48 protein-coding genes and 2 pseudogenes (2 of these 50 cut by a window edge) are annotated in these 56,932 nt (G+C 69.4%); 22 read left to right on the top strand and 28 right to left on the bottom strand.

All coding sequences use genetic code 11. The features are described from left to right. From gyrA to FHU13_RS16575, 6 genes and pseudogenes are all read left to right on the top strand, one after another. Positions 1 to 1,658: the 3' portion of a DNA gyrase subunit A gene (gyrA, locus tag FHU13_RS16600; protein ID WP_183436953.1), read on the top strand. It extends 1,069 nt beyond the left edge of the window; 1,658 of the gene's 2,727 nt are visible here — the last part of the coding sequence; the start codon falls outside the window, past its left edge; its stop codon occupies positions 1,656 to 1,658. Between the two features lie 140 nt (positions 1,659 to 1,798). Continuing rightward, a pseudogene (locus FHU13_RS16595) lies at positions 1,799 to 2,059 on the top strand (GIY-YIG nuclease family protein); the annotation flags it as partial. A gap of 154 nt (positions 2,060 to 2,213) precedes the next feature. Beyond that, the gene (coaD, locus tag FHU13_RS16590; protein ID WP_183436952.1) at positions 2,214 to 2,717 is read left to right on the top strand and encodes a pantetheine-phosphate adenylyltransferase; all 504 of its coding nucleotides are present in this window, start codon (positions 2,214 to 2,216) and stop codon (positions 2,715 to 2,717) included. 25 nt (positions 2,718 to 2,742) lie between these two features. Continuing rightward, positions 2,743 to 3,282, top strand: a complete 540-nt coding sequence (locus tag FHU13_RS16585) for a peptidylprolyl isomerase (protein WP_183436951.1) — start codon at positions 2,743 to 2,745, stop codon at positions 3,280 to 3,282. 59 nt (positions 3,283 to 3,341) lie between these two features. Continuing rightward, entirely contained in the window at positions 3,342 to 3,797 is a 456-nt protein-coding gene (locus FHU13_RS16580; RefSeq protein ID WP_183437019.1) for a hypothetical protein, read from the top strand. Positions 3,798 to 3,800: 3 nt separating this feature from the next. Then, the gene (locus tag FHU13_RS16575) at positions 3,801 to 4,262 is read left to right on the top strand and encodes a peptidylprolyl isomerase (protein WP_017483538.1); all 462 of its coding nucleotides are present in this window, start codon (positions 3,801 to 3,803) and stop codon (positions 4,260 to 4,262) included. 132 nt (positions 4,263 to 4,394) lie between these two features. On the opposite strand, the gene FHU13_RS16570 is transcribed toward FHU13_RS16575, so the two are convergent. Continuing rightward, positions 4,395 to 4,799, bottom strand: a complete 405-nt coding sequence (locus FHU13_RS16570; protein WP_183436950.1) for a response regulator — start codon at positions 4,797 to 4,799, stop codon at positions 4,395 to 4,397. Between the two features lie 395 nt (positions 4,800 to 5,194). Between FHU13_RS16570 and FHU13_RS16565 the strand changes: the two genes are divergently transcribed. The 3 genes from FHU13_RS16565 to FHU13_RS16555 are packed head-to-tail and all read left to right on the top strand — an operon-like array spanning position 5,195 to position 10,591. Continuing rightward, entirely contained in the window at positions 5,195 to 5,956 is a 762-nt protein-coding gene (locus FHU13_RS16565) for an ImuA family protein (protein WP_183436949.1), read from the top strand. After that, entirely contained in the window at positions 5,871 to 7,385 is a 1,515-nt protein-coding gene (locus FHU13_RS16560; RefSeq protein WP_183436948.1) for a DUF6504 family protein, read from the top strand. Before FHU13_RS16565 ends, FHU13_RS16560 begins: the two co-directional genes overlap by 86 nt. Beyond that, complete coding sequence (locus FHU13_RS16555) at positions 7,382 to 10,591, top strand: error-prone DNA polymerase (RefSeq protein WP_183436947.1); 3,210 nt, start codon at positions 7,382 to 7,384, stop codon at positions 10,589 to 10,591. The genes FHU13_RS16560 and FHU13_RS16555 overlap by 4 nt, the downstream gene beginning before the upstream one ends. 25 nt (positions 10,592 to 10,616) lie before the next feature. Here the strand turns inward: FHU13_RS16555 and FHU13_RS16550 are convergent, their stop codons facing one another. Then, entirely contained in the window at positions 10,617 to 11,000 is a 384-nt protein-coding gene (locus FHU13_RS16550; RefSeq protein ID WP_183437018.1) for a VOC family protein, read from the bottom strand. Between the two features lie 288 nt (positions 11,001 to 11,288). Further along, positions 11,289 to 11,471, bottom strand: coding sequence for a hypothetical protein (locus FHU13_RS16545; protein ID WP_183436946.1), 183 nt, complete (start codon positions 11,469 to 11,471; stop codon positions 11,289 to 11,291). Here FHU13_RS16545 and FHU13_RS16540 point away from each other — a divergent pair. Next, positions 11,458 to 12,075: a hypothetical protein gene (locus FHU13_RS16540; protein ID WP_183436945.1), complete on the top strand. Its 618-nt coding sequence runs from the start codon at positions 11,458 to 11,460 to the stop codon at positions 12,073 to 12,075. The two genes, FHU13_RS16545 and FHU13_RS16540, sit on opposite strands and share 14 nt — an antisense overlap. Before the next feature lie 186 nt (positions 12,076 to 12,261). Then, positions 12,262 to 13,287: a patatin-like phospholipase family protein gene (locus tag FHU13_RS16535; protein ID WP_183436944.1), complete on the top strand. Its 1,026-nt coding sequence runs from the start codon at positions 12,262 to 12,264 to the stop codon at positions 13,285 to 13,287. A 40-nt stretch (positions 13,288 to 13,327) separates the two neighbouring features. Here the strand turns inward: FHU13_RS16535 and FHU13_RS16530 are convergent. From FHU13_RS16530 to FHU13_RS16520, 3 genes and pseudogenes are all read right to left on the bottom strand, one after another. Then, positions 13,328 to 13,954, bottom strand: a pseudogene (locus FHU13_RS16530) (response regulator); the annotation flags it as partial. A gap of 223 nt (positions 13,955 to 14,177) precedes the next feature. After that, positions 14,178 to 15,530, bottom strand: a complete 1,353-nt coding sequence (locus FHU13_RS16525; RefSeq protein WP_183436943.1) for a polysaccharide biosynthesis C-terminal domain-containing protein — start codon at positions 15,528 to 15,530, stop codon at positions 14,178 to 14,180. Between the two features lie 25 nt (positions 15,531 to 15,555). Then, entirely contained in the window at positions 15,556 to 16,554 is a 999-nt protein-coding gene (locus FHU13_RS16520) for a GNAT family N-acetyltransferase (RefSeq protein ID WP_183436942.1), read from the bottom strand. 203 nt (positions 16,555 to 16,757) lie between these two features. Between FHU13_RS16520 and FHU13_RS16515 the strand changes: the two genes are divergently transcribed. The 3 genes from FHU13_RS16515 to FHU13_RS16505 all read left to right on the top strand — a co-directional run bounded on the left by FHU13_RS16515 (position 16,758) and on the right by FHU13_RS16505 (position 19,808). Further along, entirely contained in the window at positions 16,758 to 17,612 is an 855-nt protein-coding gene (locus FHU13_RS16515) for a polysaccharide deacetylase family protein (RefSeq protein ID WP_183436941.1), read from the top strand. 76 nt (positions 17,613 to 17,688) lie between these two features. After that, the gene (locus tag FHU13_RS16510) at positions 17,689 to 18,876 is read left to right on the top strand and encodes a glycosyltransferase family 4 protein (protein ID WP_183436940.1); all 1,188 of its coding nucleotides are present in this window, start codon (positions 17,689 to 17,691) and stop codon (positions 18,874 to 18,876) included. Positions 18,877 to 19,295: 419 nt separating this feature from the next. Beyond that, entirely contained in the window at positions 19,296 to 19,808 is a 513-nt protein-coding gene (locus FHU13_RS16505; protein ID WP_183436939.1) for a hypothetical protein, read from the top strand. Between the two features lie 38 nt (positions 19,809 to 19,846). Here the strand turns inward: FHU13_RS16505 and FHU13_RS16500 are convergent, their stop codons facing one another. The 12 genes from FHU13_RS16500 to FHU13_RS16445 all read right to left on the bottom strand — a co-directional run bounded on the left by FHU13_RS16500 (position 19,847) and on the right by FHU13_RS16445 (position 33,637). After that, positions 19,847 to 21,898, bottom strand: coding sequence for a right-handed parallel beta-helix repeat-containing protein (locus FHU13_RS16500; protein ID WP_183436938.1), 2,052 nt, complete (start codon positions 21,896 to 21,898; stop codon positions 19,847 to 19,849). Further along, positions 21,895 to 24,000, bottom strand: coding sequence for a GumC family protein (locus FHU13_RS16495; protein ID WP_246714703.1), 2,106 nt, complete (start codon positions 23,998 to 24,000; stop codon positions 21,895 to 21,897). Before FHU13_RS16495 ends, FHU13_RS16500 begins: the two co-directional genes overlap by 4 nt. A gap of 159 nt (positions 24,001 to 24,159) precedes the next feature. Next, positions 24,160 to 25,578, bottom strand: coding sequence for an O-antigen ligase (locus FHU13_RS16490; RefSeq protein ID WP_183436936.1), 1,419 nt, complete (start codon positions 25,576 to 25,578; stop codon positions 24,160 to 24,162). Positions 25,579 to 25,823: 245 nt separating this feature from the next. Further along, entirely contained in the window at positions 25,824 to 26,759 is a 936-nt protein-coding gene (locus FHU13_RS16485) for a hypothetical protein (protein ID WP_409518510.1), read from the bottom strand. Positions 26,760 to 27,053: 294 nt separating this feature from the next. After that, positions 27,054 to 27,812 (bottom strand): SDR family NAD(P)-dependent oxidoreductase, encoded by a 759-nt coding sequence (locus tag FHU13_RS16480; protein ID WP_183436934.1) that lies wholly within the window; start codon positions 27,810 to 27,812, stop codon positions 27,054 to 27,056. Continuing rightward, entirely contained in the window at positions 27,809 to 29,170 is a 1,362-nt protein-coding gene (locus FHU13_RS16475; RefSeq protein WP_183436933.1) for a class I adenylate-forming enzyme family protein, read from the bottom strand. Before FHU13_RS16475 ends, FHU13_RS16480 begins: the two co-directional genes overlap by 4 nt. Before the next feature lie 5 nt (positions 29,171 to 29,175). Then, positions 29,176 to 29,433, bottom strand: a complete 258-nt coding sequence (locus tag FHU13_RS16470) for an acyl carrier protein (protein ID WP_183436932.1) — start codon at positions 29,431 to 29,433, stop codon at positions 29,176 to 29,178. Next, positions 29,420 to 30,376 carry an alpha/beta hydrolase gene (locus tag FHU13_RS16465; protein ID WP_183436931.1) on the bottom strand — a complete coding sequence of 319 codons (957 nt, stop codon included), beginning with the start codon at positions 30,374 to 30,376 and terminating at the stop codon, positions 29,420 to 29,422. Before FHU13_RS16465 ends, FHU13_RS16470 begins: the two co-directional genes overlap by 14 nt. Before the next feature lie 23 nt (positions 30,377 to 30,399). Further along, entirely contained in the window at positions 30,400 to 31,332 is a 933-nt protein-coding gene (locus FHU13_RS16460; protein WP_183436930.1) for an amino acid--[acyl-carrier-protein] ligase, read from the bottom strand. Between the two features lie 47 nt (positions 31,333 to 31,379). Beyond that, the gene (locus tag FHU13_RS16455) at positions 31,380 to 32,582 is read right to left on the bottom strand and encodes an acyl-CoA dehydrogenase family protein (RefSeq protein WP_183436929.1); all 1,203 of its coding nucleotides are present in this window, start codon (positions 32,580 to 32,582) and stop codon (positions 31,380 to 31,382) included. Positions 32,583 to 32,660: 78 nt separating this feature from the next. Beyond that, a complete protein-coding gene (locus tag FHU13_RS16450) occupies positions 32,661 to 32,930 on the bottom strand; it encodes a phosphopantetheine-binding protein (protein ID WP_183436928.1) in 270 nt (89 codons plus the stop codon). Positions 32,931 to 33,115: 185 nt separating this feature from the next. Continuing rightward, on the bottom strand, positions 33,116 to 33,637 hold the full coding sequence (locus FHU13_RS16445) for a flavin reductase family protein (protein ID WP_183436927.1): 522 nt from the start codon (positions 33,635 to 33,637) through the stop codon (positions 33,116 to 33,118). A 412-nt stretch (positions 33,638 to 34,049) separates the two neighbouring features. Here FHU13_RS16445 and FHU13_RS16440 point away from each other — a divergent pair, with 412 nt between their 5' ends. Further along, on the top strand, positions 34,050 to 35,753 hold the full coding sequence (locus FHU13_RS16440; protein WP_183436926.1) for a thiamine pyrophosphate-binding protein: 1,704 nt from the start codon (positions 34,050 to 34,052) through the stop codon (positions 35,751 to 35,753). A 48-nt stretch (positions 35,754 to 35,801) separates the two neighbouring features. Here FHU13_RS16440 and FHU13_RS16435 read toward each other — a convergent pair whose 3' ends face one another. Both FHU13_RS16435 and FHU13_RS16430 read right to left on the bottom strand, forming a co-directional pair. After that, complete coding sequence (locus FHU13_RS16435) at positions 35,802 to 36,683, bottom strand: branched-chain amino acid aminotransferase (protein ID WP_183436925.1); 882 nt, start codon at positions 36,681 to 36,683, stop codon at positions 35,802 to 35,804. A gap of 27 nt (positions 36,684 to 36,710) precedes the next feature. Beyond that, positions 36,711 to 37,145 carry a cupin domain-containing protein gene (locus FHU13_RS16430; protein WP_183436924.1) on the bottom strand — a complete coding sequence of 145 codons (435 nt, stop codon included), beginning with the start codon at positions 37,143 to 37,145 and terminating at the stop codon, positions 36,711 to 36,713. Between the two features lie 436 nt (positions 37,146 to 37,581). Here FHU13_RS16430 and FHU13_RS16425 point away from each other — a divergent pair, with 436 nt between their 5' ends. From FHU13_RS16425 to FHU13_RS16415, 3 genes are read left to right on the top strand one after another with little or no spacing between them, the layout of a single operon-like run. Continuing rightward, positions 37,582 to 38,874: an O-acetylhomoserine aminocarboxypropyltransferase/cysteine synthase family protein gene (locus FHU13_RS16425; RefSeq protein ID WP_183436923.1), complete on the top strand. Its 1,293-nt coding sequence runs from the start codon at positions 37,582 to 37,584 to the stop codon at positions 38,872 to 38,874. A 33-nt stretch (positions 38,875 to 38,907) separates the two neighbouring features. Beyond that, complete coding sequence (locus tag FHU13_RS16420) at positions 38,908 to 39,912, top strand: homoserine O-succinyltransferase (RefSeq protein WP_183436922.1); 1,005 nt, start codon at positions 38,908 to 38,910, stop codon at positions 39,910 to 39,912. Between the two features lie 11 nt (positions 39,913 to 39,923). Further along, entirely contained in the window at positions 39,924 to 41,753 is a 1,830-nt protein-coding gene (locus FHU13_RS16415; protein WP_183436921.1) for a long-chain-acyl-CoA synthetase, read from the top strand. Positions 41,754 to 41,852: 99 nt separating this feature from the next. On the opposite strand, the gene FHU13_RS16410 is transcribed toward FHU13_RS16415, so the two are convergent. Beyond that, entirely contained in the window at positions 41,853 to 43,160 is a 1,308-nt protein-coding gene (locus FHU13_RS16410; protein WP_183436920.1) for a lipopolysaccharide biosynthesis protein, read from the bottom strand. Positions 43,161 to 43,415: 255 nt separating this feature from the next. On the opposite strand from FHU13_RS16410, the gene FHU13_RS16405 reads away from it, so the two are divergent. Continuing rightward, positions 43,416 to 45,767 (top strand): right-handed parallel beta-helix repeat-containing protein, encoded by a 2,352-nt coding sequence (locus FHU13_RS16405; RefSeq protein ID WP_183436919.1) that lies wholly within the window; start codon positions 43,416 to 43,418, stop codon positions 45,765 to 45,767. Further along, positions 45,764 to 46,615, top strand: a complete 852-nt coding sequence (locus FHU13_RS16400; protein WP_183436918.1) for a glycosyltransferase family 2 protein — start codon at positions 45,764 to 45,766, stop codon at positions 46,613 to 46,615. Before FHU13_RS16405 ends, FHU13_RS16400 begins: the two co-directional genes overlap by 4 nt. Before the next feature lie 130 nt (positions 46,616 to 46,745). Here the strand turns inward: FHU13_RS16400 and FHU13_RS16395 are convergent, their stop codons facing one another. The 7 genes from FHU13_RS16395 to FHU13_RS16365 all read right to left on the bottom strand — a co-directional run bounded on the left by FHU13_RS16395 (position 46,746) and on the right by FHU13_RS16365 (position 54,919). Beyond that, the gene (locus tag FHU13_RS16395) at positions 46,746 to 48,443 is read right to left on the bottom strand and encodes a methyl-accepting chemotaxis protein (RefSeq protein ID WP_183436917.1); all 1,698 of its coding nucleotides are present in this window, start codon (positions 48,441 to 48,443) and stop codon (positions 46,746 to 46,748) included. Between the two features lie 427 nt (positions 48,444 to 48,870). Further along, the gene (gene mnhG, locus FHU13_RS16390) at positions 48,871 to 49,212 is read right to left on the bottom strand and encodes a monovalent cation/H(+) antiporter subunit G (protein ID WP_183436916.1); all 342 of its coding nucleotides are present in this window, start codon (positions 49,210 to 49,212) and stop codon (positions 48,871 to 48,873) included. After that, positions 49,209 to 49,493 (bottom strand): K+/H+ antiporter subunit F, encoded by a 285-nt coding sequence (locus FHU13_RS16385; protein WP_012456843.1) that lies wholly within the window; start codon positions 49,491 to 49,493, stop codon positions 49,209 to 49,211. The genes mnhG and FHU13_RS16385 overlap by 4 nt, the downstream gene beginning before the upstream one ends. Further along, a complete protein-coding gene (locus FHU13_RS16380; RefSeq protein ID WP_183436915.1) occupies positions 49,490 to 49,978 on the bottom strand; it encodes a Na+/H+ antiporter subunit E in 489 nt (162 codons plus the stop codon). The genes FHU13_RS16385 and FHU13_RS16380 overlap by 4 nt, the downstream gene beginning before the upstream one ends. Continuing rightward, the gene (locus tag FHU13_RS16375; protein WP_183436914.1) at positions 49,975 to 51,627 is read right to left on the bottom strand and encodes a monovalent cation/H+ antiporter subunit D; all 1,653 of its coding nucleotides are present in this window, start codon (positions 51,625 to 51,627) and stop codon (positions 49,975 to 49,977) included. The genes FHU13_RS16380 and FHU13_RS16375 overlap by 4 nt, the downstream gene beginning before the upstream one ends. Continuing rightward, complete coding sequence (locus FHU13_RS16370) at positions 51,624 to 51,992, bottom strand: Na+/H+ antiporter subunit C (protein ID WP_183436913.1); 369 nt, start codon at positions 51,990 to 51,992, stop codon at positions 51,624 to 51,626. The genes FHU13_RS16375 and FHU13_RS16370 overlap by 4 nt, the downstream gene beginning before the upstream one ends. Beyond that, positions 51,992 to 54,919 (bottom strand): monovalent cation/H+ antiporter subunit A, encoded by a 2,928-nt coding sequence (locus FHU13_RS16365; protein WP_183436912.1) that lies wholly within the window; start codon positions 54,917 to 54,919, stop codon positions 51,992 to 51,994. The genes FHU13_RS16370 and FHU13_RS16365 overlap by 1 nt, the downstream gene beginning before the upstream one ends. A 628-nt stretch (positions 54,920 to 55,547) precedes the next feature. On the opposite strand from FHU13_RS16365, the gene FHU13_RS16360 reads away from it, so the two are divergent. Together FHU13_RS16360 and FHU13_RS16355 are read left to right on the top strand one after the other, a co-directional pair. Further along, a complete protein-coding gene (locus FHU13_RS16360; protein ID WP_183436911.1) occupies positions 55,548 to 56,885 on the top strand; it encodes a nucleotide sugar dehydrogenase in 1,338 nt (445 codons plus the stop codon). Further along, a protein-coding gene (locus tag FHU13_RS16355) for an NAD(P)-dependent oxidoreductase (protein WP_183436910.1) crosses the window boundary here: on the top strand, positions 56,882 to 56,932 show its 5' end (the start). The gene runs 921 nt beyond the window's last position; 51 of the gene's 972 nt are visible here — the first part of the coding sequence; the start codon lies at positions 56,882 to 56,884; the stop codon falls past the right edge of the window. Before FHU13_RS16360 ends, FHU13_RS16355 begins: the two co-directional genes overlap by 4 nt.

Genomic DNA, 56,932 nt, shown 5'->3' with positions numbered 1-56,932 from the left:
TGAAGGACCTGCTCCTGGCCTTCAACGACTTCCGCGAGGAAGTCGTCTCCCGGCGCACCAAGTTCCTGCTTAACAAGGCCCGCGAGCGCGCCCACGTCTTGTGCGGTCTGGCCATCGCGGTGGCCAACATCGACGAGGTGATCCGCCTGATCCGCACCTCGCCGGATCCGAACACCGCCCGCGAGGCGCTGATGGCCCGCGACTGGCCGGCGCACGACATCGCCCCGCTGATCGCGCTGGTGGACGATCCGCGCCATCGGGTCGCCGACGACGGCACCTACCGCCTGTCGGAGACCCAGGCCCGCGCCATCCTCGACCTGCGTCTCCAGCGCCTCACCGCGCTCGGCCGCGACGAGATCGGCGACGAGTTGAAGAAGCTCGCCGACGAGATCGCCGACTATCTCGACATCCTGCGCTCGCGCGCCCGCATCCAGGCGATCGTGAAGCATGAGCTGGCGGAAGTGCGCGAGCTGTTCGCCACCCCGCGCAAGACCGAGATCATCGATTCCGACTTCAGCGTCGAGGACGAGGATCTGATCGCCCGCGAGGACATGGTCGTGACCGTGTCCCATGCCGGCTACGTCAAGCGCGTGCCGCTCTCGACCTACCGGGCGCAGAAGCGCGGCGGCAAGGGCCGCTCCGGCATGAGCACGCGTGACGAGGATTTCGTCACCCGGTTGTTCGTCGCCTCGACCCATACGCCGGTGCTGTTCTTCTCCGACCAGGGTCAGGCCTACAAGGAGAAGGTCTGGCGCCTGCCGGTCGCGGCGCCGAACGCGCGGGGCAAGGCGCTCGTCAACATCCTGCATCTGCAGAACGAGGGTGAGCGGATCACCACCATCATGCCGCTGCCCGAGGACGAGGCGTCCTGGGAGACGCTCGACGTGATGTTCGCCACGGCCTCCGGCAATGTCCGCCGCAACAAGCTGTCGGACTTCGTGCAGGTCAACCGCAACGGCAAGATCGCAATGAAGCTCGATCCGGGGGACCACATCGTCCATGTCGAGATCTGCCGGGCCGACCAGAACGTGCTGCTCACCACGGCGCTCGGCCAGTGCATCCGTTTCCCCGTCGAGGACGTGCGTGTCTTCAAGGGCCGCGATTCGACCGGCGTGCGCGGCATCTCGCTCGCCAAGGACGACCGCGTCATCTCGATGGCGATCCTCAACGCCTTCGACGCCTCGCCCGAGGAGCGCGCCGGCTATCTGAAGATGCGCCGCGCCGTCATCGGCGATGGGGGCGAGGAGGCCGAGGCGCCGGAGGCCGAGGAGAGCACGGCGGAGGCCGCAATCTCGCAGGAGCGCTACAGCGAGATGGGTGCCGCCGAGCAGTACGTCCTGACGCTGTCGGAGCGCGGCTTCGGCAAGCGCTCGTCCTCCTACGAGTACCGCACCTCGGGCCGCGGCGGCAAAGGCATCACGGCGATGCGGGTCAACGCCCGCAACGGCAACCTCGTCGCGTCCTTCCCCGTCGAGGCCTCCGACCAGATCATGCTCGTCACCAATGCCGGCCAGCTCATCCGCGTGCCGGTGGATGATATCCGCATCGTCGGTCGCGCCTCGCAGGGCGTGACGGTGTTCAACACCGACAAGGCCGAGCGCGTCGTCTCGGTGGAGCACATCGAGGGCGAGGAGGAGAGCGGCGAGGAGGAGGCCTGAGGCCCGCAGCCGTCATCCCGGGGCCGCGCAACCGAACCCGGGATCTACCCGTGATGCGGCGCCGGGACTTGGCGGCGAGTCGGATCGTGGAGTCCGGGTTCGCCTTCGGCGCCGCAGAACGACGGGAGAGAGGGGTATCGGTGCTGTCTATCTTCTCGCACAAGCGGGATGGCACGCTGTCTCTCGGCGTCACGCGCGACTTGGGCCGGCGGGTATGGGAACACAAGACCAAGGCGGCACCGGGGTTCTCGGCCCGCTACAGCGTCGATCGCCTCGTCTGGTACGAAGTCTAGGATCGCATCGATGAGGCGATCGCCCGCGAGAAGGCCATCAAGAAATGGCGCCGCGAATGGAAGATCGCTCTGATCGAGACGATGAGCCCGGATTGGGTGGATCTCTATGATCGGTTGAATGCCGGAGCGGACGACTTGCCACCGCTCCTGCAACTCTCATCACCGTCATTCCGGGACGCCGGAGGCGAACCCGGAATGACGATGGGTGAGGCGGAGGACCGCTCGGGTTCCGTTTGCGGGGAAAATGCTCTAGGCCCGTCCCGTGACGACCCGCACCGCCCTCTATGCCGGCTCCTTCGATCCGGTCACCAACGGCCACCTCGACGTGGTGCGGCAGGCCTGCCGCCTCGTTCCGCGGCTGGTGCTCGCCATCGGCGTGCACCCGGGCAAGGCGCCGCTGTTCACGGCCGAGGAGCGCGCTGCCCTGCTGCGTGAGACCTGCGAACCGCTCGCTGCTGCCGAGGGGGCGAGCCTGGAGGTCGTCACCTTTGACGACCTCGCCGTCTCGGCCGCCCGGCGCTGTGGCGCCCGCCTGTTCATTCGGGGCCTGCGCGACGGCACCGACCTCGACTACGAGATGCAGCTCGCGGGCATGAACGGCGCCATGGCCCCCGAAGTCCAGACCGTATTCCTGCCCGCCTCCACCGGCGTACGGCCGATCACCGCGACCCTGGTGCGCCAGATCGCGGCCATGGGTGGCGACGTCTCGCCCTTCGTGCCGCCGGTCGTCGCCGCGCGGCTCGCCGCCCGCTTCGCGAAATCCTGATTTCCCACACGGAGCTTCAGCCCGCATGAACCGCCGCCACGCCGTCCTCGGCCTCGCCCTCTCCGCCATGCTCCTCGCCGCCCCGGCACGGGCCGGCGAGAACACCGTCATCCTTGAGACCAAGGACGGGCGGGTCACGATCGAGCTGCGCCCGGAGATCGCGCCGAAGCACGTCAAGCAGCTCAAGACGCTGATCGGGCAGGGCTTCTACAACGGCCTGAAGTTCCACCGGGTCATCGACGGCTTCATGGTCCAGACCGGCGATCCCAAGGGCAACGGCACCGGCGGCTCCAGCCTGCCCAACATACCCGCCGAGTTCTCCTCCGCCCCGTTCAAGCGCGGCACTGTCGGCATGGCCCGCTCGGGTGATCCGAACTCGGCGAACTCCCAGTTCTTCATCTGCCTCGGCGACGCCGAGTTCCTGAACAACAACTACACCGTCGTCGGTGTCGTCACCTCCGGAATGGACGTGGTCGACAAGATCAAGAAGGGCTCCAAGGCCAATAACGGCTCGGTGCAGGACCCCGACAAGATCGTCAAGATGACGCTCGGAGGCGGCCAATAGCGGCCGGACGCACCTTGTGTCGCCGGGCTGGCCATCTCGCCGGCCTCCTCGCGGCCGGGCTGGCTCTGTCCGCGGCCCTGCTCGCACCGGGCAGGGCGAATGCGTTCGAGGGCATTGAACCTTGGCGCACCCTGCCCCAGACCTTGCGGGGCACGCAGCGGGTGCCGCTGCCCGCGGCAGGAACGGAGGCGGCTCCGGCCGACACCTTGCGGGCGCTCTACCCGGCGCTCGCGGCCTGCTGGCAGGTGCCCGAGGGCTTGAGCCGGTTCGAGCGGGCGGAGATCACGGCGCGTCTCTCGCTGCGCCGGGATGGCTCGGTGATCGGCACGCCGCAGATCACCTTCGCGAAAGCGCCGGGCGACACGAAGACCCGGGAAATCCTGATACGGGCGACGCTCGACGCGATCGCCCGCTGCACGCCGGTCCGGCTCACCCCGGCTCTCGGCGGCGCCATCGCGGGGCGCCCCCTGGCGCTGCGCTTCATCTACGACGGACCCAGAGGACAGGGAATTTAAGCCATGGCAGAGACGAACGAGACCATCGTTCTGGAGACCACCAAGGGCCGCGTCGTCATCGCGCTGCGCCCCGACCTCGCGCCCAACCACGTCGAGCGGATCAAGACGCTGGCATCCCAGGGCTTCTACGACGGCGTGCCGTTCCATCGCGTCATCGACGGCTTCATGGCCCAGACCGGTGATCCGACCGGCACCGGCTCGGGTGGTTCCGAACTGCCCGACCTCAACGCCGAGTTCAACGCCGAGCCGCACGTGCGCGGCACCTGCTCGATGGCGCGCACCAACTTCCCGCACTCGGCGAACTCGCAGTTCTTCATCTGCTTCGCCGACGCCCGCTTCCTCGACCGTCAGTACACGGTGTGGGGCAAGGTGATCGAAGGCATGGAGGTGGTCGACACGATCAAGCGCGGCGAGCCCGTGCGCGATCCCGATCGGATCGTGAAGGCGACCGTCGCCGCGGCGTAACAGGAGTTTCCCTCCCCCTTGCGGGGAGGGGGCAGGGGTGGAGGTGGGGGGCGTTCGGGAAGGGACCCCGCGGTGCCTTCTGCACCACCCTCACCTCCGGCTCCTCCCCGCAAGGGGGAGGAGAGGAGATCCTCACCCCTCCGGCGGCTCCCTGAGCCCCGCGGCCTCCTCCAGCCACGTCAGGATCTCCGGCGCTCGCCAGGGCTTGGGCATGAAGGTCGCGGTGACGCGCAGGTCGCTCGGCTGGTCACCCGCATCGCCCGAGGTCAGCAGCAGGCGGATGCGCGGCCAGGTCACGCCGATGATCCGTGCCAGCTCGAAGCCGCCGATCGTGCCCGGCGTGCGCACGTCGGAGAACACCACGTCGATCCCGTCGCCCCGCTGATGCAGGATGTCGAGCGCGCTCTCCGCCGTCTCGGCCTCGATGACCTCGAAGCCCTTCTCCTCCAGCAGCTCGGCCGCGAGGTAGCGCTCGTCGGGCTCATCCTCGACGACGAGGATGACGGGCCGGCGGACTGTGGGTCGTGCGTCACTCATGACCGGTCACTCATGACCCTGGCTTATCTTGAGAGCTCACGGGAAAACGCTGATTGCGCTTCCCACGCGACATCCTCCGGCAAAGTCCCCGGCAGACAATACGATAGAACGGTAGAGGCGAACGTCTGTCGTTCAGCGGCAACAGCAGTCCGTTTTGTTGCATCCGCCCTGCTGACACATGCAGATTTGAGGTGGGGTAAGCCGTCGCACCCGCGTTGCGTGCAGGGCTTCGGTCGCGGAATCGTCGCCGACTCGATGGTCAAGCGGACGGGCGGAATAAAATCCGCATTTTCAACAGGGATGGCAACGATCAGGCGGTTGACGGGTTACGGCTCAGGTGTGTTCACTCTTTGTTCCAAGAGCCGCCGCAAACGCCAACCCTTGAACCAGCGCCCATGCCCCCTCCCCATTCCCCCGACGCACCGACGCTGGCCGAGCTTCGCCGGCTGACGGACTCCGTCGGGACCGGTGCCGGGCCTGATGCCGCTCCCACCCTGCCCTTCGGCGTTGCGGGGCTCGACGCGGCACTCCCCGGCGGCGGCTTGGCGCTGGGCGCGCTTCACCAGATCCACGAGGGCGGCCCACGCGGGCGTTACGCCGCCACCGCCGTGCTGTTCGCGGGCGGCATCCTCGCCCGTCTGGACGGTCCGGTACTGTGGTGTCTGCACAGCCGCGATCTGTTCGCTCCGGCGCTCGCCCGCGTCGGGCTCCACCCCGACCGGGTCGTCTATTGCGAGACGTGGCGCGATACCGAGGTGCTGCCGGCCATGGAGGAGGGCCTGCGCCATCGTGGGCTGGCCGGAGTCGTCGGCGAACTCACCCGCATGACGCTCACTCCTTCCCGTCGACTCCAACTCGCCGCGGAGGGCTCGGGCGTCACCGCGCTCGTCGTGCACCGCCTCTGCGCGGGCGAGGCCGCCGAGCCGGAGCCCTCCGCCGCACGAACCCGCTGGCGGGTGGCGCCCGCCCCTTCTGACGGCATGAGCCGTCGCATGGGCCGCCCGCGCTGGCGGCTCGAATTGCAGCGCAGCCGTGGCGGGGCGCCGGGAGCTTGGATCGTGGAGGCCTGCGATGCGCAGGGTCGTCTCGCTGTACCTGCCAGCCTGGCCAACCGACCGGCTGCGCCGGAGCGGGTCCAGCGCCGCGCCGCCCGATGAGCCCCTCGCGACCGTGGCGCAGGACGGCGCCCGGCGCGTGCTGGCCGGCGTGGACGCCGCCGCCCGCCGCTTCGGCCTGTACCCCGGCATGAGCGCGGCCCATGCCCAGGCGCTCGTTCCTGGGCTGCACCTCGTGCCCGCCGCGCCCGAGGCGGATGCGGCGGGGCTGGAGCGGCTCGGCCTGTGGTGTCAGCGCTACGCGCCGATCGTGGCGACGGATCCACCCGACGGGCTCCTGATCGACATCACCGGCGCCGCGCATCTCTTCGGGGGCGAGGCGCCCCTGCTCGCCGACATCTCCGCCCGCCTGGAGCGGACGGGCATCGCGGCGCGGCTCGCGCTTGCCGATACGCCGGGTTGCGCTTGGGGCCTGGCCCGCTTCGGTGAGGGCGGGATCGTGCCGCCGGGCGGCGCGGCGCAGGTGCTGGCCCCTCTGCCGGTGGCGGCCCTGCGGCTCGGCTCCGAGGCCCAGCGGGCGCTGCAGGATGTCGGCCTGACCCGCATCGGCGGGCTGACGGACAAGCCGCGGGCCGCCTTGCGGCTGCGCTTCGGCGCCGAGGTCCTGTTCCGGCTCGACCGGGCGCTGGGATACGAGCCGGAGCCGCTGGCGGCGCTCGTCGCGCCGGAGAGCCCGCGGGTGGCCCTGCGCTTCGCCGAGCCGGTCGGCGCCCGCGAGACCCTGGAGCGGGTCGTCACCGACCTCTGCGCTCGGCTCGTGCCGGAACTGGAGCGGCGCGGCCTGGGAGCGCGCCGCCTCGACCTCATCTTCGCCCGCGTGGACCGCCTCGATCAGGCGATCCGGATCGGCACGGCGAGGCCGAGCCGCGACGCCGCCCACCTCACCCGGCTGCTCGCCGAGCGCCTCGCCCTCGTCGATCCCGGCTTCGGCATTGAGGAAGCGGTGCTGTGCGCCTCGCGGGTCGAGCCCCTGGCCGAGCACCAAGAAACGCACCTCGCGAGCCATCTCGCCGCCGGCCCGCAGGCGCTGGATCTCGCCGCCCTGATCGATACCCTGCTGGTGCGCCTCGGCGCCGCCCGGGTCTATCGGCTGGCACCGGTGGAGAGCGACCTGCCCGAGCGGGCGGTGCGCCGCGTGCCAGCGCTCGCCGCCCCCCTCGGCGTGGTCTGGCCCACCGACCTGCCCCGTCCGGCCCGCCTTCTGGCGCCCCCGGAGCCGGTCACGGCGATGGCCGAGATCCCCGACGCGCCGCCCCTGTTCTTCGTCTGGCGCAACACCCGCCACCGCATCGCGCGGGCCGATGGGCCGGAGCGCATCCTCGGCGAGTGGTGGGTGACGGACGCGGAGGCCGACCTCACCCGCGACTACTATCGGGTCGAGACGGAGGCGGGCGAGCGCTTCTGGCTGTTTCGTGACGGGCCGATGCAGGCCAACGGACGCTGGTGGCTGCACGGGCTCGGCGAGGCGTGAGCACGCCGGAGCTTCAGGTTACGACGCACTTCTCCTTCCTGCGCGGCGCATCGAGTCCGGAGGAGCTTTTTTCCGCGGCAGCTCTGCTCGGCATTCCGGCGCTCGGCGTGACCGATCACGGCTCGCTCGCCGGGATGGTACGGGCGCATCAGGCGGCGCGGGCGACGGGCATGCGCCTCGTCGTCGGCTGCCGGCTCGATCTCGACGATTTTTCTTCGCCGCTGCTCATCTATCCGACCGACCGAGCCGCCTACGGCCGGCTCAGCCGCCTGCTCAGCCTGGGCAAGGCCAGGGGAGGCAAGGGCCGCTGCCGCCTGACGTGGCGCGATCTCGAAGAATGGCAGGAAGGGCTTTTCGCGATCCTCCTCCCCGAACGGCCGGAGGCGACGCTCCCGAACGATCTGGTCCAACTCAAAAAAAGGTTCGGCGCCCGCGCCTCCTGCGCGCTGACCCGCCGCTTCCGGCCCGATGACGCGGACCGGCTCGATGCGGTGGCCGCTGCCGCGCGGGCGGCGCGGGTGCCCACCGTCGCCACCGGCGACATTCTCTACCACGTCGCGGGACGACGCCGTCTGCAGGATGTGGTGACCTGCATCCGACTCGGGCTCACCATCGACCGGGCGGGCTTTGCCAAGGAGCGTCACGCCGACCGCTTCCTCAAACCTCCGGAAGAGACCGCGCGCCTGTTCGCGCGCTTTCCGGAGGCGCTGGCGCGGGCCGGCGAGATCGCGGCCGCCTGCACCTTCTCGCTGGACGACCTCACCTACAGCTACCCGACGGAAGCCCGCGAGGACGGGCTCTCGCCGCAGGAGCGCCTGGAAGCCCTCACCTGGGCCGGTGCGGAACGGCGCTATCCGCAAGGCGTGCCGGAGGAGGTGACGCGCCAGCTGCGCCACGAACTCGATCTGATCCGGCGCCTCGCTTACGCCCCTTACTTCCTCACGGTCGAATCCATCGTCGCCTTCGCCGATCGCAAAAAAATCCTGTGCCAGGGGCGCGGCTCGGCGGCCAACTCCGCGGTCTGCTTCTGCCTGCGGATCACCTCGATCGATCCGATGCGGCAGAACCTGCTGTTCGAGCGCTTCGTCTCGGAGGCGCGTCGCGAGCCGCCCGATATCGATGTCGATTTCGAGCACGAGCGCCGCGAGGAGGTGATCCAGTGGATCTTCGAGACCTACGGCCGCCACCGCTCGGCGCTTACCGCCATCGTCAGCCGCTTCCGTTCGCGCGGGGCGCTGCGCGAGGTCGGCAAGGTGATGGGCCTGCCCGAGGACGTGACCGGCGCCCTCAACCGCCTGACCTGGAGCTGGAGCAGCGAGGGCGTCGGCGAGCGGGAGCTGCGCGAACTCAATCTCAACCCCGGCGATCGGCGCCTGCGTCTGACGCTGGAGATCGCCCGCGAGCTGATCGGCACGCCGCGCCACCTCTCGCAGCATCCCGGCGGCTTCGTGCTGACGCTCGACCGGCTCGACGAACTGGTGCCGGTGGAGCCCGCGGCGATGGCCGACCGTCAGGTCATCGAGTGGGACAAGGACGACATCGACGCCCTCAAGTTCATGAAGGTCGACGTGCTCGGGCTCGGCATGCTCGGCTGCCTGCGCCGCGCCTTCGATTATCTGCGAGAGGTCAAGAACGACCCCTACGATCTCGCCTCGATCCCTCCGAAGGATGAGGCCACCTTCGCGATGATCCGGCGCGCCGACACCCTCGGCGTGTTCCAGATCGAGAGCCGCGCGCAGATGGCGATGCTGCCGCGGATGAAGCCGGACAAGTTCTACGACCTCGTGATCGAGGTGGCGATCGTGCGCCCCGGTCCGATCCAGGGCGATATGGTACACCCCTACCTGCGCCGCCGCGAAGGCCTCGAAGAGGTGACCTACCCGACGCCCGAGCTGAAGGCGGTTCTGGAGAAGACGCTCGGCGTGCCGCTGTTCCAGGAGCAGGCGATGCAGGTGGCGATGGTGGCCGCCGGCTTCTCGGCGACCGAGGCCGACGAGCTGCGCCGCTCCATGGCGACCTTCAAGATGACTGGGGGCGTTCACCGCTTCCACGACCGCTTGGTCGAGGGCATGGTCGCCAACGGTTATGCCCGCGACTTCGCCGAGCGCACCTTCAAGCAGCTCGAAGGTTTTGGGTCCTACGGATTCCCCGAGAGCCATGCCGCCTCCTTCGCGCTCCTGGCCTACGCCTCCTCGTGGATGAAGTGCCACCATCCCGACGTCTTCTGCGCCGCGCTCCTCAACGCGCAGCCGATGGGGTTTTACGCCCCCGCGCAGATCGTCCGCGACGCCCGCGCCCATGGCGTCGAGATTCGCGCCCTCGACGTGAATTTTTCGGAGTGGGACTGCACCCTGGAGCCGCTCGGCTCCGGCCGAAAGCTGTTCGCGGTGCGCCTCGGCCTGCTCCTCGCCAACGGTTTGCCGGAGCGGGACGGCCGGCAATTGGCAAAGATGCGGGGCGGGCGGCGCTTCGCTTCCCTGCCTGAACTGGCAGACCGAGCCGGCATCCCGGCGGCGAGCCTGACCTGCCTCGTGCGGGCCGACGCGTTCCGCTCTCTCGGCCTCAACCGGCGCGAGGCGGCCTGGGCGGTCAAGGCCCTGCGGCCCGACCCCCTGCCCCTCTTCGCCGCCCTGTCCGAGAGGACGGGGGTCGAACCGGCGCAGGCGGCCGAGCCCGCCGTGTCGCTGCCGGCGATGAGCGCGGGCGGCGAGGTGGTGGCCGATTACTGCGCCAAGGGCCTCAGCCTGCGCGCGCACCCCCTCGCCTTCCTGCGCGAGACCCTCACCGGTCTGGGCGCGCGGCCCTGCGCGGCCTTGGATCGGGCCCGCAACGGGGCGCAGATCGTCGTGGCCGGGATCGTGCTGATGCGCCAGCGGCCGGGCTCGGCCAAGGGCACGATGTTCATGACCCTGGAGGACGAGACCGGTGTCGCCAACCTGATCGTCCGCCCCGAGCTGTTCGACCGGCAGCGCCGGGTCGTGCTCGGTGCCCGGCTGATGGCTTGCCGCGGCCGGGTGCAGCGCGTGGGCGAGGTCGTCCACCTCGTGGCGGCGGAGCTCTTCGACCGCTCCGGCCTGTTGCGGCGCATCGGCGAGGACGAGGAAGCCATCGCCCTGCGCACCGGCAGCGGCGATGAGACCGGGCAGAGCGTCCGGCCTGATCCCCGGGCGTCGGCGTTGCCGGTGCGGGCGCGGAATTTTCGGTAGGATCGATCGGAAGCTGTCCGGGTTTCTAAAGCGTGTTCATGCCAACGATGCAGAACCCATGCCCAAAAGGATCGCTGCAGAAGGCAACGGGGGGAAAGCCCGACACGCGGTGCACCTGTTCTGACCTTGCGCCGTTTGCCAAAGCGCGTCCGAGCGTCCCTTCGAAGTCATCGACACGGAAATCGACGTGAACCGGTGTCCAATGGCGCTCATACCGGCGAAGGTCGTTGCTTCCTGGCGCTGGTGATGATCCAGCCGGCTTCGCAAGCAGCCCGATCGTAGCATCACCCGATGTTAACGTTGCGTAGCCGGGATGAGGCCGAGACGTTTCGACAAAACCGAAGACATCACCAAAAAACTTCAGACCCTCTTCGATCGACGGGACGTCGATGGAAACAGTCACCTTCATTTCAGCCATTCCCATCGCTTGTCTGCCGATCGGCCTGTGCAGAACGTATCGCGCCTTGGGCCTGATCCTGCCAGAACCTCTCCCTCCATCAAATGCCGGCTTCCCACGCTCATCAGTCCTTCATGGTGTCCAGCCGATTGCGTTCTGATCCGAGGCGTCGATCGTCGGCATGAAATCGGGACGAGGCTTCCTCCCGCCCGCGCCCTCCTCCTTCAGGCCGCTTCGCGGCACCTCAAGGGGGCTATTTCAACGCCGAGCACGCACATTTCCACGTGCTGATGCTGCTCTTTACTCGCGGCGATGGTCGGCTTCTGCCTGACCCGCGACTTGTTCAACCTGTTCGTCTGGTTCGAGCTGATGAGCGTCGCGGCCTTCGGCCTCACCGCCTACCCGCTCGGCCGCAGCGCGCTGGAAGGCGCCTTCAACTTCACGATCACCAACGCGCTCGCGATTCCTGATGCTCGCCGGCACCGGCCTGCTCTACGCCCGCACCGGCACCTTCGACTTCGCGACCATGGGCGAGGCCGTGGCCCGGACCGGCTCCGACCCGGTGCTCACCGCCGGCTTCGTGCTCCTGGCCGGCGCCCTGCTCACCAAGGCCGCGGTCCTGCGCGCCGCGGCCCGCATCTTCGGGGGCGCCAGCGGCGTGCCCGGCCCGGAACTTCCGGCGCCGACCGAGCGCGAGCGGGAAAAGCTCGACCGTCCGCTCTGGCTGATGGCGCTCCCGGCGCTCGTCCTCGTCGCCCTCGCGCTGGCCAAGGCTGCGATGCCCTTCCTCGGTGCCGTGGCGGCGCGCCTGAGCGATCCGGCCCTCCCGCCGCCTGCCCTGCCTGAAGCGGGGTGGGGCAATCTGGCCCCGCTGCTTCTGATCGCTGCCCTGTTCGCCTTCGCGCTCCGGCGCCGCCGCGCCCTGCGTGGCCCCGCCCAGGCGATCACGCGGGGTGAGCGGTCGGCGTTCCGCGCGCTCCAGGCGCTGCATAGCGGGCTGGTGAGCGATTACGTGACGTGGATGGCGGCGGGGCTGGCGCTGTTCGCCCCGGCCGCCGGGTTTCCGGTCGGCCCGACCGGACCGTGACCGAACCGACACGCGCGGCACGGGTTGGATCCTCGGGATGCAGGGGCCGGGCGCCGGCGCGCACGGTCGAGCGGGCCAACCAATGGCTCCCCGAAGAGAACGCCGAGGATCTGGCCGCGCTAATCCTCGACTTGACCCGCGCCGCGTGAGCGTGGGCCACCGCGAAGAAAAAGGTCCGTTCCGTCGATGCAGACAGTCTCCCAACCGCGCGACACCGCCATCGTGTTCGGCGGCGGCAATGCGCTTGGCGCCTACCATGCCGGGGCCTTCGAGGTTCTTCAGGCTCGCGGCATCCGGCCGAACTGGCTGGTGGGCGCCTCGATGGGGGCGGTTACCGGGGCGATCATCGCCGGCAACGCGCCGGAGGACCGGATCGAGCGGCTCCACCGGTTCTGGAACGAGGCGACGCTGCACACCGGCTTTTCCGGAACCAATCTCCTGAAGCCGCGCCAGTACTACAACGCTCTCCACTCGCTCCTGACGCTGACCTGGGGGCGGCCCAGCATCTTCACGCACCGCTATCCCGGCCCGTGGTCGGCGCTGCCGTGGGTGCCCAACGACGTCGCTCTGTTCGATCACCGGCCCCTCCTCGACACGCTGGGTCGGCTGGTCGATTTCGAGCGCCTGAACCGGGCCGAGATCCGCCTCACCGTGGCCTGCATCGACGTGGCGACCGGCGAGGAGGTGTTCTTCGACAACACCCGCCGGGCGATCCGGCCCGAGCACATCCTGGCGAGCGCGGCCCTGCTGCCGGCTTTCCCGCCGGTCGAGATCGACGGGCGGTTGCTGTGCGATGCCGGCTACACCAACAACCTGCCCCTCGATCCACTGTTCGAGCCTGAGCCGACCCGCGACCTGCTCTGCATCGCCCTCGACCTGTTCTCCCTGCGGGCCGACCCGCCGCGCTCGCTCGACGCGGTGCTGGAGCGGGCCAATGATCTCATCTTCGCCAGCGCCGCCCGGCGCGCGGTCTCGGGGCTCACGCGCAGCTACGCCTTGCGCGAGCGGCTCGATCCGGACGGGCCGGTCGCGACGCTGCTGCACCTCGTCTACCGGGCCGGCGCCGACCAACTCGCGTCGAAGAGCTTCGACTTCTCGCCCTCTTCGATCCGGGACCGCTGGCAGGCGGGCGCCCGCGACATGGAGCGGGGGCTCGCCCGACTGACCGAGCTGCCACCCTCGCAAGGGCGCTTTCGCTACGAGTGCCCGTGACGGTGACGTTCCGCTCGGCGGCACCCACGCCGTCGACTCGGCGCGCAATCAACTCGCGGATGCGGGCGGCGAGGCTGTCGCTCGCGAACGGTTTGGCGAGGATGGACATCCCGGTTTCCAGTTGTCCATCGCTGAGCAGCGCGTTCTCGGCGAACCCCGTGATGAACAGCACCTTCAGGTCCGAGCATGTCACCCGGGCCGCGTCGGCCATCCGGCGGCCGTTGAGGCCGCCGGGCAGGCCCACATCCGTGATGAGCAGGTCGATCCGCGCGTCGGACTGCAGGACCTTGAGGCCGCCAGCCCCGTCCGCCGCCTCGACGGCAGTGTAGCCGAGGTCGCCCAGCACGTCCGTCACCAGCATGCGCAGGGTCGGCTCGTCGTCCACCACCAGCACAGTCTCGCCGGCCTGCGGGAGCGGGAACAACTCCTCTCCCGGCAACACCTCCTCGATCTCGGCCTCGCTCCGGTGGCGCGGAAGGTAGATCCCGACGGTCGTACCGTGCCCGATCTCGGAATGTATCCGCACCTGCCCGCCGGACGGCTTGGCGAACCCGTAGAGCATCGACAGGCCGAGGCCCGTGCCCTGGCCGATCGGCTTCATCGTGAAGAAGGGAGCAAACGCCTTGGCAACCACCTCCGGCGGCATGCCGGTGTCGGAGACGCTGAGGACAGGTCCTCTCGATCCGGCATGTCCTGCCGTCGGGCTCCTCGCGGGAACGGGAATTCAGCACGGCCATGGACATGGTAGCGATTTCGTCCCGGACGACCGGCTTGTACGCGCAGGTTTGGTTTGCCCAGAATCCAATCCGCGAACGTCCTGTGCCCACGGCGGGCGGAGGTTGGTACCGCAGCCCATCAAGCCGATCGCGCCCCGCCCCAATCCTCGCCGATCAGGTCCGCGCGGACTTGGCCGGTCCGAGAGAGCGCCGCCACCAGCCGAACTCGGGCCGGGCCGAGGCCGGGTGCGCTTGCCGTCGGGCCGCGAGCACGAGGTAGACGAGGGAGGCCAGGTGCCCTGCCCCCACCGCCGCCGCCGCACCGCTGACGCCGCCGGCCTGCATCAGGGGAACCACCACGGCGATCGACATGACCATGCTCACGCACAGCGACTCGAACAGCACCCGTGTGTTCTGCTTGGCGCGGAAGTAGTTGGCGGTGAGATCGCGGGCCAGCACCACCATGACGCTGACCGAGAGGATGCGCAGGCAGTTGCCGTAGGCAGCGTATTCTGTCCCGAAGATCACGCGCAGCCACATCTCGCCGGGGATGGCGAGAATTGCCAGGATCACGATGATCGGCACGCCGAGCTTCACGCTTGTGCGCAGCAGGTAGGCGCGCAGGGCCGCCTCGCCGCCCTCGGCATGGGCACGCGCCGCGGCCACCGGCAGGACGTTCTCCGTGGCGGCGAGCAGCAGCAGCACGGTTCCGATGAGGTACTGCGCCGCCCGAAGGCCGCCGAGTTCCTCGAGGCCGAGCACGGAGCCCGCCACCAGCCAGATGAGCTGTTCCTGGACGAAGGTGACGAAGACGATCGGCAGGAGCCAGCGCGCGAGTGCGATGTGGCGCCGGGTGACCGCGCCGGTCTGCACGCAGCCGGGCCGTCGCAGGATCGGCCGGCCGATCGAGACGATGAAGGGCAGGCAGGTGGCGACCGACGTCGCCGCGAGCAGCCAGACGAAGCCGTTGCCGCCGATGACGTCCTGCTCCACCCAGACCAGCAGGGCGACGAAGGGGAAGCTCGCGGCGCGGGCGAAATCCATCAGCAGGGCCTGCACGCCCCTGCCTTTCGCGAACAGAAGGCGGCGCAGGGTGAACTGGAGGTTCTGCGCCAGCATCAGGGCGCAGGCCGCGACAAGCGTCTCGCCCGACATCCCCGCGATCAGGAGAGCGATCACCACGAAGACGGCGCCGGGCGCCGAGAGCAGGAAGGCGCCTGCGAGGATGGTCGCGCCATAGGCCGTCGAGACGCCGCTGCGGGCGCCGACAAGCGTCATCATCGGTGCGGTGATGAGCGCGTTGTGCAGGGCCTGGGCGAAGCTGAGCACGATCAGGATCATCGCGAAATGCCCGAACTCGGCGATGCCGAGCAGCCGGGCGGCGGCGATGCCGCTGACGAAGCCGAAACCGCTGACGACACCCTGGTCGGCCAGAGCCGCGAGCGCGGCCGGCGGGCGCCGGACGAGGCCGGCGCCGCGCCGGATCAGGCCGGCGAGCCAGGAGGGCGCGGTCGAGGCTTCGGTCATCGCGGATCTCCTGCTCATGTCCCGGTCAGCGCGTGGCCAGGACGGCCGTCGCGGCGCGGCGCAGCAGCCGGGTCCGGCTGAAGAGCCAGAGCGGGTTGGCCGCGACGACGTTGCGGCTGACGCCGCGCTTGAATTCATAGACGCCCGGATTGCCGGCCGGGTCGATGCCGCCGAGATCAAGCACCGACGCCCCCTCGCGCTTGGCCCGCTCGATGAGGTGCCAGAGCGCCAAGCGGCCGGCCCCGGTCGCTTTGGCCCGCTCGTTCGAGGCGACGTAGAAGTCCGTCCAGCGATTCGCCGTCCGGTGGATGATCCGCACGAGGATCGGCTCGTCCCGCTCGCGCATCTCGAGGAACACGAGATTGGGGTCGTTGGCGGCCAGATCGCGGAAGGCCGCCGTGTCGAGGCTGTTGCGGAAGCCCTTGCGCCGTTTCAGGGCGGCGTAGAGGCGACCGAACGTCTCGAAGGCGGATTGGCGCTCCGCCGGAGTGGTCGGGAATCTGGTCGTGAGGTCCGGATTGCGCTCGGTGCGTCTGAGCACGTCGCGCCAGCGGCCCTCCATGTGGGCGCGGATGCGCTCCAGGGCCTGAGTGAGATCGAGTTCCAGCGTGTGCGCCCGGGGGGTGATGACCGGCGCGAAACCGTGGCCGAGCAGGGCCAGCACCGCTGCCGGCGATTGAAACTGCTGATAGTTCACCCCGAGGACGTCGAAGCGGCCGAGATCAAGATGGTCGAGGAAGGCGCGGAACACGGCGTCGGCCCGTGCCTCTCCCAGCGTCGTGAGGACCGGGCAACCCTGCGCCAGGACCAAGTGGCCGAACATGCGGCGACGGCGCTGAACCTGCGCGTAGGCGAGCGCCTGACCGTCGCTGCCACGGATCGTGACCCGCCGCACGTCCCAGCCGACGCGACGCTTATACTCGCCCCAACGACGCGACGCGTAGATGTTGGCGCCCGTCTGCTGCCAGACCGCCTCGTCCCAATCGGGATCGTCCGTCACGTCGACGACCGTCGTTTCACCCACCCTGATGACCCTTCGCGTGCCGGATGTCCCAAGCCGGGACAATCCTTGGCCTGCCCCCTGCCTCTCAGCAAGCGACGAGCCAGTGCGCCGGTACCAATAGTGAAGGCAATTGACCAGGTTAACCACGGTATTGCAGGATGATTTGTACAGGTGCCATCAGAACATTTGTGTGATAGGCGAATGGATCAAAGGATGGGGCAGGGATGAAGCACTCGGTCAAGACGACGTTGCGCCGAGTACCGGCCCTGCGCGCGCTTGCCCTGCGTGGCGGCGCCCTGTTCAAGTCCCTGGCCCGTGCCGAAGCCGGCCTCTACACCCTGTGCTACCATCAGGTGCCGGAAGACCAGCAGGATCATTTCGCCGCGCAACTGCGTCATCTCGGTCGGCACGGAGACTTCATCGATGCCGACGGGGCGATCGAGCGTCTCGCCGCGGGTTGGCCGACCGGTGAGCGGGCCTTCCTCATCACCTTCGACGACGGCTACGCCGACACGTTCGAGGTGGCGCGGCCCGTTCTGAAGGCTCTCGGCATTCCGGGGATTGTCTTCCTGGTCAGCGACTGGATCGATGCGCCACCGGACACGCCACCCGGCCTGGATCGGGCGACATCGCTCTCCCCGAGCGGGCGCCTCTACATGAACCGGGCCGAGGTGGCGGCCTGGTGCGCGGACGGCCTCGACATCGGATCGCATACCGCCACCCATCGGCGCCTGAGCCGGCTCGGCCGCACGGTGGTCGCCGACGAGATCGCCCGCTCGCGACGCGACCTCGCCGCTCTCATCGGCCGGGAGATCCGCCACTTCGCCTGTCCTTGGGGCGTGGCCCGCCACGATTTCGACCCGGAGCTCGACCCGGCGCTGGCCCTGGAGAGCGGCTACCAGACCTTCTTCACCACACGGCGGGGCCGGGCCCTAAGCGCCGCGGACTTTCCCGCGATGCCCCGTCACGTGGTCGAGCCGCACTGGCCGGTCTCCGATTTCGAGGCCTTGATGGGCGGCCGGAAGACGAGCTGGCGGGCGAAGGGGGCGGCAAGGGGAACGGCGATAGGAACGGCTTGAGAAGATTTCGGGACTATCGCTGGGCGGCGGCGCCGGGTCGGTTCGAGCGCAGCTCCTGACCCGAGGTCGCCCATCCATGCCAGCCGGTGCGAGGCCATCCGACATCCTCCCCGATGATCCCGGCGGTGATCCCGGCGATGATCCGGGTTCATGGCCGGTCGTCGTGGTCACCGGGGCGCTCGCGCCCTACACGCACGTCCTCTACGAGCGTTTGGCGGAGCGGCTCGCCGGCCGTGACGGGCGGGCCCTGCATGTCCTGTCCTGCACGCCGCGCGAGAGCGCACGGCAATGGGTGATACCGCCGCCGCGCTTCTACCGGCACGCGGTGCTGCCGGGCTTGCGCTGGCACCGCTCCTCGATCCGCAACCTCTACGTCAACCCGGCGGTGGTGCCACGGCTCGTCGCTCTCCGCCCGGCGGCGGTGGTGCTCAATGACTTCTCGCCGACCATGCTGTTCGCCGCCGGAGCCGCCCGCCTGCGGCAGGTCCCCACCCTGATCCGCACCGACGGAGTGCCCGAGACCGATCCCGGCCAACGCTCGGCCCCGCATCGCTGGCTGCGCCGCGCCATCGTCTCCGGGGCTGCCGCCGGGATCGGACCGAGCAAGGACAGCGGCGCCGTGCTCGCTCGCTACGGGCTGCCGCCCGAACGCTTCGTCCTGAGCCCGCTCTTCCCGGCCTGGACGCCGCCCGCTCCGCCCCCGCCCGACGCCGCGCGGCCCTACGACCTCCTGTTCTGCGGAATGCTGAACGAGGAGGTGAAGGGCGCACGCTTCTTCACCGACGTGGTGCTCGGCTGCCGTGACCGCGGCCGGCGCCTGTCAGTCCGGGTCGCAGGCGACGGGCCGCTGCGAGCGGAGATGGAGGCGTGCTTCGCGCAGGCCGGCCTCTCCGCCCGCTTCGACGGCTTCCTGAGCCAGGACGCGCTGCCCGAGGTCTACGCCTCGGCGAGACTCTTCCTGTTCCCGAGTCGCGGCGACGTGTGGGGAATCGTGGTGCAGGAGGCGCTCCAGAGCGGAACGCCGGTGCTGGCCTCGCCCCATTCCGGCGTGGCCCGTGGCCTGCTCGAAGCCCATGCCTGCGGTGAGGTGCGGCCGATGGTGGTGGCGGATTGGATCGCGGCGACCCTGCGGCTCCTTGAGGACGAAGCCCGCCGGCAGGAACTGCGAAGCGCGGCGGCGCGCGCGCTCCCGCATTTCACGTCGGAGGCGGCCGTCGCGGGCTATCTCGACGTTCTTGAGCCTTTCTTGGTGGGGCGCCGCTGATGACGACCCTGGTTCCGGGGATATTTGCAGGAAGCGCACCCGACCTCACCTGCGGCCGCCGAAGACATCGATTCCAATCAGTGGCTACAAAAGCGGGCGCAGATATCTAATTTCGAACGCGGTGATAGTTGATACGGCTGGTCGTGTCGCAATTGAGATGTGGTCGTTAGCCTCGGTCCGCGATGTCACCACAGCCGGACGGCCAAGACAGAGAAACTAGATCTGTCATTTCGCGGAAAGCTGCATAGATCATATTCGTGATATTTTTACAACATTTTGTCGGAAGGTAAACGTAGCAATTTTATCCTTAAAAAATTGTCTTGCGTCGGCTGATTATCCTGCATGATTGTGTTGTTGCGGAACATACCTCGCCCGCATGTATCCGCCGTGCCTCCATGTCTCGCTGGAAGCTTTTCAAAATGGACATTGTCAAGAAGATGCGCTGGGAGCGTCCGCTTGATTTTGATCGCTCCGAGTCTCAAAATATGCCTGTCCTACCTCAAGATGTTCCGAAGCCGGCCGATAGCCTGACGAGTATCCTGCGTCTCGTTCAAACGGATGCCGATACGAGCGTCTCCGTTGCGGCGCCCTCGTCCTCGCAGGATTGGGCGAACCTGATCGAACGCGTGCGGGCCGCCGCTCACCGGACCCGCGAAGTCGAAGCGCAGGCCCAGGAGCAAGAGCAGCGGGTGCACGAGCTGCTGGAGCGGGTTCGCGAAGACATCAAGTTGGCCAGCGAGCGAGTTCGGGCCGCCGAAACCAGAGCGGCCAACGTGCAGGCTCAGGCTGAGCAGCGTATCCGAGCGGCGGAAGAGCGGGCGGAAGCTGCCGAGGAGCGAGCACGCATTGCCGAGGACTGGCTGAAGCAGGTCCACGAAGCGATCGTCAGCGAGTTTTCGACTCTCACTGAGGTGCCGTCCAAGGTCGCCTGAGGCCTCAGCGCGGTTTGGGCGATACCGCGGCAAGCGCGTCAGCGACGCGCATCCGTGAACGGCGAGGCCGGCAGCCCATCCCGTCGCAGCTTCAATAGGTCGAGGCCGAGAGCGATGCGGCGGTCGGCAGCGAAGCGGGTCAGCGCTTCGAGGTCGCCGGATTTCGGGGGCGGACCGTCGAGGCGGGTGTTGAACAGGATGATCTGCCGTCCCGCCTCGGCCTTGTCGGTGAGGGCAAGCCCGTCGCCGGCGATGGCGATGTTGTCGACGATCTGATTGTTGCGCGCCACGCCCGGCTCGTCGGAGAGCGCCTCCGCGAGCTTCGGGTAGCGCATCCGCCAGGGCGGCGAATCGAGCGGCATCGCGGCGAAGGCGGCGCGGAACTCCGAATCCGGCTCATTCAGCGCCGACTTCATCCAGGTCAGTCCACGCGCGTCGAGGGCGACCATCGGGCTCGAGGTGACGAAGAGGTTGCGGGTGACGATGTTGTCGCTGCCGCCGCCGATGAAGACCGGCTGCTGGACGTCGACGAACAGGTTGCGCTGAATGGTGAAGCCGCTCGCCATGTCGTCGAGGTAGACGCCCTTCACTTCCCTCCCCGGATCGGTGCGGATGTCGTGGACGTAATTGTCCTCGATGATCGAGCCGCGGGCAGTGAAGTCGCGTCCCGCGTAGATCGCACCGGTGTCGCTCAGGCCGTGGATGAGCCGGGCCACCTCGTTGCGGCGGAAGACATGGTCGTTGCCGCGCAGGTAGACCGCGTAGCCGGCCGCGTCGGTGATGAGGTTTCCGCTTGCCTCTGCGCCGACGCCGTCGAGTTCGATCGCGGAACTCTGGGTGCGGGTCAGCCGCGAGAAGCGGGTGAAGCGGGAATCGCGCACGAACAGACCGCCGGGCCGGAAGGTGGCGCGGTCGCCGCCGACGAGGCGGACCGCGCTCGCGCCGATGTCGTGGATCGTGCTACCGGAGAGGCCGCCTCCGGACACATCCTCGAACACCGCCGCGCGGCCCGCGGCCCAGGCCAGATCGCTTGCCCTGATCTCGATATCCTCCCCGCCTCGGGCGACGAACAGGTCACCGCGGGCGCGCTCCAGCCGAAGCCGCTCGATGCGCAGGTGCCGAGCGCCGTCCGCCCGAATCAGTGTCTCGGCGAGGCTCGCTTCCAGATCGCCTGCCCCGGGGGAGGGCCAAGCGAGAAGCAGGCCGCTCTCGCGGTCGCGCCACCATTCGCCGGCCTCATCGAGGGCAGCGAGGGCGTGAACCAGCCGTATCCGGGCGCCCTCGCGGATCCCCTCGTAGGGTGGTGCCTCCAATTCGAGTCGGCGGCGGCGCTGATCGACCTGCGCGACGGGCAGCGTCTCCAGGAGCCAGTCCCATTGCCAGAAGCCCTCAGCCCACAGCTCGCGCTCCCGAGTCAGATCGGGCAGAGGCGGCGCGTCCTTGAGAGCGAAGTCCAGGCCGCCCGCCCCGGCGGTGGCGACCGTCGCCCAGCCGGAATTGACCCCGAGATTCGGCCATTGCGCCGGCCGTAGGGCGCCGCCCGCATCGAAGATCTCGGTGACCCGCGGATGCGTCTCGCGCAAGCGCCGCGGCGCGCGGAAGGCCGGCTCCCGGCGCAGAGCATCCGGCAAACGATAGGCCCGCACCACCTCGCGCGCGGCCGCGGGCAGCCGCTCGCGCAGGCGCGGCGGCAGTGGCGCGGACGCCAGGGGCACGCTGCCGACGAGCCGGCTCGATCCATCGGCCGCGCCGCGCAGGATCAGCGGCGCCTCGGCCGCGCCGGAATGTTCGGGGCCGATCCGCACGGGGGCGACGATCCGGTGCGTGCCGGGCTCCAAATCCACGACGATCGTGCGCTTCTCCCCCTGCCGGCGCAGGGCCGCCACGCGGGCGAGGGCCTGCGGCAGGTCCGCGAAGCGGGTCTCTCGACCGGTGCCGGTTGCTCCGGTGGGGGCGACCCGCAGGACTACGAGCGATCCGGCCTCACCGCGAGCCTCCGCGGCAAAGCCGAGATCGGGCAGGCAGGCGAAGACGGCGAAGAAGGCGGCCGCGAGGAACGCGGCTCTCGTCCGGAACGGCCCGAGGCTCACGCCTCGGCGTCCGCATCGGTCATGACGAGATGCACGCGCGGATCACGGCCGATGGCGTCGAGGGCCCGCCGCAGCCGCGTGACGCCGCTGCGGGCCGCGCTCGCCGTCAGCAGCAGGGCGGGGAAGCGCTGATCCTGCGCGAGGCGCTCGGCGGCGATGTCGGTGCCGATCAGCCCGATATCCATGAAGACCGCGTCGAAGGACGAAGCCGTCGTCAGGATCGCGCCGGTATAGGCGCCGGTGCCAAGGCTCAGGGCCGCATCGTCGAAGGGCAGGATCTTGACCCCGGTCGGCCCTTCCACCAGGGCGTCGCCGAGCCCGGAATGCGTCCGCAGAACCTCGGCGACGCCGCGCTTGGCCGTGCTTCGCAGATCGCGCGAGATCATCGCCTCCGGATCGGCATCGACGAGGAGCACACGCTGGCCGTCGAGCGCGGCCGAGGCGGCGAGGCTGCGCGCCAGTTCCGACTTGCCGCTCCGGTCGTCTGCCGAGGTGACGAGGACGATCGCCGGCCGCGTGGCCGCGAAGTCGCGCTGGAGACGGCTGCAGAGCCGCGCCACGGCCACGTCGTAGGCGGTATCGGCGCGCAGGGCCTCGCCGCCGGCCCTGCCCCGCGTCTTGGTCCGCGCCCTGACCGGCAGCGCCGCGATGACCGGGAGCCCCGCGAGCTGCTGGAGCCGGCGGCGCGAACCGATCCGTCCCGCGGCCGGAACGGCGAGGAGAGCGAGCGCGGCGCCGATGCCGAGACCGGCCGCCACCGCCGCCGCGAAAATCGCCGGGATGGGAGGGCCGAGCCGGCGCGCCGGCAGCGAAGCGGGCGAGATGATACGCGAGGTCGAGGTGTCGAGGCGCTGCTGCTCCTGAAGCTCGCGGGCGCGGACGAGAAAGGCCTCGTAGACCGCGCGGCTCGCCTCGACCTGACGCTCCAGCTCGCGCAGGCGCACGAAGCTCTTATCGACGGACAGAGCCTCCTTCTTGCGGCTCTCCAGGGTGGCGGCGAGCGACGCCTCGTTGGCGAGCGCGGAGCGGTAGTCGTTGCGGGTGGCCGCGGCGATGCGCCGGATCTCGGCATTGATGTCGTTGCGCAGCGTCTGCACTTGCAGCTCGCCGGTGCGCAGGGTGGGGTGGCGCGGCCCGAGATTGGACACCGTATCGGCCCGGGCCGCCTCGATCTGGGCGAGCTGGGAGCGCAGCTGCGAGATGGTCGTGGACTGGACGATCTCGGTCACCGAGTTGAGATCGGCCCGCCCATTGGCGACTGCCTCGATCTGAGCGAGACGCCCGCGCAGCTCGCCCGCCCGGGCACGGGCGGCGCCGAGCTGCTGGTTGAGCTGAGTCAGGGCCTGCTCGCTGACGAGCTGGCCGCGGGTTCCGATGAGATTGTTGGCGGCGCGGAACTTCTGCGCCTTGTCCTCGGCCTCGCGCAGGTCGTTCTGCAACTCGCCGAGCCGGCTCGCCACCGCCTCACCGGCCTTGCGCGTGACCTGCGCCTGCGCCTGAGAGACGGTGGTGAGGTAGGTCTCGGCGATCGCCTGGGCGAGGTTGGCGGATTTTTGGCGCTCCTCGCTGGTGACGGACAACTCGACCACGAAGCTGCGCTCCAGGCGGCGCGCGGCGGTCCGCTCGCGCAGGGCCCGCAACGCGGTGAGCGTGTCGTCGGGGGCGCCGCCCGAAGCGCCGAGCAGAGAGGACAGGCCGCTCTTGACCGTCTCCAGCAGCGTGGCGGGGCGAACGAATTCCGGATCCTGATCGAGCTTGAAGCGACTCACGACCTGCCGCAGGACGTCGTCGGAGATCAGGACGCGGATCTGGCTGTCCACGAGGAGCAGGCTGGCATCGCTCGCTTGATCCGAGGGCGTCACACCGTCCTTGACCACCTGGATGCCGCGCGGATCGATCAGGATCTGCGTCACGGCGGCGTAGAGGGGCGGCACGAGGGCGAGCCACGCCACCGCGGCCACCAGGAGCAGGACCACCGGGGTCAGCACGAGCGCCCAGCGCGCACGCAGCGCCTGCCCGATCTCCCGCGGGTCCAGGAACCAGGGTTCCGGCGTCACGTCGGGCTTGCCCGGCTCGGCGCCGACGAAGAATCGCGAAGGCATCCGCTCGACCATCGTCATCGCAAGACTTTCGAACAAAGAGCATCCGCGGGTTCAGCCGACCCGCTGCAATCGATCCGGTCCGCCGTCTCCGTCCCGGAGCGGATCACTCGAAGCTGATCCTTCCCGTTTCGGGACATCGGCCGCGGGCCGGTTGTCGGTTCAGGGCTCATGCTTCAAATTGCGCGCCACGTAGCCGCCAGGTGGGCGCCACGCGGGCGCTGCCCGGCGAAAATCGAAGGGAGCGACGTCCAGCGCAGGCGCAAGCGCGCCCGCCGGCTCACGGCGCAAGACCCCGATGCGGGCATAGGCCAGCAGTCCCACGAAGGTCAGGACGTTGATGTTCCAGTCCTGGAAGATGCCCGGTGTCGTCATGCCGTTGAGGATCAGGAAGAAGACGCAGGTGGCGATGAGGCGGCGCCCGGCGCGGTCGAGCTTCATCCCCCAGCGGATCGCGGTTCCCAGCACCATCGCGCTGAGGCCGATCCCGATCAGGCCGGTGCCGGCCCAGGCGCTCAGCAGCATGTTGTGCGAGCTCGAGATGAACACCGCGTCCCGGGCCAGCGTCTCGGCCAGAGCCGTGGTCGGGATCAGCAGCTGGATGAAGCGGTCGCCGGCCGCGTAGCCGGCACCGACGAAGCGGTCCTTGGTCGCTTCGATGAAGACCGGCCAGAAGGTGCCGCGGCCGGTGGCGTCGGCCAATTCCTCCGGCGGCTTCTGCAGCACCACCGACACCACGTCGAGCAGGCCCGGGAAGGCGGACAGGCCGACCATCAGCACGACGAACAGGACGAGGTACACGGTGAAGGCGGTGTAGCCGATGATCCGCAGCCGGCGGTGCTGCGACGCGACCATGAGGCCCGGCACCACCGCAATGAGGGAGGCGGTGCTCGCGGCCGAGCCGGCGATGACGAAGCCGGCGAAGGCGAGCAGGAGGTGTGCGCCCCGGTGCCGGATGCGGTCGTCGAAGATGACGAGGAAGGCATGGGCGGCGCAGAGATAGGGCATCAGGTTGTGTTTGGCCGATGAGAAGACGATCCCATGTGCGAGGTTGTCGACGATGATCGGCGTCGTGGCGACCAGCCAGACGACGGTGAACAGCGCGAAAAGGTTGGCCAGCCGCCGCTCGATGTCGCTGCGATCGAAGATCAGGATCGAGGCGAGGGTGAAGATCGCCAGCTCGACCGTCCGGTAGACCGTGTAGCTCGGGACGACCGACCATGCGGTGCTGACGCCGTTCACGAGGATCATCAGCGTGAACGGCAGGTACGGCATCGAGAAGGCCACCAGCAACACGCGGCGGTCGACCGCGATGCGGGCGGCGAGATAGAGCCCGGTCAAGCCGGTCATGACGACGAGGGCGATGTTGGAGGCCGTCAGCCCCTGGTCCAGCACGGCGTTGCCGTCGTCCCGCGGGACGTTGAAGACGAGGGGCAGCAGCGCGAAGACCGACATCAGCGCGAACGGAACCGCCACGGGACCGTTCAGCGGTCCCATCCGGGTCTCGAGGCGGTGGCGCGCCAGCGGGTAGAGCAGCGCGAACCAGACCACCACGGCGACGACCAAGAGGAGGTTCAGCATTCCGGCGGTTCCATCGGGTGTTCCTCGGGATGTTTCCTCGGGCCGTTCTCCCGGACGTCTCCTCAGCTTGGCCGGATGGGGAGGAAGCCGATCTCGTGCCGCGTCGATCCCGTGCCCGCCAAGGCTCTGTGGAGTCTTGGTTTATGGCGTCTTTCGGGCTGTCAGGTCCGTGCGCGACCCTGTGACCCTGCATCTCCGGGCCAATCTTTCGGTTAAGCCGGCTGTCGTACTTGTCGGAATGCTTTCTAAGCTCCGAACAGGACCACCTCGGTATAGGTGAGGTCGCCGGTGGCCGGCGGGTTGGGGCCGCGGGCATATTTCGGGGCCCGGCCGTCGAAGAAGTGCCCGACGAGGCCCGGCAGCTTCCCCACCGCATCGAGCACGAACCACGGCATGGCGTGGTGCAGGATGAGATGCCGGCCGATCGCGCTGAGGAAAGCGGGCAGGTCGAGGGCGGTCGAGCGGTAGACGAGCTGGAGGCAGGGCAGGCGCGGCCACCGGGTCTCCCCCGGCCGCAGCTTGATGGCACGCCGCTGGAACAGGACGGCCCAGGCCTTGTCACCGTCCGAGCAGACGAGGCCGATGCAGCCATAGGCGATGTGGTCGGCCACCAGCCGGGCCTCCGGCTCCGGCAGCAGGCGCAGGCTCTCGGTGTTGGCTGCGCGGACGTGGCGTCCGCGGCCGAGGCCGGCCAGCAGCGGCATGACGAGCATCTGGCCCGAGCAAACGGGCTTGAAGCCGCGCGCCTTGTGCATCTGCCACGTCTGCGGCGCGGGCGAGACGTTGGTGTAGGTCACCCGGCGGTCGCGCATGGCGAAGCCGTCGAGCAGCGTGCCGAGTGCACGGAACTCCGGCAGCACGTACCAGCTCGACAGGTTGCAGCGCAGATGCGTGCCGGCCTCATCCGTCACCGTCCGATAGAGCGCGAGCAGGACACCGACGATGGCGCCGTCCCGTTCCAGCACATAGCCGTAGCGCGGCACGTCGTCAGGCAGGGGCTGGATACGGTGCCGTTCGAGCCCGGTCCGCCAATAGGCCTCAGAGCGGTCGGGAAAGCCGATCCGCAAAAGCCGCACGATGGAATCGAGGTCGCCCTCCTCGATGGTGCGGCAGCGGACCTTGACCCGCGCAGACCGAAGCCCCTCCCCCGCGGGTGCGACATTGACCAAGGCGTCGTTCATCCCATCCATCGGCGGCTCCCTCCGGCTCTTCGCGCTGTCCGCCACCCATGCTCCCCATGGATCCACGCGATCGACCCATGGAGACCGGCGCATTCTCGTCCCGCGCTGGGACGTGCCCGAAATAGAGCGAAATCTATGCCGGGCGGAGAGTGCCGCCCTGAAACAGTTGTTCTCGCATGACGATTGATTTAACGGATTTTTTTGAAGGAATCACTGTGGGCGAATACTGATTTGCTGAAATCAGCCGCCGTGTCGAGCCCTGACCTGAGACGACTCTGTGCAGGAACGGCCATCTCAGGCGGTGCTGCCGGCGTCGATGGTGAGCACGGTGCCGGTGACGTTGCGGGCCCGGTCCGACATCAGGTAGGCGACGGCGTCGGCTACATCCTGCGGCTCGGCCAGCCGCTTGAGCGCGCTGCGGTTGGCCACGCGTCCGCGCTCGACCTCGTCCATCTCGCCGGTCATCGCCGTCTCGATGAAACCCGGCGCCACCGCATTCACGGTGACCCCGAGCCGCCCGACCTCGCGGGCGAGCGACTTGGTGAAGCCGATCATCGAGGCCTTGGTCGCTGCGTAGACCGAGAGCGCATTGTAGCCGGTGAAGGCGATGATCGAGCTGACATTGACGATGCGGCCGGCGCCGGCCGTCATCATCCCGCGGGCGAGGTACTTGGTCAGCACCATCGGCGCGAGGGTGTTGAGGCGGACGAGTTCGGCGATTTTCGAGGCCGGCATCGTCGTAAGCAGGCCGGGCGTGCCGAGGGCCGCATTGTTGACGAGGCCGTAGACCGGGCCGTGCTCGGCCCGGATTTTTTGGGCGAGCGGCTGAAGCGCGTCGATCTCGCCGAGATCGGCGGCCATGAAGGTGATCCGGCCGGGGGCGGCAGCTTCTTGCGCCGCCTCCAGCGCCTCGCTCGGGCGCCGGGCGAGCGCGACCACGCGAAACCCGTCGGCGGCAAGCGTCGCGGCGGTGGCGAGGCCGAGGCCGCGGCTCGCTCCCGTGACGACGACGAGGCGCCCGGTCTTGAGATCCTCCTTGAGATCGTCGCTCACGCGCCCCTCCGCACCAGCTTGCCGCCCGAGGTGATCGGCAGCGCATCCACGAACGTCACGCTCGCCGGAACCTTGTGGCCGGCCAAGCGCGGGCGGCAATGGGCGATGATCGCCTTCTTGATCGCGATGCGGTCCTCACCGGCATCGGCGCGCAGCACTACCTCGGCCTCGACCACGGCGCCGAGGATCGGGTTGGGCCGGGCGCGGACACGGGACATCGACACGCCGGGGAAGACGTTGATGACGGTCTCGACCTCCTCCGGCTGCACCTTGGCGCCGCCGACATTGATCACGCCGCTGCGACGCCCGAGGAAGTGGTAGCGCTCGCCACGACGCTCCACGAGGTCGCCGGTGTCGATGAAGCCGTCCTCGGCGATCAGCGCCTCGGACGTCGCACCCAGATAGCGCCGGCCGGTGCGGGGGGAACGCACGAAGAGGCTGTCTTCGCGCACGGTGATCTCGATGCCGGCGCGCGTCCCGATGAGCGAGGCGGGAAAGCCCTCCTGACCGTCCTCGACGGTGAAGCCGACGCCGCCTTCGGTCGAGGCATAGGCGTGGGCGATCCGCGATTCAGGGAAGGCGGCTCGCAAGGCGTCGAGAATGTTCTGGTCGGCGATCTCGCCCGACAGCCGCACGTAGCGTGGCGCGAGCCGGTCCAGCGCCGCGCTCATCAGGGCGAGGCGCCAGTGCGACGGCGTGCCGAGGATGTGGGTGACGCCGGCCGCGCCGACGCGGATCAGATAATCGCGCACCGGCTCGCCCGCGTCGGAGAGCACGAGCGAGGACGGCCCGAGCATCGCCCGCAGGAAGACCTGCAATCCGCCGTAGCGGCGGATGTCGTAGAAGGTACTCCACACGGTGCCGGGCTCCGGCGCCGCGGCTTTGTTGATGCCGCCGGTCAAGCCTTCGAGGGTGTGGGCGACGAGCTTCGGCGCGCCGGTGGTGCCGGAAGTGGCCAAAGCCCACTCGGTCTCCCGCGGCGTCTCCGCGGCGGCGCGGCTGGCGTCGTCCACGCTGATGCAAGGCAGGCCCGCCAGCGTGTCGGGGGCAGGACCCCCGGCATCGGTGACGCAGATCTCGGCTTCGGCATCCGACGCGATCCGGGCGATGTGCTCCGGCGCGAGCTTCGGGGGGACGAGGGCAAGGCGGGCGGCGAGGCCGTCGAGCGCGATCATGGCGCGGGCCGCCGCCATCTGCCCGCCGACCGCGAGCAGCACCCGGCGGCCGGCGAGCGCCGCGGTCGCGGCGGGCTCACGCTCGCCGGAGACGATCCCGGCGAGATCTTTCTTGGTGCGGTGGTCGGACAGGAACAGGCCGTCGAGACCGCCCGCCGCCAGAAGTCTCTCGCGCAGGATCATCGGGGTCAGGCCGCCTGCCGGGTCGCGGCGCGGTCGTAGAGCGCGACGAGGTCGCCCACCGTCACCGGCAGGTCGGACGCGTCCATCTCGCTGAACGGATCGGCGCCGGTGAGATCCTCCATCCGCGCCACGAGCAGGGCGAAGCAGAGCGAGTCGAACTCGGTGTCGAGCATCACGAGCTCGTCGGTGATCGGCGGCATCGCCTTCTCCTGCTCGGCGGCGATGGCGGCGATCTCGGCAAAGACGGTCTCACGCAGGGACATGGTAGCTCTCCTCAAAGGCGGGTTGGAACGGGGCGCGGCGCAGGCATGAGCCGAAGTCGCGGGCGATGTCGGACAGGATCGGCTTGCCGCGCGGCACCAGCCGCCCGAGGCCGTAGAAGAAGTGGATCATGCCGGCATGGCCGGAGTGGACGACCTCCACCCCCGCCCGCTCCAGGCGCTCGGCATAAGCCGCGCCCTCGTCACGGACGGGGTCGAACTCCGCGGTGTGGATGCGAGCCGGTGGCAGGCCGGCGAGGTTCGCCTCGAGCAAGGGCGAGAGCCGGGGCGACGGCGGGGCGGCCTCGGGCCCGCAGGCGGCGAGATCGCGCCGGATCGTCGCCTCGTCGAGGAAGTATCCATGGGCGAAGTCGCGGCGCGAGGGGTAGGCCCCGTGCACGTCGAGCACCGGGCAGATCAGGAGCTGCGCCCGGATCGGGCCGCCGCGCCGCTCCTGGCAGACCCGTGCCGCGAGACCGGCACCAGCGGAATCGCCGCCGATGCCGAGCCGTGCCGGATCGATCCCGAATTCATCCGCCCGCGCGGCGACCCAGTCCGTCGCCGCCAGCGCGTCATCGAAGGCGGCCGGGAAAGGGTGCTCGGGTGCGAGCCGGTAATCGACCGAGACGACCCGGAGGCCGCCAGCCTCGGCGAGCACCCGGCAGATCCCTTCATGGGTGTCGAGATCGCCGGTCACGAGGCCGCCGCCATGCAGGTAGACGAGGCCGGGGCCGCCCGCGCTGCCGTCGGGCGCGTAGAGCCGGAGGACGAGCGGTCCGCCCGGACCGGGCAGGACGATATCGCGGGTGGTGACGTTCTCGGCCGTCAGCCCGGCGAGACGGGCGAGCCCACGCAACCCCTCCCGGCGGGCATCGAGGGTGATGCCGTCCGAGTTCCCAAGCGCCATCATGTCGAGGAAGCGGCTGACATGCGGATCGAGCGGCATCGGACGGCTCCAGGCGCTTCGTGTCAGAGCTTCAGTGCCGAACGGACCGAGGCCGGCCACGCGTCGATGCTCTCACCGTGGGTGGCGAACAGAGCGACTGCGAGGCGGTCCATGCCGAAGGCGACGCAGCCGGTATGGGCGGGCTCGCCGTCCTCCAGGTTCAGGCCCCAGGTCGTGCCGAAATGCTCGCGGTGATAGTTGAAGCTCATGCAGGCGGTGCCGGCAGCAGCCCCCCGGAGCGGGATCAGCAGCTCGAACTTCAAGGCCTGTTCGAGCTGGCTGAAGGCCATGATCTGGCCGAGCCGTCCGAAGAACGGATCGCTCGCGGTCTCGACCGTGTAGGGCAGGCCGAGTTCGTCGGCCATGGCAGCGGCGGTCGCGATCCAGCTCTCGCGGAAGGCGACGATCTGCTCCGGCGTGCCGATGCGGACGTATTCGCGCATCCGAAAGGATTGCAGTCGGTCGAGATGGCGCGAGGGCTCGCGGCGGAAGCAGTCGCAGGCGACGTCGAAGCGGTAGCCGGTGGACGGCACCGTGCCGCGGGCGGCGGCGATCGGGTAGACCGGGTAACAGGCGGCCGGGGTCAGCACGAGGTCAGCGGTCTCGAGGCCGGTGGTCCAGTCGCCGCCTTCCAGATGTTTGTCGGCCGAGGCGCGGATCTCTGCCTCGCTGCCTTCCAGGCAGGAGACGCAGCCGAGAAGGTTCGGAAAGCTCTTGAGGTAGCCGTGCCGCTCGAGATGCGCTCGGCTCATCACCGGGGGGAAGCGGAACACTTCGGTGCCGTCTTCGCGCCGGGCCGAGATGAAGGCAGCGAGCGCCTCCACCGCCGACTCGTAGGTGCCGGTGCGGGCGTAGACGCCCTGCGCGTTCATCGGCTTGAACATCGCGTCGAACAGAGCGTCGAGCGGGTCGGACGCGGGCGGGGAGGCCGGCGCGTTCATCACTTGCATGTTCATGGCGGGCAGTCCTTCGGCACAGAGGGGGCTGGTGCGGCGCGCTGGGGTCAGGCGCTCAGCGACGCGGCGACCGGTGACATCAGCGTCGCGGTGGCCAGATTGGCCACGATCCGGTCGTTGTGGATCATGATCGGCGCCGAGAGGATGTCGCGCAGCGCCCGGCCGACGCTGAAATCGCCGTCCTGGCGGTAGCCGGCGAGGCCGTTGGCGCGCAGCGCGCTCGACACCGTGGCAACGGCCAGTTCCGAGACCTCGACCTTGAGCATCGTCAGCGCCGTCTGTACGTCGAGGCCGGCGAGCGCCGCCGGATCGCCTTGCGCACTCTCGAAGGTATCGAGGGCCTGGGTGATGAGGGCGCGGGCCTGTTTCAGGCTGGAGACGGCCCGGGCGTAATGCAACGCGCCGGGCGGGGCGACGCCGCCCGCGCCGCGCATCGCCGTGCGGGTGAACGCCTGGGCGCGATCGACGGCGGAGGCACTGATCCCGGCCCAGGCGCTCGACCAGAGGATGTGCGAGACCGGTGTCATGGTCTGGTTGTGGATGTCACCGTAGCGGGCGGCGAGCACCTGCTGAGGCAGGCCGCGGGCTTTGAGGCGGAAGCCGCTGCTGCAGGTGCCGCGCATGCCGAGCGTTTCCCAGCCGCTCAGGCGCTCCAGGCTGTAATCCTCCTTCAGGAAGACGCAGAGCACCTGGTCGGATGCTCCGGCCTCGGCCGAGCGGCGGGCGACGGTGACGACGCCATCGGCCTGCGCGCCGTAGGAGATCACGGTGGCGGCCCGTTCCAGGGTGACCGCCTCGCCGTCCGACTCGATCGCGGCGGACGAGGAGCGGACGTTGCCGCCGCCCTGCCCCTCGGTGGTCGAGGACGCCATCAGGAGCTGTTCGTCGGCGATGCGGCGCAGGAGGCCGTCCTGCCAGGGCTCGCCGCTTCCGTGCCGGATCAGGCAGGCGACCTTGGTCTGGTGCATGGCGAAGATCATCGCCGCGGAGGCGCAGGCCCGCCCCAGCACGTAGCTGATTTCTGCGAGCGTCCGTACCGAGGCGCCCTCCCCGCCGAGGTCGATCGGCACGGCGGCTCCCAGCAGGCGCTGCGTACGGAACGCGGCGACGGCTTCCTCGGGGAAGCGCCCCTCACGGTCCACTGCGTCCGCATGGGCAGCGGCGATCGCGGCAGCGGCGGCGGCGCGGGTCAGGAGGTCGGCGGCGTCACCGACGAGGCCGTCCGGCTGCGGCATCGGCTGCATGGTCATGGCGGGGCTCCGTTGAACTGAAGCCGGCCGGGCCGGCGGCACGTCAGGGGGGTGCGTGAGGAAGTCGGGGAGCGCCGCTCAGGCGTTCGGGCTACGCACGTTCTCGACCATCCGGGCGATGGTCTCGATCGAGTAGAAGTTCTTCGGCGTGAGGCTCGCGGGCGGGATCATGATGTCGAACTCCGCCTCGACCGCGACCATCAGGTTGACGAGATCGAGCGAGGAGAGCCCGACATCGATCAGGGCGTCCGTTTGGTCGAATTCCGGCTTGATCGCGTGGCGGGCGGCGATCGCGTAGGCGAGGCCCATGGTGCGATCCGCGACGCTGGCTGTCACCGCTTGCGACATGGTGTGGTCTTCCCTCGGTCTGTTCTGACTGGGTCGGTCCGTAACCGTTTCGGCCCCAATACAATATTTGTTTTTGGATACTCTTAGTGGTTGTGCATAAAAAGTGTTTATTGGTGTTAAGTATGACCTTGGTTAATACGATCAGTATTGCGTATCATTTGGTGCCGGACCGTCTCGGCCGACCCTCACTCCGGTAAGATCCGGATGAAGCGGCCGCTGCCATAGGCCAGGGCGGGCCGCTCAGCCCGGTTCAGTCGGACCTCGCGCACCGCGCCGAGGAGGATGGCGTGGCTGTGTCGTTCGATCACCTCGTCCAGCGTGCAATCGACGAGGGCCCGTGCTTCGGTGAGGCCCGACGCGCCCGAGGCCATGATAGTCCAGTCGGCGCCGAAATAGCGGGCGGCGCCCTTGAGGCCGCCGATGCCGGCGAAGCGCTCGGCAATCGCCTGCTGCCCTCCGCCGAGGATGCTGACGCAGAAGTGCCGCCTTCGGGCGATGACCGGCCAGGCCGAGGAAGCACGGTTGACGCAGACCAGCATGGTCGGCGGATCGACCGAGAGCGAGATGGCCGACGTCGCGGTCAACCCGACCCTATCGTCGCCGATCCCGGCGGTGACGACGACCACGCCCCCGACGAGGCGGCGCATCGCCTGTTTGAGCAGTGTCCCGTCCGCGGACGGTGCAGGGAGAAGGGCGGCGGCGGCCATCACGCGCTCCGCCCCTTGCGGCGCGCAGGAGCGGAGACGACGCCTCGATCGGCCATCGAGCGGGCTGTCGGTGATCTCCGGTGCGCAGTCATGGTCCGCAATCCGTTCGGCGGTCTGCAATCGGGCTTCGTGAAACCTGTCCGACCCGATTTAGCCGCGTGTCTCCCACGAAAGTCCCGGTGCGCCGCGCCCGGACGAGAGACGATCGGCGACGGTGAGTTTTGTGAGTCACTCTGAAACCGGACGTTATCGGTTCATCTCTATGTCGTTGCCTGTCCTTGCGGCTCATCTGTGCAAGTCCAGGGCCCGGCCGGATTGGCCGGAAACTGTTCAGTTCCGGTACGAACCGGAGGATGGGCCGAGGAGCGGTCCCGAACCGGGACACGTCCTGCCGTCAAGCGAGATCCGAGCGATGTCCCACAGCCTCGACGCCGCCCTCCCCGCCCGCCGCAGCGGGCGGAACGCTGCCCAGGCATTGGTCGATCAACTCGCGGCCAACGGCGTCACCCACGTCTTCGCGGTGCCCGGTGAGAGCTACCTGCCGGTGCTCGACGCGCTCTACGAATCGGGCATCGCGCTGACCGTCTGCCGCCAGGAGGGCGGTGCGGCGATGATGGCGGAGGCCTACGGCAAGGCGACCGGACAACCCGGCATCTGCTTCGTCACCCGCGGGCCCGGCGCCACCAACGCGTCCGCCGGCATCCACATCGCCCAGCAGGATTCGACGCCGATGATCCTGTTCGTCGGGCAGATCGAGCGATCCTTGCGCGACCGCGAGGCGTGGCAGGAGGTCGATTACCGCGCCGCCTTCGGGCCGATCGCCAAATGGGCGACCGAGATCGAGACCGGGGCGCGGGTGCCGGAATACGTCTCGCGCGCCTTCCACACCGCCACTGGCGGCCGGCCGGGCCCGGTGGTGATCGCGCTGCCCAAGGACATGCTGAAAGACACGGCCGAGGGCCCACTGGCCCCACCCTTCGAGCCGGTCGAGGCGGCGCCGGGCGCGGAGGATCTGGAGCGCCTCGCCGCCCTGCTGGCAGAGGCCGAGCGGCCCTTCCTCGTGCTCGGCGGCAGCCGCTGGAGCGAGCGGGCCTATGCCGACATCCGCCGCTTCGCCGAAAGCTTCGATCTGCCGGTCGCCACGAGTTACCGCCGGCTGCCGCTATTCGACCCGCTCCACCCGAACTACGCGGGCGATCTCGGGCTCGCCGCCAACCCGAAGCTGGTGGCGCGGGCGAAGGCCGCCGACCTGATGATCGTGCTCGGCGGCCGTCTCGGCGAGGTCGCGAGCCAGACCTATTCGCTGCTCGACATTCCTGCACCCCGCACCCGGCTCGTTCACATTCATCCCGGCTCGGAGGAACTCGGCCGGGTCTATGTCCCGCATCTCGGCATCACCGCCGCCCCGGCCCGGATGGCGGCGGCGCTGGCGCGGCTCCCGCCGCCGGACGCCCTGCCGTGGTCGGAGGCGACCCGCGCGGCCCATGCCGAGTATCTGGCATGGTCGCAGATCCCGACGCCGCAGCCCGGCCCGGTCAATCTCGGGCAGGTGATGGTGCACCTGCGCGAGACGCTGCCGGAGGATGCGGTCCTGTGCAACGGCGCGGGCAACTACGCCGCCTGGATCCACCGCTTCTACCGCTTCCGCCGCCTCGCCACCCACATGGCGCCGACCTCGGGCTCGATGGGCTACGGCGTGCCGGCGGCGGTTGCGATGAAGCGGATCTTTCCCGACCGCACCGTGATCTCGATCAACGGCGACGGCGACTTTCTGATGAACGGGCAGGAATTCGCGACCGCGGTGCAGTACGGCCTGAACCTTGTCTGCATCGTCGCCGACAATGCGAGCTACGGCACGATCCGGATGCATCAGGAGCGCGATTTTCCCGGCCGTGTCTGCGCCACCGACCTCGTGAATCCGGATTTCGCGGCCTATGCCCGCGCCTTCGGCGGCGTCGGCTTCACGGTCGAGCGGACGGAGGATTTTCCGGCGGCTCTGGAGGAGGCCCTGGCGGCGCAGCGTCCGGCGATCATTCACGTGAAGATGTCGGTCGATGCGATCGCGCCGGGCACGAGCCTCACGGCCATCCGTGAGAAGGCGCTGGCGGGAGAGTGAGGCGTTGAGGAAGAGCCCCTCTCCCGCAGAGGAGACAGGGGCTTGGCTTCAGCTCAGCCGACCGTGCGCAAAGTCCCAGTATAGTTGCCGCGCGAGGCGAAACACCGGCCCCGGCTCGAAACGTACGTTGTCGAGTCCGGTGACCGGGGCGACCTTCGCGAAATTGCCGGCGGTGAAGACCTCGTCGGCGCCCAGAAAATCCTCGTAGCGAAGCGTCTTCTCCACCACCGTGACGCCGGCCCCGCGCAGCAGCGCGAGGATGCGGGCGCGGGTGATGCCGGCCAGGAACGTCCCGTTCGGGACCGGTGTGTAGACGACGCCGTCCTTGGCGAAGAGCGCGTTGGCGTTGGCGAATTCCGCGACGTTGCCGAGCCCGTCGAGCATGAGGCAATTGCCGAAGCCGCGCGACAGCGCCTCGGTGAGCGCCCGCGCGCCGTTGGGGTAGAGGCAGCCCGCCTTTGCATCGACGGGGGCCACCTCGATCGACGGGCGGCGGAAGGGTGAGAGCGTGGCCTTGATGCCGGTCGGCAGGGGCATCGGCGCACTGTAGAGCGACAGGCACCAGTTGGTGGAGGCGGGATCGAAGCGCACGCCGCCGGCGAATCCACTCTCGGCCCAGTACATCGGCCGGATGTAGAGTTCGGCATCGGGCGCGAAGCGCGTCAGCCCCTCGGCGACGCGGCAGGTCCATTCCTCGACCGCGACCTTCGGCGTGAGCCCGAGGGCGGTGGCCGAGCGGTTGACCCGGGCGAGGTGCAAGTCGAGGTCGGGCGTGACGCCCTCAAAGGCGCGGGCGCCGTCGAACACCGTCGAGCCGAGCCACGCGCCGTGGGTGCGCGGCCCCATGATCCGGACATTGCCGGGGTGCCACGCGCCCTCGAAGAAGGTCCAGGTGTCGTGGTTCGGGGTATCGTGGTCCGGTGTCGTCATCGCTTCCGAGCCTCCGAACGTCCTGCCTCAGGCGGCTTCGAGTTGGCCGCCGGCGCCGGAGCGACGGCTCAGCATCCGCTTGGCCTTGCCGGCGGCGCGCAGGGCGAGCGCCACGACCTTCGGCTGCGTCTTCCGGCAGAACGCGACCTTCCGCACGTAGCTCTCGACATGCCAGTGGCAGACCGCGCCGCGGGGAATGAACAGCACGTCGCCGGCCTTGAAGGTCTTGGCGGGGGAGAGGCCGTCGCTGATCGTGGCCGAGCCCTCGATGAAGTGGATCGTCTCGTCGATGTCGTAGTGCCACTCGAACCGGCCGGCGGTGCAGTCCCAGACGAGCGTCCAGGCCATGCCATCGGCGCTGCGCGAGAGCATGGTGTTGCGGGCCACGGGCTGTCCCTCGTGGATCCAGCTCGGCTCGATCGGCGCGGCGCGCAGCTCGCCCGAGGTCACGGACGGAATCATCGCTGTGATCGACACATCATCCTCGCTGAGGGGAGCAGGCGTTCAGGACCGTTCCGGAAGCACTCAGCCGAGCAGAAGGCACTGCGGAGAACAGATCGCAAGTCCGTTTTGCGGTTATGACTAACGCGGCCGGGAGCGAAAACTGTCGATGCCAGATCTTATGCCGCCTTATGCAGACTAGGGCCGATTTGACACGTCTGGCCCATATCGGGACAGCGTCGGATGATGGCGATTCCACCGGGAGATCGAAGCCGCCACGCCCGGGGCGCCCTTCCGATCGCGATTTTCCAAGTCGTTCCAAGCCATCAACTAAGACGTGCCGAAGATTTGCGTGGAGCAATCTTCGCATGCGGTCATCCCGTTCCGGCACGGCGAAGTCTGGTCCCGGCCTTGCGCACAAGGCTCCAACACTGCGGTTTCGGGACGGCTTCAAGACATGCGCAGCGAAACGATCGCCCTTCATGCCGGGTTCGACCACGACCCGGCGACGCACGCGGTCGCCGTGCCGATCTACCAGAGCGTGGCCTACGCCTTCGACAGCGCCGACCACGGCGCCGCCCTGTTCAACCTGGAGGAAGAGGGTTTCCGCTACAGCCGGATCGCCAACCCGACGGTCGCGGTGCTGGAGCGGCGCGTGGCGGAACTGGAGGGCGGCCACTCGGCACTCGCCGTCGCCTCGGGGCAGGCGGCCCTGCACTACGCCATCGCCACGCTCGCCGACCACGGCGGCAACATCGTCGCGGTGCCCCAGCTCTATGGCACGACCCACACGCTGCTCGCCCATGTCCTGCCGCGCCAGGGCATCACCTGCCGCTTCGCCCCGAGCGACCGGGCCGAGGACATCGCGGCCCTCATCGATGGCGACACCCGCGCCGTCTACTGCGAATCGATCGGCAACCCGGCCGGCAACATCTGCGATATCGAGGCGCTGGCGGCGGTGGCCCACGCCCACGGCGTGCCGCTCGTGGTCGACAACACCGTGCCGACTCCGATCCTGATGCGGCCGATCGAGTACGGGGCCGACATCGTCATCGCCTCGCTCACCAAGTTCATGGGCGGCCACGGCACCACGCTCGGCGGCATCATCGTCGATTCCGGGCGCTTCGACTGGGCGGCGCAGGCCGATCGCTTCCCGATGTTCACGCGGCCGGACGCCTCCTATCACGGCCTCGTCTACGCCGATCATTTCGGTCCCGGCGCCTTCGCCGCGCGGGCGCGCAGCGTCTACCAGCGCACTACCGGAGCGGTGCTGCCGGCCATGTCCGCCTTCCTGCTGCTGCAGGGCATCGAGACGGTGGCGTTGCGGGTGGAGCGCCATGTCGAGAACGCGCGCAAGGTCGCCGAGCACCTGCGGGCGCATCCGAAGATCACCTGGGTGAACTATGCCGGCTTTCCCGACAGCCCGAACCACCCGATGGCGCGCAAGTACCTGCGCGGCGAGGGGTCGTCACTCCTGACCTTCGGCGTCGCCGGCGGGTTCGAGGGCGGCAAGGCGTTCTACGACGCGCTGACGCTGGTGAAGCGCCTCGTCAATATCGGCGACGCCAAATCTCTGGCCTGCCACCCGGCCTCGACCACGCACCGGCAGATGACCCGCGACGAGCAGCGGATCGCGGGTGTGCTGCCGGAGACGATCCGGCTCAGCGTCGGCATCGAGCACATCGACGACATCCTCGAAGACCTCGATCAGGCACTCGCCGCGGCGGCTCCGGCCGCGCTCGCGGCCTGACCCTCCCGCAACCGTTTCCGCAGGAGACCCGCCATGCTGGACCACGGCCCCTCGATCCTGCCCGCGAGCCTGCCGGTGGCGGAGCTGGATCTCGGCGCGCGCGGCGGCGCCTCATGGTCAGAGCCGGCTCGACCCGCGTCGGTCCTGCGCATCGGCCTCCTCAACAACATGCCCGACAGCGCCCTGGTGCAGACGGAGCGGCAGTTCCGGCGCCTGATCGGCCATGACGTCGATCTGCGCCTGTTCAGCCTCGACGCGGTCCCGCGCGGTCCGCTCGGCCGCGCCCATCTCGACCGTTTCTACGCGACGCAAGATGCCTTGACCGACGCCGGGCTCGACGCCCTCGTCGTGACCGGAGCCGAACCGAAGGCTAAGCGGCTCGCCGACGAACCGTTCTTCCCCGCGCTCGCGGCGGTGGTGGATTGGGCGGCAGCGAGCGGCGTCCCGACCCTGTTCTCGTGCCTCGCTGCCCACGCGGCCGTGCTTCACCTCGATGACATCGAGCGCCGGCCACTGCCGACGAAGCATTCCGGCGTCTATGCCTGCACGGCCGTCGCGGACCACCCGCTGCTGGCGGGGATGCCACAGACCGTGCCGGTGCCGCATTCGCGCTGGAACGACCTGCCCGAGACCGAGCTCACGGCCCGCGGCTACCGCATCCTGCGCCGCTCGGACGAGGTCGGGGCCGATCTGTTCGTCCGCGAGGGCGGAGGCGCCCCGATGGTCTTCCTCCAGGGCCATCCGGAATATGACGGCGATACCCTCGCCCGCGAGTATCGCCGGGATATCGGCCGCTTCCTCGATGGCGAACGGGACACCTGCCCGGCTCTGCCCGAGAACTACTACACCGATGCATCGGTCCGGCGTCTCGACGCCTTTGCCGCCGTGGCGCGGGCCTACCGCGCACCAGCCCTGCATGCCGACTTCCCGACGATGGCTGAAACGCAGCCCCGGCCCGCCGGCTGGCAGGAAGGGGCCGCCGGTCTGTTCCGCAACTGGCTCGTGCTCGTCTCGGCCCGCGCGGTGCTCGCCGCGTGAGGATGTCCGCAATGGATCAGTCGATCTCCGCAGCGCCCTCCCCCGATCCGCTCGTCGGATGCTCGGAGCCGGACGGTGCGCCGCCGGCTCGCGCCTCCTCCACCGCCGGCTGGCTCGGGGCGCTCGCCCGGACGGCGCGGATCGATGCGAGTCCGGAGCGCACCTTCCCCCTCGTGCTGGACGCCGTCGCCGCCGAGCGCCCCGACGCGCCGGCCCTGATCGGCGCGGACGAGACCCTGAGCCATTCGGACCTGGCCGCCCGCCGCAACCGCTACGCTCGCTGGGCGCTGGCGCGCGGGCTCGCCAAGGGCGACACCGTCGCCCTCATGATGCGGAACTGCCCGGACTACCTCGCGGTCTGGCTCGGGCTGACCCGCATCGGCGTCTGCGTGGCGCTGCTCAACACCAACCTGCGCGGTGCGGGCCTCGCCCATTGCATCGCAGTGGCCGCGCCTCGCCTGATCATCACCGCCGCCGACCTCGCCGAGGCGTTGGAGGGGGCCCTGCCTCATCTTGCCGAGACGCCGGAGATCGTATGGCAGGCGCCGGACGCAACAGATTCGCTCGCCGCAACCTCGGCGGACCTGTCCGCGGCGCCGCTCGGACCCGATGAGGCGCCTTCCGTCACGCTGCGCGACCCGGCGCTGCTGATCTACACCTCGGGCACAACCGGTCTGCCCAAGGCCGCGCGGGTGAGCCACCACCGGGTGATGATGTGGACCCATTGGTTCGCCGGCCTGATCGACCCGACGCCGGGCGACCGGATGTACGATTGCCTGCCGCTCTACCACAGCGTCGGGGGGGTGGTGGCTCCGGGCTCGGTGCTGCTCGGCGGCGGCTCGGTGGTGATCCGCGAGAAGTTTTCAGCCCGTCGGTTCTGGGCGGACGTGACCGAGTCCGGCGCGACCCTGTTCCAGTACATCGGCGAGCTTTGCCGCTACCTGACCCTTGCCGCGCCCGATCCCGCCGAGGGCCGGCACCGCCTGCGGCTCTGTACCGGCAACGGGATGCGACCCGAGGTCTGGGAGGCGTTCCAGGCGCGCTTCGGCATCCCCCGCATCCTCGAATTCTACGCTGCGACCGAGGGCACGCTCTCGCTCTACAACGTCGAGGGCCGGGTCGGCGCGGTGGGGCGCGTGCCCCCCTTCATGGCCCGGCGCTCGCCGGCCCTGATCGTCCGCCACGACGCGGCGACGGGGCTGCCCGCCCGCGACGCGCGGGGCCGCTGCATCCCGGCCGAATTCGGCGAGGCCGGCGAGTTGCTCGGCCGACTCTCGGACAAGGCGGAATATACCTTCGAGGGCTATACCAGCGCTGCCGAGAGCGCACGCAAGGTGCTGCGCGACGTGATCGAGCCCGGCGATGCCTGGATGCGCACCGGCGACCTGATGCGCCGGGACGCGCAGGGCTTCTTCACCTTCGTTGACCGGATCGGCGACACCTTCCGCTGGAAGGGCGAGAACGTCGCCACCACCGAGGTTGCCGAGGCGCTCCACCGGGTGGCGGGCGTGCGCGAGGCCAACGTCTACGGCGTGGCCGTGCCGGGGGCGGAGGGCCGGGCCGGCATGGCGGCGCTCGCGGTCGGGCCGGATTTCGTCCTCGCGCATCTGCACGCCGAGATGGAGAGCCGGCTGCCGGCCTATGCCCGGCCGCTGTTCCTCCGCCTGAGCGCGGAGCTCGGCCACACCGAGACCTTCAAGCAGAAGAAGGTCGCGCTGGCCGAGGACGGCTTCGACCCGGACCGGACCGACGACCCACTCTACATCGACCGCGACGGCGCCTACCGCCGGATCGATCCGGCCCTGCACGCCGAGATCACCGGAGGAAAGCTGCGCCTGTAATCCGGTGCTGCACCGCCCTGGTTAAGGGAAGCCGGGGCGCAGCCCGGCTTTGCCACTTTGCGCCCCGCCAGAGGGATGATCCCTTTGGGCCCCCGCACTTCAGGCCGGCTGTAGCTCGCCGAGCGGTAAGGACGGGCGCAGCCGCAATGCGCGCCGCAGCAGCCCGGCGAGGACGAGGCAGACCAGTACCTCGCTCGCGATCGCTACACCGAGCAGGCCCTCGATGCCGAACCAGCGCACCGCCGGGTAGACGAGGGCGAGGTTGAGGGCTGCCGCTGCTGCCGTGGCGGCGAAGATCGCACCGGTCCGCTCCAGCGCGCGGAAGGCGCAGATCTGCGCGAAGGAGACCAGCGAGACCGGGAACAGCAGCGAGTACCACGCCACCACCCAGGCATAGGCGGCCATGTCGGGCCCGAACGCCGCCGCGAGAAGGCTCGGTCCGGTGAGCGCCAGCAGCCCCGTGAAGCTGAGGCCACCGGCAAAGCCGATGGCGGCGGTCACGCCGATGACCGGCCGCAGGCCGTCGAGGCCGCGCGCCGCCAGCGCCCGGCCGGCGATCGGCGGGACGATGTTTTCCAGGGCGTCGCGGATCAGATTGAGAACGCCGAGGATGCTCTGCGCAGCCCTCAGCACGCCGATCAGCGTCACGCCGAGCAGGGCCCCGGCGACAAGCAGGCCGCCATAGCCGCTCAGCCACTGCATCAGCCCGGTCAGGACCAGCCAGCGGCCGGAATGCCATTGCCGCCGGCTCGCCGTGCCGAACTCGCCGGTCCGCCACGCCAGCCGCCCTCGGAACGGGATGGCGCAGAGGCAGGACAGGACGGCCGAGGCGGCGATGACCTCCAGGGCGCGGGCTGGCGAGAGCACGCCGTCCCGCGCGAGCATCACCAGAAATGCGAGCTTGACCCCCTGATTGACCGCGTCGATCCCGAGGACGACAGGCGGCCGGCCGCGAGCGAACAGGTAGCGGCGTGAAAAATCCTGGGCGAGGTGGGCGGCGCAGGCCGCACCCGCCGCGAGCGCCAGAGCGCGGTCGCCGAAGGCCAGAGCGAGCCCGATCGCGACGGCGCCGCCGGCGAGCGCCAGGAAGGTTGCCTCGTGGACGAGGACAATGGCGTAATAGGCGTGCCGCGCCTCCTCGCGCAGGCCCGGCCCAATGCTGATCATCGGGCAGACGACGAGACCGAGCTGCAGGCTGACGGTGAGCAGCACCGCGATCCAGGCTGTCGAGAACAGGCCGAAGGCTTCCAGGCCGAGGGCATGCGCCAGCACGATGGTGGTGGCGAAGTTGCACGCGCTCACCAGCGCCTGATCGGCCACCGAGAGCGCCGGCCCGGCGGCGCCTCTTCCGGCAGACGCGCGGCAGGCGCCGACCAGGGCACGGAGGTCGCGCGGGAGGGCAGGCATGCTGTGTCCGGGTGGGGGTAAGGCGGCCGGAAGGATGACCCGGCGACCCTAGACGAGGCGGGCGCCCGCACCACGCGGACATCGGGAGGGGCGGCGGCAATTCCTCGATCCTTCGGGGTACGTCGGAAGTACGGGCCGGACCGCTCCGATGCACCGCGGGCCTCGATTGTCAGGACGCGGCCCGCCCGCAAGACTTCTCGCCCGATCAGGCCGGTAAGCGGCGGGCGACGGGCACGTTTGGACAGGCAAGCGCTGATGGCGACGACGACAACTGTCCACGTTCTGCCGCGGGAGAGCCGCCTCGCCGAGTTGTTCCTGGCGGCGCTCGGAATCGCCTTCGCCGGCTACATGATCTTTGGCAAGAGCTTCGCCTATCTCGGGTTGCCGCCGCTCTATGCCGGCGAGTTGCTGTTCCTTCTGGGGCTGCTCGCGGTGTTCCGGGCGCGGACGGGCCTCAACCTCGCCGCCGGGCTTGCCACCGCACCCGCGCTCTGCGTCGCCGCTCTGATGGGCTGGGTGCTGCTGCGGACGCTGTCCGGCCTGCGCGAATACCGGGTCGACGCCCTGCGCGACGGGGCGGTCGCGCTCTACGGCAGCTACGCCTTCGTCCTGATCGCCCTCCTGCTCGACGATCCGCGGCGGCTTGGGGCGCTCTTGCGGATGTTCCGCTGGCTCGCGCGCGTCGTGATCCCGCTCGCGATCATCGCCTTCATCCTCGGCGACGTACCGTTCTTCGCGGCGCGGGCGGGCGAGCTCTCGACGCATCTGACCGGTGCCGTCGTCCTCGCGCTGGTCGGCCTCGTCCGGGTCGGGCCGGGCTGGTTCGCCTTCGTCGGCCTCGGCGCCGTGCTGGCCGCCGCGCAGAACCGCGGCTCCATGCTGGCGATCGCGGTGCCGGTCGGTCTCGCGCTCGTGGCGGTCGGCCAGTGGAAGCGGCTCGCGGCGGCGCTGATCATCGGCGCCGGCCTTCTCGGTGCCGCGGCTGCCCTCGACGTCGAGGTGGAACTGCCGAACAGTGACCGGCCCGTCAGCGCTGCGGCGGTGGTGAACAACATCGTCAGCATCGTCGCCCCGAGCAGCGGCGGCAACCTCGACGACACCAAGCAGTGGCGACTGCGCTGGTGGAACAGCATCGTCGGCTACACTGTGCATGGCCCGTACTTCTGGACCGGCAAGGGGTTCGGGCCGAACCTCGCCGAGACCGACGGCTACGTCGTTGGACTCGAGAACGGCGGGCCGACCCTACGCAGCCCGCACAGCATCCACATGACCTATCTCGCCCGCAGCGGCGTGCCGGGCCTCGCCCTGTGGCTTCTGACCTGCGCCGTGTGGATGCTGGCGATGATCGCCGCCTTCTGGCGGGCACGTCGGATCGGCGAGCGGAAATGGGAGGGCTTCTTTCTGTTCATCGCCTGCTACGTCGCCTCGATCATCATCGATGCGAGCTTCGACGTGGCCCTGGAGGGACCGATGCTGGCGGTGCCGTTCTGGACGCTGATCGGCATCGGCATCGCCGCCTCGATGATCTTCCGGGCGCAGACCGCCCCCATCCCGTCCGATGCGCCGTTCCGACCTGGGCGCGCGAGAGCCGCATCCTTGGGCGCGCTCGCCGGTCTCGCGCTCCTCGCACCCTGGCCCGCTGCGCCTGCCCGCGCGGAAGAGGTTCGTGCGGAAGAGGGCCGCCGCTCCGTCAGCAATCCGTCCGGCCCCTGCCTCGTTCTGCGCGACGCCTCCGACCGTACGATCGAGAACCTCGACATCGGGCCTTGCGGCGGCGAGGGGGTGCGGATCGAACGCGCGCGCAACGTGACGATCCGCAACCTCACGATCCGCGACACGGGGGATGTCGGCGTCTATATCGAAGGGAGCGAAGGCGTCACGATTGAGGAAAACACGATCGAGAACGCCCTGTCGGGCGTCCGCGCCCTCTCCTCCACCCGGGTCAGCGTCCGCTGCAACAGCCTGCGCAACGTGCGCGGGCCCATCCCCGCCGGTCAGTTCGTGCAATTCGACAAGGTGACGGGGCCCGGAAACGGCATTTCCTGCAACATCGGCGAGAACGAGCCCGGCCGTGGCGTGCCGGAAGACGCGATCAGCCTTTTCCAATCCCGCGGCGAGCCGGGCGGGCCGATCCTGGTCAGCCGCAACCGCCTCGTCGGCGGTGGCCCAAGTCAGTCCGGTGGCGGGATCATGCTCGGAGACGGCGGCGGCGCCTACTTGGAAGCCCGCGACAACCTGCTGATCGATCCGGGCCAGTACGGCATCGCGGTGGCGAGCGGCAGCCACATGACGATCGCAGGCAACGTGGTGATCGCCCGGCCGCAAGCCTTCACCAATGTCGGTATCTCGGTCTGGAACCAGTACGCGGAGCCCTGCCACACGGTGACGGTGAGCGGGAACAGCGTCGATTGGCGCGCCCGCACCGGCCGGGCCAATCCGTGGTGGGATGCCAAGAACTGCGCCGGCACGCTCTGGTCCCTCAACCGGACGCTCCCGCTCGATCCGCAGCGCGAAACCGCGGCTCAAGCCCCCTGCGCCTGCCGGATCGCGGGGCGTACGGCAGACCCCCGTTCTCCGCTGAACACCCCGAAGGAAGCTGCGCGATGAACGACCCGGTGAATGAAAGGCGCCCCGACATCGTCGTGCTGGCGCTGGCGCGCAACTGCGCCGCCACCCTGCCGGCCTTCCTGCGCTTCCTGGCCTCGCTGCGGGCGGCAGGACTCGATTGCCGCGCCTTCGTCGGCGAGAACGATTCCTACGACGGCACCGGGGCACTGCTCGCGGCGGCGCAGGCACGAGGCGAACTCCGCCACGTTCCCACCGGATTCATGTCCGAGACACGCGGCCGACTGGCGCGGATGGCCCTCGGGCGCGAGCACCTCAAGCAGGTTCTCGACGTGCAGGGCGCACCGCCGGCCTTCGTCTGTGTCGCCGACATCGACAACGTCATGGCCTGCCCGCCCGAGGCGGAGGCCGTTGTGGCAGCCCTGGCCAAGTTGGAGCGGCCGGGCCTCTTCGCGGTCTCGGCGGCGTCGCGCCCGCACTATTACGATCTGCTCGCCTACGAGGACGAGGCGGTGAGCTACGAGCACCTTCTCGACGACATTGCCCGCCACCGCCGCGGGGCGCTCGGCTACTACCGCTTCTTCTCCAGCACGATCTACCCGGCGCAGAGCGCGCTGACGCGCGAGCGCGAGACGACGTGCCTCTCCGCCTTCAATGGGCTGACGCTCTACCGCGGCGCCGATTACCGCCTCGGATCCTACCGCGACGAGGCCTACGCGCGCTGCGAGCACCTTACCTTCAACCGCCGCGTCGCCGCCGCCACGGGCCGGCGGATGCTGGTCGATCCGGGCCTCGTCCTGCGCACCCCCGGCGACCATGCCCAGCGCGGCTTTCTCTCGTTCTACGCGAGCCGGATGCGCAAACTGGCGGTGGCGCGGCTGCGGGGATAGCACTGCCCCTGCCGGAGCGTGTCGAGCCCCTCGAGCGCCCTGCGCGAGCCGAGCCCGAGGGCGTCGAGGGGCCCGGGGGCGCGTGCCCCGGCCGCGATGAGCCGGGGCACGCCTCTTCGAACCAATGGTCCTACGCGGCGCGCACGGTCGTGAGGAAGCGCTGCACCTCGGCTGACAGATGGTCGGACTGTCGCGCGAGCTCCGAGGCCGACGACAGAAGGTGGCTCGCGGCCGCCCCCGTTTCCTCCGAGGCCTGTGCCACGCCCGCGATGTTGCGCGTCACCTCGGAGGTGCCGCTCGAGGCTTGCGCCACGTTGCGCACGATCTCCTGCGTGGCCGCGCCCTGCTGTTCCACGGCGGCGGCGATGCCGGTCGCCACGCTGTTGATCTCCCGGATCCGGCTCGTGATCGCCCCGATCGCGGCGACCGCCTGATCCGTCACGCCCTGGATCTCGCCGATCTGACCCGAAATCTCCTCGGTGGCGCGTGCCGTCTGGCTTGCCAGCTCCTTCACCTCGGAGGCGACGACCGCGAAACCACGGCCGGCCTCCCCGGCGCGGGCCGCTTCGATCGTGGCGTTCAGCGCCAGGAGATTGGTCTGCGAGGCGATGTTGGAGATGAGTCCGACCATGTCGCCGATCCGGGCCGAGGTGGTCCTCAGCGCCTGGACGAGATGGGTCGTCTGGTCGGCCTCGCCGACCGCGGCCTGGGCGAGGCCGGCCGATCCGTGCACCTGACGGCCGATCTCCTGAACCGACGCCCCGAGCTCTTCGGCCGCGGCGGCGACCGTGCCGACGTTGGATGCGGCTTCCTCGGCCGCGGCGGCCACAGTCGTGGATTGCGAGGCCGTCTCGGTCGCGCTCGCGGTCATCTGCTGGGCGGTGGCCTGCAGCTCGGAGGCCGAGGACGACACCGTTCCGACGATCCCGCCGACCGCCGCCTCGAAGCCGTCGGCCAGCTCGATCATCGTGCGCCGGCGCTCAGCGGCCGCGGCCTCGTCGGCACGGCGGCGCACCTCCGCCTCCTCGGCGGCCTTGCGGGCCACCATGGACTTGATCCCTTCGACGGCCCGTCCGACCGCGCCGATCTCGTCGCCGCGCGCGGCTTCCTTGATCTCGGCCTCGATCTCGCCGCGGGCCATCCGCTGCAGAACGCCGACAAGGCTGCCGAGCGGGCGCGTCACCGCGAGCACGACGATCAGGCCGGCCAGCACCATGGCACCGAGCAGACCGACGACCGCGAAGCCAATGAGCATGTAGGTGCCGCGACCGGCGTCCGCGATAGCCTGCGCCTTCGCGGCGGTGAGCTCGCCGGCCAGCAGCGTGGCTCGGCTCTGCATCCACTCGTTCAGCTTGAGTCGAGTCGGAATTCCAACGTCGCGCGCGATACGGAAGGCCTCTTCGCCCTGCTGACGCATGCCGAGGTCGTAGACACGATCGAGGATCGCGAGGAAGCTCTCGACATCACGCCGCATGGCCTCGTTGCCGGTACGCCGCTCCGGCGTGTCGGCCAAGACAACCAGCCGATCGGCCGCCTCGCGTGCCTCGGTCATGGCGGCCTGCTGACGCGTCCGGAAGCGAGCCTTAATCTGCGGATCGCTTTCGAGCAGCATGTTGCGGTCCATGACGGCAGCTTCGGTGATGCCGCCGCGCATGTGCATCAGCGCATCCAGGCGGACGGCCTGGACGTCAACGATCCGAGCCGTCTGCTCGGAGAGACCACGCATCCTGTCGCTGGCGTAGACGATCAGGCCTGCGCTGATCATGAGCGTGAGGGCGAAAGGTAACGCTATCTTAACGATGAGCTTCGCGTTGCTGAAGAACGGCATCGGGGCACCTAAAAAAGCGGCATATGCCGTAAAAATAGACAGCGTTGCCTATGTTAATTTCAGGTTAAATTGCTCATTTGCAAAGATCTTTTGATCCGGAGGAATGAAAGCATTCCAACCTGAAGTGGATTAAGCCAGGCTGCCTTGAAACTTGTCCTAGTGCCGCTCAGAGAGCCCATTGTATCGCTGCACCCGGCACGGCTCCGGTCGGAAAACGAAATCGTTCAAGGTCTGCGAGGCGGCCATGAGGGTCGTGCGTCGGCTCGAAGCGGCACTGGATCACGACGGTTCGTTCGCAGGCGCGGAGGCTGGCGTTCGATCCGACCTCATTGCATCAGGTCGGGATCTCTCGGTCTTCGTTTCGGATCGACTTCTTCCGGAAGGCCACTTTTCGGGACGATGCCGTCGTGCCCGAGCCCTGGAAAACTCACGGCTCCGGCGGCGCGTTCGGCTTCTTCTCGGTGCGGTCGCGGTGGGCGGCGGCGCGGGCGAGCAGCAGCATCGTCACCGGCGTGGTGAGGGTGATGAACAGGCCGATCAGCACATCGCGCAGGACGAGATGACCCTCGACCAGCGACAGCAGCAGCATCGAGCCGGCCAGGATCAGGAAGGCGCCGAGCGTCGCCCCCAACGTCGGGGCATGGACGCGCTCGTAGAACGTCTTCAGGCGGATCAGCCCCAGCGCCCCGGTCAGCGAGAACCCGGCACCGGTCAGCGCCAGCGCCACGACGATCCAGGCTGCCCAGGCGGGCAGGTCGGGGCCGTTCACTGGATCACCTCGCCCTGCATCAGGAACTTGGCCAGCGCCACGGTGGCGGTGAAGCCGATCATGCCGAGGATCAGCGCGGCCTCGAAATAGAGCCCGCTGCCGGTGCGCATGCCGTGGACGACGATTGCCAGCATGCCGTTGAGGTAGAGCGTGTCGAGGCCGAGGATGCGGTCCTGGGCGCGGGGGCCGCGCAGCATCCGCCACGCGGCCAGCGCCATCGCCAGCACCAGCATGCCTTGCGCAAGGCCGAGGCCCCAGTCGAGGACGGTGGCGGCGCTCACGAAAAAATCTCCATCAGGGGGCGCTCGTAGCGGTCCTTCACGCGGCGGACCCAGTCCTCGCTGTCGGCGTCGTCGAGGAGGTGCATCAGCAGGCGCCCGGAATGGGAATCGTACTGGACCCACAGGGTGCCGGGCGTCGCGGTCACGATGATCGACAGCACCGACAGGCCGAACGGTGTCGTCATGTCGAGGGGGATCGAGATGAAGCCGTTGCGCCGCTCGCCACGGTGGAGGCCGAGGATGATCTTGGCCACGTCGAGGTTGGAGCGCAGCATGTCGTAGAGGACGATGAACAGCAACCGGACGGCGAGACCGGGGCGGCGTACCCGCACCGGCGCAGGGCGCAGCGCCCGCATCACCGCGGGCACGACCAACCCGATGAGGAGCGCGAGCACGATGTTGCCCGGGCTCGGCGGCGCGTTCAGCACGAGCCACATCAGGGCGAGGCCGACCGAGAGGAAGCGGTGGGGCAGCAAGGCGCTCATGATCCCGCTCCGCCCGCGCTCCGAGCCGCGTCCTGGGCCGCGCCTCGGCTGGAACCTTTGCCAGCTCCCGCATCGAGCACGGCGCGGACGTAGTCCTGCGGCTGCGACAGCCAGCGAACGGTGGCCTCGGTGTAGGCCAGCGCCGGCCCGGCCCACAGGGCCAGTGCCACGCAGGCCGCGAGCAGGACGCTCAGGCTCGCGAGTTCCGGAGAGCGCAGCACCGGCGGCGGATCGTCGTGCGGCACCCAGAGGCTGAAGATGCCGAGCCGGACCAGCGGGATCAGGGTGCCGAGGCTGGACAGCGTCAGCACGGCGATCAACCACCAGGCCGGGGCCGTCATGGGGCCGGATGCAAGCCCTGAGAACATCGCCAGCTTGCCGACGAAGCCCGCGAGCGGCGGAATGCCGGCGAGCATCAGCGTGCAGACGAGGAAGCCGCCGCCGAGGATCGCGACCGTTGCGGGGATCGCCCGCCCGATCTCCGTGGCGCCGGCATCGTCGAAGGGGTCGCGGTACTCGTCGGCGAAGACGGGCTGCGCCGCGTCGGTCGGGTCGCGGCCCCGCTGAAGGATCTCGGCCAGCAGGAACAGGGCACCGGCGGCGAAGGTCGAACCGACGAGATAATAGAGCGCGCCCGAGAGCGCTCCGTCGCTGCCGGTGCCGAGCGCCGCCAGCACGGTGCCCGACGAGATCATCACCGCGTAGCCCGCCGCCCGCGTCAGCTCGCGCGCGGCGAGGATGCCGATCGTGCCGAAGGCGATGGTCGCGAGCCCGGTGGCGAGGATCCAGCTCTGGCCGAACCCTTCCGAGGTGCCGGCCCCGAACAGCAGCAGGCTCAAGCGGATCACGACGTAGACGCCGACCTTGCTGAGGATCGCCAGGATTGCCGCCGCCGGGGCGGTCGCGGCGGAATAGGTGGTCGGCAGCCAGAAGCCGAGGGGCCAGGCGCTGCACTTGATGAGGAAGGCGATGCCGAGCACGGCGCAACCGACCTCGAACAGGGCGGCCTCGGCGGGCGGGCTCGCGAGCCGCCGGGCGAGGTCGGCCATGTTGAGCGTGCCCATGGTGCCGTAGATCAGGCTGACGCCGACGAGGAAGAACAGCGAGGCGACGAGGTTGACCGCGATGTAGCCGAGCCCCGCGCGGATGCGGGTCTCGCCCGAGCCGTGCAGGACGAGCCCGTAGGAGGCGGCCAGCATCACCTCGAAGAACACGAACAGGTTGAACACGTCTCCGGTGAGAAAGGCGCCGTTCACTCCCATCAGCAGCAGCAGGAACAGGCCGTGGAAGCGCGGCCCCGCCCGACCCCAGCGGGCGAAGGAGAAGACCAGGGCGGACAACCCCAGCACGCCCGCCAGCGTCAGCATCATCGCCGAGAGCCGGTCGGCCACCAGCACGATGCCGTAGGGCGCGGCCCAGTCGCCGAGGCGGTAGACCTCCGGCGCCTCGGTCACGCGGGCGACGAGGACGAGGGCGGTGGCGAGCAGCACCAGCACCGTTCCGAGGCTGATCGCCGCCTTCAGGCGGTGCCGCCGCTCGTCCATCAGGAACATCACGCCGGCCACGGCGATCGGCAGCACGATCGGCAGGACGATGAGATGATCGGACCACAGGGCCGCGCCGGGGCCGTTCAGGAAGGGCGCGGTCATGGATGCGGATTCTCCGACATCGGTTCGACGTGATGCGGTTCGCGACCGTCGACATGGTCGTTGCCGGTGACGCCGCGGGCGGCGAGCAGTACGACGAGGAACAAGGCGGTCAGCGCGAAGCTGATCACCAAAGCGGTGAGCACCAGCGCCTGCGGCACCGGATCATCGACCGAGACGGTCTCGGGGCCGGACTTGAGCACCGGCGGTGCGCCAACGGTGAGCCGGCCCATGGCGAAGATGAACAGGTTGACGGCGTAGCTCAGCAGCGAGAGCCCGAGCGCCACCTGGAAGGTGCGTGGGCGCAGCATCAGCCACACGCCGGAGGCAGCAAGGACACCGATTCCCGCCGACAGCACGATCTCCATTACGCCGTCTCCTCGGCGGCTTGCTCGGTATCCGCCTCCGCGCTGCGGGTGCGGCGAAGCGACTGGTGGGCAAGCGCCACCAGCATCAGCGCGCTCGCGCCCACCACCAGCACCATGATCCCGAGATCGAACACCAGGGCGCTTGCCGCCGGCACCTTGCCGAGCAGCGGCAACTCCCAATAGGCGAAGTAGGCGGTGAGGAAGGGCCGCCCGAACGCCCACGAGGCCGCGCCGGCGCCTGCCGCGATCAGCAGGCCGAGGCCGATCCAGGCGATCGGCTGGATCCGCAGGCGCTCCTCCACCCACTGCGCGCCGCAGGCCATGTATTGCAGGATGAAGGCGATGGTGAGCGCGATGCCGGCTGCGAAACCGCCGCCGGGCAGGTCGTGCCCGCGCAGGAACAGGTGCAGCGACAGGAGGACGATGAATGGGAACAGCCACGTCATCACCACCCGCGGCACGAGAAGCGCGTCCGCGGTGGTGTCGCCGGGCTTGCGGCCCTCGCGGGCGCGGTCATAGGCGTCGTGGTGGCGCTGCTGCTTCGGCCGCTCCAGGCTGTCCGGTGCCGGGCGGAAGCGGCGCAGCAGCGCGAACACCGTGAGCCCGACGATGCCGAGCACCGAGATCTCGCCGAGCGTGTCGAAGGCGCGGAAATCGACCAGCAGCACGTTGACGACGTTGCGCCCACCGGCCTGCGGATAGGCTTCCTCGATGAACCAGCGCGCGATGCCGTCGCCCGCCGGGCGGGTCATCACGGCGTAGGCGAGCCCGGCGAGCCCGAGGCCGGCGAAGCCGGCGATGCAGAGGTCGATGATGCGGCGGCGGCGCGCCCGCGCCCTCTCCGCAGGGGGAGCCTGGATCGCCGCATTGCGCTTCGGCAACCAGCGCAGGCCCAGCAGCAGCATGACGGTGGTGACGATCTCCACGAGGATCTGCGTCACCGCCAGATCCGGTGCCGAGAGCCAGAGGAAGGTCAGGCTGCTTACCAGCCCCGCCCCGCCGACGAAGATCGTGGCCGACAGGCGATGATACTTCGCCCGTTCCGCCGCGCCGACCGCGCAGGCCGCGCCAACGATCCACATCAGCGCGAAGGCGGGATCGAAGGGCGTCAGCCGGCCGGGCGCGAACAGGTCAAGCCCGCGGGCGACGCCCGCCGCCAGCGAGGCGAGCAGGGCGGCGAGGAACAGGATGCGAAGCTGCGGTTGGAGCCGCTCGGTGCCGAACCAGAGTTCCAGCGCGCGGGCGCCCTTCGTCAGGCCGGTCATTGATCGCTCGAAGAGCCGGCCGCCATCGAGCCGGTCCATTAGCCAGGGACCGCCGCGGGGATTGGTGTTGATGCGTTTGCCGAACAGGACATAGAGCAGCACGCCGCCGACCAGGGCGATCATGCTGAGCGCCAGCGGCGCGTTGAAGCCGTGCCAGATCGCCAGACTGTAGGTCGGAGCGTCCGCGCCGAACACCGCGCCCACGGCACGCTCCAGGGCCGGACCGATGGTCAGGTTCGGGACGAGACCGATAGCGATGCAGGTGAGGACGAGGAGCTCGATCGGGATGCGCATCCACCGCACCGGCTCGTGCGGCGTCTCCGGCAGATCGTGCGGCGGCGGGCCGAAGAAGGTCTGGCGGATGAAGCGCAGCGAGTAGAGCATGGTGAAGGCGCTGGCGAGCGTCGCCAGCACCGGCAGGGCGATGTGGATCGGGTGATCGCCCATGTTGTCGACCGCCTCCGACAGGAACATCTCCTTCGAGAGGAAGCCGTTGAGCAGAGGCACGCCGGCCATCGCCGCGGCGGCGACCATGGCGAGCGTGCCTGTGTAGGGCATCGCCCGCCACAGTCCCGAGAGGCGGCGCATGTCGCGCGTGCCGGTCTCGTGGTCGATGATGCCGACCGCCATGAACAGCGACGCCTTGAAGGTCGCGTGGTTCACCGTGTGGAAGATCGCGGCGACCACGGCGAGCGGCGAGTTGAGGCCGAGCAACAGCGTGATCAGTCCGAGATGGCTGATGGTCGAGTAGGCGAGCAGACCCTTCAGATCGTGCTGGAAGATCGCGCTCCACGAGCCGATCAGCAGGGTGGCCATGCCGGCGCTGGCGACGATCCAGTACCAACTCTCGGTGCCCGACAGCACCGGCCACAGGCGGATCATCAGGAAGATGCCGGCCTTCACCATGGTCGCCGAGTGCAGGTAGGCGCTGATCGGCGTCGGCGCCGCCATCGCCCGCGGCAGCCAGATGTGGAACGGGAACTGCGCGGACTTGGTGAGCGCCCCCATGAGCACCAGCAGCAGGGCCGGCACGTAGAGCGGGCTGTTGCGGATCGCGTCGCCCGAGGCCAGCACCGTGTCGAGGTCGTAGCTGCCGACGATGCGCCCGATCAGGATCGTCCCGACGAGCAGGCACAGACCGCCTGCGGCAGTGATGGTGAGCGACATCCGCGCCCCGTCGCGGGCGGCGGTGTTGTCGTACCAGTAGCCGATCAACAGGAACGACACGATGCTCGTCAATTCCCAGAACAGGACGAGCTGGATCAGATTGCCGGCGAGCACGATCCCGAGCATCGCGCCGACGAAGGCGAGGAAGTAGGAGAACAGCCGCGGCACCGGGTCGGCGGCGGCCATGTAGTAGCGTGCGTAGAGCACCACCAGCGCGCCGATGGCGAGCACCAGCACCGCGAACAGCCAGGCGAGCCCGTCGAGCCGGAGCACGAGGTTGACGCCGAGGCTCGGCAGCCACTCGACGGCGTGGACAACCGTGTGACCGCCGGCGAGTTGCGGCGTGAGCGCAAGGATGCAGCCGAGGCTGGTCAGCGTCACGAGTCCGGCGAGCATGGCCGCAGCGGTGCGCGCATGACTCGGCAGGGCACCCGTGAGCACGGAGCCGGCGAAGGGCAGGATCGCGGCGGCGGCGAGAAGGGCGTTGGACGACATCAACCCGGGCGAGATGCAGGCTCGGGAGTGGCCTGAGTGACGAGGAGGGGCGGCGCGTTCAAGCGAGGCCGCTCGCCGTGGCGGGTGCGGAACTCGTGCTTGCATCTAAGGCATGCCCGAAGGTCGGGCCGCAAGTGAAGCACAAGAAAAGACGAAATCGATCCGATGGTTGCGCCGCGTGAGAATCCACACGTCGCCCGTTGCCTCTCCTGGGACCCGCCAGGCCGGTCATCACGCATCATTTGCTGGACCGGCATAGGTCGGGCGATGGGCTCGGCCCGCATCGCCGACTCCTGGTCCCGGTATGACGCCCCGCACGCCGGCCCGCCGCCGCAGACATCAGGGCGGGAAGGCCGACAGTGCCTGTTCCAGCGCCCGCCGCGCCATCTGCCGCGCGGCGGGCTCGGAGTCCCGAATCCGTCAAGGGGCGCGGTCAAAGTGTCCACCGACGGGCCGCCGATCCCGTTTTGATACGGCTTTCCTGAGGCACGCAGTTTGCTGAACCGACACAACACAGTCGTCGGCGGTCCCGGCCGTTCGAGGACGGAGGCTGACGCGGCGCCTGCCTCGCGCCAGAATTCAGGTCGGGTCAGAGATTTCGCAGATTGCTCGCAGACGGGACCCTGTCATGGATGCCAAGAAAGCCCCCAATGTCGTCATCATCGGTCTCGGTTACGTCGGCCTGACTCTGTCCGTCGCCCTGGCGCGCCGCGGCGTCCAGGTCTACGGCATCGAGAAGCGGCCGGACGTCGTCGAGAAGACCAATGCCGGCGTTCCGCACTTCGCCGAGGTGGGGCTCCAGGCGGCACTCGCCGACGTCGTGAAGAAGGGCCGCTTCGTCGCCAGCACCACGACGCGGGATGTGCCGCGGGCCGAGTACTACATCATCACCGTCGGCACGCCGCTCTATCCCGGCTCGCACGAGCCGCGCCTCGATATGATCGAGGAGGCGACGCGGGAAGTGGCCGAGCACTTCTCAGAGGGCGCGACCGTGATCCTGCGCTCGACGGTGCGGATCGGCACGACGACGGGCGTGGTGAAGCCGATCCTCGACCGCACCGGCATCGACTACCACCTCGCGATGTGCCCCGAGCGGACGCTCGAGGGCGACGCCATGCGCGAACTCATCAACCTGCCGCAGATCGTCGGCGGGCAGACGCCGGATGCCTCCGACGCGGCGGCCGCCCTGTTCAGCCGCCTGACCCACACCATCGTCCGGGTCGCGAGCCCGGAGACGGCGGAGATGATCAAGCTCGTCGACAACACCTCGCGCGACGTCCACTTCGCCTTCGCCAACGAGGTGGCGCGGGCCTGCGACGCGCTCGGCATCAACGCCAACGACGTGATCCGCTACGGCAAGCTCGGCTATACCCGCACCAACGTCGCCGCCCCCGGCCTCGTCGGCGGACCCTGCCTGGAGAAGGACCCGCACATCCTCCTGTCCTCGGTCTCGGGCAAGGGCGTGAACCTCGAGATCACGGCGGCGTCCCGCCTCGTCAACGAGCGCCAGCCGGCGGAGACAGTGGGCAGCCTCGTCGAGCGGCTGCGGGCCCGCCGCGCCGGGCCGTTCAAGGCGGTGGTGGCCGGCCTTGCCTTCAAGGGCCGCCCGGAGACCGACGACCTGCGCGGGTCGATGTCGCTCCACGTCATCCGCGAGATGATGGCGACCGAGCAGTTCTCCGAGATTCGCGTCTATGACGGCGTGGTGCCGATGGACCACATCCGGGCGATCTCGTCGGGGCTGACGCCCTACGACAGCCTCGCCGCCGCCTGCGAGGGCGCCGACGTGCTGGTGATCGCCAACAACCATCCGGAATATTCGAAGATCGATCTGGAAACGATCATCGGTACGATGTCGGACGACGCCTTCGTCTACGATTACTGGAACAACCTCAGCGAGATGCCGGCGGAGGTTCTGGAGAATCGCTACGTCACCGTGGGCAACCTCGTGGGTAAGTTTCAATGAGCAGATTGGCTGTCACCGGGGCGGGCGGGTTCATCGGCGCCCACCTC

The organism is Methylobacterium sp. R2-1 (genome assembly GCF_014191355.1).
In the GTDB taxonomy this organism is placed as follows: Bacteria; Pseudomonadota; Alphaproteobacteria; order Rhizobiales; family Beijerinckiaceae; genus Methylobacterium.
The sequence above is the reverse complement of the archived record's forward strand: the minus strand, read 5'-3'. Positions and strand labels throughout refer to the sequence as shown.

What these genes read in the sequence shown, in the direction of transcription:
- FHU13_RS16415 (WP_183436921.1), top strand. Translation starts at nt 39,924, where the DNA reads ATGGATCAGTCGATCTCCGCAGCGCCCTCCCCCGATCCGCTCGTCGGA.
- FHU13_RS16585 (WP_183436951.1), top strand. Translation starts at nt 2,743, where the DNA reads ATGAACCGCCGCCACGCCGTCCTCGGCCTCGCCCTCTCCGCCATGCTC.
- FHU13_RS16455 (WP_183436929.1), bottom strand. Translation starts at nt 32,582, where the DNA reads ATGACCATGCAGCCGATGCCGCAGCCGGACGGCCTCGTCGGTGACGCC.
- FHU13_RS16490 (WP_183436936.1), bottom strand. Translation starts at nt 25,578, where the DNA reads ATGCTGAACCTCCTCTTGGTCGTCGCCGTGGTGGTCTGGTTCGCGCTG.
- FHU13_RS16570 (WP_183436950.1), bottom strand. Translation starts at nt 4,799, where the DNA reads ATGAGTGACGCACGACCCACAGTCCGCCGGCCCGTCATCCTCGTCGTC.
- FHU13_RS16475 (WP_183436933.1), bottom strand. Translation starts at nt 29,170, where the DNA reads ATGATCCTGCGCGAGAGACTTCTGGCGGCGGGCGGTCTCGACGGCCTG.
- FHU13_RS16460 (WP_183436930.1), bottom strand. Translation starts at nt 31,332, where the DNA reads ATGAACATGCAAGTGATGAACGCGCCGGCCTCCCCGCCCGCGTCCGAC.
- FHU13_RS16560 (WP_183436948.1), top strand. Translation starts at nt 5,871, where the DNA reads ATGCGCAGGGTCGTCTCGCTGTACCTGCCAGCCTGGCCAACCGACCGG.
- FHU13_RS16515 (WP_183436941.1), top strand. Translation starts at nt 16,758, where the DNA reads ATGAAGCACTCGGTCAAGACGACGTTGCGCCGAGTACCGGCCCTGCGC.
- FHU13_RS16380 (WP_183436915.1), bottom strand. Translation starts at nt 49,978, where the DNA reads ATGAGCGCCTTGCTGCCCCACCGCTTCCTCTCGGTCGGCCTCGCCCTG.
- FHU13_RS16435 (WP_183436925.1), bottom strand. Translation starts at nt 36,683, where the DNA reads ATGACGACACCGGACCACGATACCCCGAACCACGACACCTGGACCTTC.
- FHU13_RS16405 (WP_183436919.1), top strand. Translation starts at nt 43,416, where the DNA reads ATGGCGACGACGACAACTGTCCACGTTCTGCCGCGGGAGAGCCGCCTC.
- FHU13_RS16360 (WP_183436911.1), top strand. Translation starts at nt 55,548, where the DNA reads ATGGATGCCAAGAAAGCCCCCAATGTCGTCATCATCGGTCTCGGTTAC.
- FHU13_RS16450 (WP_183436928.1), bottom strand. Translation starts at nt 32,930, where the DNA reads ATGTCGCAAGCGGTGACAGCCAGCGTCGCGGATCGCACCATGGGCCTC.
- FHU13_RS16440 (WP_183436926.1), top strand. Translation starts at nt 34,050, where the DNA reads ATGTCCCACAGCCTCGACGCCGCCCTCCCCGCCCGCCGCAGCGGGCGG.
- FHU13_RS16470 (WP_183436932.1), bottom strand. Translation starts at nt 29,433, where the DNA reads ATGTCCCTGCGTGAGACCGTCTTTGCCGAGATCGCCGCCATCGCCGCC.
- FHU13_RS16485 (WP_409518510.1), bottom strand. Translation starts at nt 26,759, where the DNA reads ATGAACGACGCCTTGGTCAATGTCGCACCCGCGGGGGAGGGGCTTCGG.
- FHU13_RS16575 (WP_017483538.1), top strand. Translation starts at nt 3,801, where the DNA reads ATGGCAGAGACGAACGAGACCATCGTTCTGGAGACCACCAAGGGCCGC.
- FHU13_RS16400 (WP_183436918.1), top strand. Translation starts at nt 45,764, where the DNA reads ATGAACGACCCGGTGAATGAAAGGCGCCCCGACATCGTCGTGCTGGCG.
- FHU13_RS16505 (WP_183436939.1), top strand. Translation starts at nt 19,296, where the DNA reads ATGGACATTGTCAAGAAGATGCGCTGGGAGCGTCCGCTTGATTTTGAT.
- FHU13_RS16510 (WP_183436940.1), top strand. Translation starts at nt 17,689, where the DNA reads ATGCCAGCCGGTGCGAGGCCATCCGACATCCTCCCCGATGATCCCGGC.
- FHU13_RS16430 (WP_183436924.1), bottom strand. Translation starts at nt 37,145, where the DNA reads ATGATTCCGTCCGTGACCTCGGGCGAGCTGCGCGCCGCGCCGATCGAG.
- FHU13_RS16525 (WP_183436943.1), bottom strand. Translation starts at nt 15,530, where the DNA reads ATGACCGAAGCCTCGACCGCGCCCTCCTGGCTCGCCGGCCTGATCCGG.
- FHU13_RS16565 (WP_183436949.1), top strand. Translation starts at nt 5,195, where the DNA reads ATGCCCCCTCCCCATTCCCCCGACGCACCGACGCTGGCCGAGCTTCGC.
- FHU13_RS16420 (WP_183436922.1), top strand. Translation starts at nt 38,908, where the DNA reads ATGCTGGACCACGGCCCCTCGATCCTGCCCGCGAGCCTGCCGGTGGCG.
- FHU13_RS16465 (WP_183436931.1), bottom strand. Translation starts at nt 30,376, where the DNA reads ATGCCGCTCGATCCGCATGTCAGCCGCTTCCTCGACATGATGGCGCTT.
- FHU13_RS16495 (WP_246714703.1), bottom strand. Translation starts at nt 24,000, where the DNA reads ATGCCTTCGCGATTCTTCGTCGGCGCCGAGCCGGGCAAGCCCGACGTG.
- FHU13_RS16535 (WP_183436944.1), top strand. Translation starts at nt 12,262, where the DNA reads ATGCAGACAGTCTCCCAACCGCGCGACACCGCCATCGTGTTCGGCGGC.
- FHU13_RS16540 (WP_183436945.1), top strand. Translation starts at nt 11,458, where the DNA reads ATGCTCGCCGGCACCGGCCTGCTCTACGCCCGCACCGGCACCTTCGAC.
- FHU13_RS16395 (WP_183436917.1), bottom strand. Translation starts at nt 48,443, where the DNA reads ATGCCGTTCTTCAGCAACGCGAAGCTCATCGTTAAGATAGCGTTACCT.
- FHU13_RS16410 (WP_183436920.1), bottom strand. Translation starts at nt 43,160, where the DNA reads ATGCCTGCCCTCCCGCGCGACCTCCGTGCCCTGGTCGGCGCCTGCCGC.
- FHU13_RS16370 (WP_183436913.1), bottom strand. Translation starts at nt 51,992, where the DNA reads ATGGAGATCGTGCTGTCGGCGGGAATCGGTGTCCTTGCTGCCTCCGGC.
- FHU13_RS16375 (WP_183436914.1), bottom strand. Translation starts at nt 51,627, where the DNA reads ATGACCGCGCCCTTCCTGAACGGCCCCGGCGCGGCCCTGTGGTCCGAT.
- FHU13_RS16365 (WP_183436912.1), bottom strand. Translation starts at nt 54,919, where the DNA reads ATGTCGTCCAACGCCCTTCTCGCCGCCGCCGCGATCCTGCCCTTCGCC.
- FHU13_RS16550 (WP_183437018.1), bottom strand. Translation starts at nt 11,000, where the DNA reads ATGAAGGTGACTGTTTCCATCGACGTCCCGTCGATCGAAGAGGGTCTG.
- FHU13_RS16445 (WP_183436927.1), bottom strand. Translation starts at nt 33,637, where the DNA reads ATGGCCGCCGCCGCCCTTCTCCCTGCACCGTCCGCGGACGGGACACTG.
- FHU13_RS16425 (WP_183436923.1), top strand. Translation starts at nt 37,582, where the DNA reads ATGCGCAGCGAAACGATCGCCCTTCATGCCGGGTTCGACCACGACCCG.